At 59.4% G+C, this 56628-nt stretch carries 56 protein-coding genes, 1 tRNA gene and 1 pseudogene (2 of these 58 only partly in view); 21 read left to right on the top strand and 37 right to left on the bottom strand.

From position 1 onward, the window contains the following. Positions 1-662 carry the 3' end of an MDR family MFS transporter gene (locus PotMrB4_RS19255; RefSeq protein WP_074968519.1) on the top strand. 895 nt of this gene lie to the left of the window's left edge, so only the last 662 of its 1557 coding nucleotides appear in the window; its start codon lies beyond the left edge, outside the window; it ends in the stop codon at positions 660-662. A gap of 7 nt (positions 663-669) precedes the next feature. Here PotMrB4_RS19255 and uvrB read toward each other — a convergent pair whose 3' ends face one another. Further along, positions 670-2685, bottom strand: coding sequence for an excinuclease ABC subunit UvrB (gene uvrB / locus PotMrB4_RS19260; RefSeq protein WP_172434227.1), 2016 nt, complete (start codon positions 2683-2685; stop codon positions 670-672). A 186-nt stretch (positions 2686-2871) separates the two neighbouring features. On the opposite strand from uvrB, the gene PotMrB4_RS19265 reads away from it, so the two are divergent. Together PotMrB4_RS19265 and PotMrB4_RS19270 are read left to right on the top strand one after the other, a co-directional pair. Next, positions 2872-4068, top strand: a complete 1197-nt coding sequence (locus tag PotMrB4_RS19265) for an amino acid aminotransferase (RefSeq protein WP_172434228.1) — start codon at positions 2872-2874, stop codon at positions 4066-4068. A 69-nt stretch (positions 4069-4137) separates the two neighbouring features. Next, positions 4138-4213, top strand: a tRNA-Asn gene (locus PotMrB4_RS19270). Between the two features lie 133 nt (positions 4214-4346). On the opposite strand, the gene PotMrB4_RS19275 is transcribed toward PotMrB4_RS19270, so the two are convergent. Then, a complete protein-coding gene (locus tag PotMrB4_RS19275; RefSeq protein WP_172432197.1) occupies positions 4347-4574 on the bottom strand; it encodes an integrase core domain-containing protein in 228 nt (75 codons plus the stop codon). 222 nt (positions 4575-4796) lie between these two features. Here PotMrB4_RS19275 and PotMrB4_RS19280 point away from each other — a divergent pair, with 222 nt between their 5' ends. Next, positions 4797-5000: a hypothetical protein gene (locus PotMrB4_RS19280; protein ID WP_172432198.1), complete on the top strand. Its 204-nt coding sequence runs from the start codon at positions 4797-4799 to the stop codon at positions 4998-5000. Positions 5001-5152: 152 nt separating this feature from the next. Here the strand turns inward: PotMrB4_RS19280 and PotMrB4_RS19285 are convergent, their stop codons facing one another. From PotMrB4_RS19285 to mtnA, 27 genes and pseudogenes are all read right to left on the bottom strand, one after another. Next, positions 5153-5338 (bottom strand): hypothetical protein, encoded by a 186-nt coding sequence (locus tag PotMrB4_RS19285; RefSeq protein WP_172432199.1) that lies wholly within the window; start codon positions 5336-5338, stop codon positions 5153-5155. A gap of 146 nt (positions 5339-5484) precedes the next feature. Then, positions 5485-6626, bottom strand: a protein-coding gene (locus PotMrB4_RS19290; protein ID WP_172434229.1) for an IS3 family transposase whose coding sequence is annotated in 2 segments (ribosomal slippage) — positions 5485-6371 and positions 6371-6626 — 1143 coding nt in all. Because the reading frame shifts where the segments join, the coding sequence is not laid out codon by codon here. A gap of 248 nt (positions 6627-6874) precedes the next feature. Next, positions 6875-7192, bottom strand: a complete 318-nt coding sequence (locus tag PotMrB4_RS19295) for a ComEA family DNA-binding protein (protein WP_172435121.1) — start codon at positions 7190-7192, stop codon at positions 6875-6877. A gap of 59 nt (positions 7193-7251) precedes the next feature. After that, entirely contained in the window at positions 7252-9273 is a 2022-nt protein-coding gene (locus tag PotMrB4_RS19300) for a polysaccharide biosynthesis protein (RefSeq protein ID WP_172434230.1), read from the bottom strand. Positions 9274-9369: 96 nt separating this feature from the next. Next, positions 9370-9921 carry a sugar transferase gene (locus PotMrB4_RS19305; protein WP_172434231.1) on the bottom strand — a complete coding sequence of 184 codons (552 nt, stop codon included), beginning with the start codon at positions 9919-9921 and terminating at the stop codon, positions 9370-9372. Continuing rightward, positions 9905-10837: a UDP-glucose 4-epimerase family protein gene (locus PotMrB4_RS19310; RefSeq protein ID WP_197939494.1), complete on the bottom strand. Its 933-nt coding sequence runs from the start codon at positions 10835-10837 to the stop codon at positions 9905-9907. The genes PotMrB4_RS19305 and PotMrB4_RS19310 overlap by 17 nt, the downstream gene beginning before the upstream one ends. After that, positions 10834-11823: a CgeB family protein gene (locus PotMrB4_RS19315; RefSeq protein WP_172434232.1), complete on the bottom strand. Its 990-nt coding sequence runs from the start codon at positions 11821-11823 to the stop codon at positions 10834-10836. Before PotMrB4_RS19315 ends, PotMrB4_RS19310 begins: the two co-directional genes overlap by 4 nt. Beyond that, positions 11820-12386, bottom strand: coding sequence for a serine O-acetyltransferase (locus PotMrB4_RS19320; RefSeq protein WP_172434233.1), 567 nt, complete (start codon positions 12384-12386; stop codon positions 11820-11822). Before PotMrB4_RS19320 ends, PotMrB4_RS19315 begins: the two co-directional genes overlap by 4 nt. 8 nt (positions 12387-12394) lie before the next feature. Then, the gene (locus tag PotMrB4_RS19325) at positions 12395-13657 is read right to left on the bottom strand and encodes an NAD-dependent epimerase/dehydratase family protein (RefSeq protein ID WP_232060740.1); all 1263 of its coding nucleotides are present in this window, start codon (positions 13655-13657) and stop codon (positions 12395-12397) included. After that, positions 13602-14777 carry a hypothetical protein gene (locus tag PotMrB4_RS19330; protein WP_172434234.1) on the bottom strand — a complete coding sequence of 392 codons (1176 nt, stop codon included), beginning with the start codon at positions 14775-14777 and terminating at the stop codon, positions 13602-13604. Before PotMrB4_RS19330 ends, PotMrB4_RS19325 begins: the two co-directional genes overlap by 56 nt. A 22-nt stretch (positions 14778-14799) precedes the next feature. Beyond that, positions 14800-15759, bottom strand: coding sequence for a glycosyltransferase (locus PotMrB4_RS19335; protein ID WP_172434235.1), 960 nt, complete (start codon positions 15757-15759; stop codon positions 14800-14802). Continuing rightward, a complete protein-coding gene (locus PotMrB4_RS19340) occupies positions 15759-17009 on the bottom strand; it encodes an O-antigen translocase (RefSeq protein ID WP_172434236.1) in 1251 nt (416 codons plus the stop codon). Before PotMrB4_RS19340 ends, PotMrB4_RS19335 begins: the two co-directional genes overlap by 1 nt. A 56-nt stretch (positions 17010-17065) precedes the next feature. Further along, positions 17066-18166 carry a DegT/DnrJ/EryC1/StrS family aminotransferase gene (locus tag PotMrB4_RS19345; protein WP_172434237.1) on the bottom strand — a complete coding sequence of 367 codons (1101 nt, stop codon included), beginning with the start codon at positions 18164-18166 and terminating at the stop codon, positions 17066-17068. Next, positions 18163-19002 carry a GNAT family N-acetyltransferase gene (locus tag PotMrB4_RS19350; protein ID WP_232060741.1) on the bottom strand — a complete coding sequence of 280 codons (840 nt, stop codon included), beginning with the start codon at positions 19000-19002 and terminating at the stop codon, positions 18163-18165. The genes PotMrB4_RS19345 and PotMrB4_RS19350 overlap by 4 nt, the downstream gene beginning before the upstream one ends. 92 nt (positions 19003-19094) lie before the next feature. Next, positions 19095-20012 (bottom strand): hypothetical protein, encoded by a 918-nt coding sequence (locus PotMrB4_RS19355; protein ID WP_172434239.1) that lies wholly within the window; start codon positions 20010-20012, stop codon positions 19095-19097. Between the two features lie 8 nt (positions 20013-20020). Continuing rightward, on the bottom strand, positions 20021-20695 hold the full coding sequence (locus tag PotMrB4_RS19360) for an acetyltransferase (RefSeq protein ID WP_172434240.1): 675 nt from the start codon (positions 20693-20695) through the stop codon (positions 20021-20023). Beyond that, positions 20682-21095 (bottom strand): sugar 3,4-ketoisomerase, encoded by a 414-nt coding sequence (locus tag PotMrB4_RS28305; RefSeq protein WP_172435124.1) that lies wholly within the window; start codon positions 21093-21095, stop codon positions 20682-20684. Before PotMrB4_RS28305 ends, PotMrB4_RS19360 begins: the two co-directional genes overlap by 14 nt. A 9-nt stretch (positions 21096-21104) precedes the next feature. Next, positions 21105-21665, bottom strand: a pseudogene (gene rfbC, locus PotMrB4_RS28310) (dTDP-4-dehydrorhamnose 3,5-epimerase); the annotation flags it as partial. Positions 21666-22145: 480 nt separating this feature from the next. Further along, positions 22146-22427: an integration host factor subunit beta gene (gene ihfB / locus PotMrB4_RS19375; RefSeq protein WP_172434241.1), complete on the bottom strand. Its 282-nt coding sequence runs from the start codon at positions 22425-22427 to the stop codon at positions 22146-22148. Positions 22428-22575: 148 nt separating this feature from the next. Continuing rightward, complete coding sequence (gene rpsA / locus PotMrB4_RS19380) at positions 22576-24255, bottom strand: 30S ribosomal protein S1 (RefSeq protein WP_074970331.1); 1680 nt, start codon at positions 24253-24255, stop codon at positions 22576-22578. A 122-nt stretch (positions 24256-24377) separates the two neighbouring features. After that, positions 24378-25061: a (d)CMP kinase gene (gene cmk / locus PotMrB4_RS19385; RefSeq protein WP_172434242.1), complete on the bottom strand. Its 684-nt coding sequence runs from the start codon at positions 25059-25061 to the stop codon at positions 24378-24380. After that, positions 25061-27289 carry a bifunctional prephenate dehydrogenase/3-phosphoshikimate 1-carboxyvinyltransferase gene (locus PotMrB4_RS19390; protein WP_172435125.1) on the bottom strand — a complete coding sequence of 743 codons (2229 nt, stop codon included), beginning with the start codon at positions 27287-27289 and terminating at the stop codon, positions 25061-25063. Before PotMrB4_RS19390 ends, cmk begins: the two co-directional genes overlap by 1 nt. A gap of 4 nt (positions 27290-27293) precedes the next feature. Continuing rightward, complete coding sequence (gene hisC, locus PotMrB4_RS19395) at positions 27294-28406, bottom strand: histidinol-phosphate transaminase (RefSeq protein ID WP_172434243.1); 1113 nt, start codon at positions 28404-28406, stop codon at positions 27294-27296. 87 nt (positions 28407-28493) lie between these two features. Then, entirely contained in the window at positions 28494-29588 is a 1095-nt protein-coding gene (gene pheA / locus PotMrB4_RS19400; protein ID WP_044408729.1) for a prephenate dehydratase, read from the bottom strand. Then, complete coding sequence (gene serC / locus PotMrB4_RS19405; RefSeq protein WP_172434244.1) at positions 29588-30673, bottom strand: 3-phosphoserine/phosphohydroxythreonine transaminase; 1086 nt, start codon at positions 30671-30673, stop codon at positions 29588-29590. Before serC ends, pheA begins: the two co-directional genes overlap by 1 nt. A gap of 95 nt (positions 30674-30768) precedes the next feature. After that, a complete protein-coding gene (gene gyrA, locus PotMrB4_RS19410) occupies positions 30769-33531 on the bottom strand; it encodes a DNA gyrase subunit A (RefSeq protein WP_172434245.1) in 2763 nt (920 codons plus the stop codon). A 218-nt stretch (positions 33532-33749) separates the two neighbouring features. Continuing rightward, on the bottom strand, positions 33750-34826 hold the full coding sequence (gene mtnA, locus PotMrB4_RS19415; RefSeq protein ID WP_172434246.1) for an S-methyl-5-thioribose-1-phosphate isomerase: 1077 nt from the start codon (positions 34824-34826) through the stop codon (positions 33750-33752). Positions 34827-34945: 119 nt separating this feature from the next. Here mtnA and PotMrB4_RS19420 point away from each other — a divergent pair, with 119 nt between their 5' ends. From PotMrB4_RS19420 to PotMrB4_RS19440, 5 genes are all read left to right on the top strand, one after another. Then, positions 34946-36271, top strand: coding sequence for a TRZ/ATZ family hydrolase (locus PotMrB4_RS19420; RefSeq protein ID WP_172434247.1), 1326 nt, complete (start codon positions 34946-34948; stop codon positions 36269-36271). A gap of 25 nt (positions 36272-36296) precedes the next feature. Further along, positions 36297-36995 (top strand): bifunctional 2-polyprenyl-6-hydroxyphenol methylase/3-demethylubiquinol 3-O-methyltransferase UbiG, encoded by a 699-nt coding sequence (gene ubiG, locus PotMrB4_RS19425; protein ID WP_172434248.1) that lies wholly within the window; start codon positions 36297-36299, stop codon positions 36993-36995. Positions 36996-37000: 5 nt separating this feature from the next. Continuing rightward, the gene (gene mupP / locus PotMrB4_RS19430) at positions 37001-37672 is read left to right on the top strand and encodes an N-acetylmuramic acid 6-phosphate phosphatase MupP (protein WP_074970315.1); all 672 of its coding nucleotides are present in this window, start codon (positions 37001-37003) and stop codon (positions 37670-37672) included. A gap of 87 nt (positions 37673-37759) precedes the next feature. Continuing rightward, entirely contained in the window at positions 37760-38500 is a 741-nt protein-coding gene (locus PotMrB4_RS19435; protein ID WP_044408745.1) for a YciK family oxidoreductase, read from the top strand. Between the two features lie 242 nt (positions 38501-38742). After that, positions 38743-39672, top strand: a complete 930-nt coding sequence (locus tag PotMrB4_RS19440) for a GGDEF domain-containing protein (protein ID WP_172434249.1) — start codon at positions 38743-38745, stop codon at positions 39670-39672. Positions 39673-39735: 63 nt separating this feature from the next. Here PotMrB4_RS19440 and rluB read toward each other — a convergent pair whose 3' ends face one another. The 6 genes from rluB to PotMrB4_RS19470 all read right to left on the bottom strand — a co-directional run bounded on the left by rluB (position 39736) and on the right by PotMrB4_RS19470 (position 44457). Continuing rightward, on the bottom strand, positions 39736-41031 hold the full coding sequence (gene rluB, locus PotMrB4_RS19445) for a 23S rRNA pseudouridine(2605) synthase RluB (RefSeq protein WP_172434250.1): 1296 nt from the start codon (positions 41029-41031) through the stop codon (positions 39736-39738). An 87-nt stretch (positions 41032-41118) separates the two neighbouring features. Beyond that, entirely contained in the window at positions 41119-41298 is a 180-nt protein-coding gene (locus PotMrB4_RS19450; RefSeq protein ID WP_044408754.1) for a DUF1289 domain-containing protein, read from the bottom strand. Between the two features lie 9 nt (positions 41299-41307). After that, positions 41308-42111, bottom strand: coding sequence for an SMC-Scp complex subunit ScpB (gene scpB / locus PotMrB4_RS19455; RefSeq protein WP_172434251.1), 804 nt, complete (start codon positions 42109-42111; stop codon positions 41308-41310). A 3-nt stretch (positions 42112-42114) separates the two neighbouring features. After that, complete coding sequence (locus PotMrB4_RS19460) at positions 42115-42936, bottom strand: segregation and condensation protein A (protein WP_044408760.1); 822 nt, start codon at positions 42934-42936, stop codon at positions 42115-42117. After that, entirely contained in the window at positions 42933-43568 is a 636-nt protein-coding gene (locus tag PotMrB4_RS19465) for an L-threonylcarbamoyladenylate synthase (protein ID WP_172434252.1), read from the bottom strand. The genes PotMrB4_RS19460 and PotMrB4_RS19465 overlap by 4 nt, the downstream gene beginning before the upstream one ends. A gap of 13 nt (positions 43569-43581) precedes the next feature. Then, complete coding sequence (locus tag PotMrB4_RS19470) at positions 43582-44457, bottom strand: PHP domain-containing protein (protein ID WP_044408766.1); 876 nt, start codon at positions 44455-44457, stop codon at positions 43582-43584. 66 nt (positions 44458-44523) lie between these two features. Between PotMrB4_RS19470 and PotMrB4_RS19475 the strand changes: the two genes are divergently transcribed. The 6 genes from PotMrB4_RS19475 to PotMrB4_RS19500 all read left to right on the top strand — a co-directional run bounded on the left by PotMrB4_RS19475 (position 44524) and on the right by PotMrB4_RS19500 (position 48528). After that, a complete protein-coding gene (locus PotMrB4_RS19475; protein WP_044408769.1) occupies positions 44524-45114 on the top strand; it encodes a septation protein A in 591 nt (196 codons plus the stop codon). 8 nt (positions 45115-45122) lie between these two features. Further along, the gene (locus PotMrB4_RS19480; RefSeq protein ID WP_044408772.1) at positions 45123-45422 is read left to right on the top strand and encodes a YciI family protein; all 300 of its coding nucleotides are present in this window, start codon (positions 45123-45125) and stop codon (positions 45420-45422) included. Between the two features lie 35 nt (positions 45423-45457). After that, positions 45458-45895 (top strand): hypothetical protein, encoded by a 438-nt coding sequence (locus tag PotMrB4_RS19485; protein ID WP_172434253.1) that lies wholly within the window; start codon positions 45458-45460, stop codon positions 45893-45895. A gap of 16 nt (positions 45896-45911) precedes the next feature. Next, entirely contained in the window at positions 45912-46589 is a 678-nt protein-coding gene (locus PotMrB4_RS19490) for a response regulator transcription factor (protein ID WP_107331700.1), read from the top strand. Positions 46590-46712: 123 nt separating this feature from the next. Further along, positions 46713-47144, top strand: a complete 432-nt coding sequence (locus PotMrB4_RS19495) for a Spy/CpxP family protein refolding chaperone (protein ID WP_044408780.1) — start codon at positions 46713-46715, stop codon at positions 47142-47144. A 70-nt stretch (positions 47145-47214) separates the two neighbouring features. After that, a complete protein-coding gene (locus tag PotMrB4_RS19500) occupies positions 47215-48528 on the top strand; it encodes a sensor histidine kinase (RefSeq protein WP_172434254.1) in 1314 nt (437 codons plus the stop codon). Positions 48529-48558: 30 nt separating this feature from the next. On the opposite strand, the gene PotMrB4_RS19505 is transcribed toward PotMrB4_RS19500, so the two are convergent. Further along, positions 48559-49116 (bottom strand): nitroreductase family protein, encoded by a 558-nt coding sequence (locus tag PotMrB4_RS19505; protein WP_172434255.1) that lies wholly within the window; start codon positions 49114-49116, stop codon positions 48559-48561. A 168-nt stretch (positions 49117-49284) separates the two neighbouring features. Between PotMrB4_RS19505 and PotMrB4_RS19510 the strand changes: the two genes are divergently transcribed. Then, positions 49285-50739 carry a TrkH family potassium uptake protein gene (locus PotMrB4_RS19510; protein WP_172434256.1) on the top strand — a complete coding sequence of 485 codons (1455 nt, stop codon included), beginning with the start codon at positions 49285-49287 and terminating at the stop codon, positions 50737-50739. A gap of 94 nt (positions 50740-50833) precedes the next feature. Beyond that, positions 50834-52288, top strand: a complete 1455-nt coding sequence (locus PotMrB4_RS19515) for a TrkH family potassium uptake protein (RefSeq protein ID WP_107331696.1) — start codon at positions 50834-50836, stop codon at positions 52286-52288. Between the two features lie 63 nt (positions 52289-52351). Here the strand turns inward: PotMrB4_RS19515 and PotMrB4_RS19520 are convergent, their stop codons facing one another. Further along, entirely contained in the window at positions 52352-53356 is a 1005-nt protein-coding gene (locus tag PotMrB4_RS19520; protein ID WP_074970287.1) for an AraC family transcriptional regulator, read from the bottom strand. A 381-nt stretch (positions 53357-53737) separates the two neighbouring features. On the opposite strand from PotMrB4_RS19520, the gene PotMrB4_RS19525 reads away from it, so the two are divergent. From PotMrB4_RS19525 to PotMrB4_RS19540, 4 genes are all read left to right on the top strand, one after another. Next, on the top strand, positions 53738-53947 hold the full coding sequence (locus tag PotMrB4_RS19525; protein ID WP_044408796.1) for a cold-shock protein: 210 nt from the start codon (positions 53738-53740) through the stop codon (positions 53945-53947). Between the two features lie 74 nt (positions 53948-54021). Next, positions 54022-54684, top strand: a complete 663-nt coding sequence (locus PotMrB4_RS19530) for a class I SAM-dependent methyltransferase (protein WP_044408799.1) — start codon at positions 54022-54024, stop codon at positions 54682-54684. Positions 54685-54799: 115 nt separating this feature from the next. After that, entirely contained in the window at positions 54800-55117 is a 318-nt protein-coding gene (locus PotMrB4_RS19535) for an Mpo1-like protein (RefSeq protein ID WP_044408802.1), read from the top strand. Positions 55118-55273: 156 nt separating this feature from the next. Next, a protein-coding gene (locus PotMrB4_RS19540) for an adenylate/guanylate cyclase domain-containing protein (RefSeq protein ID WP_044408805.1) crosses the window boundary here: on the top strand, positions 55274-56628 show its 5' portion. The gene runs 34 nt beyond the window's last position; only the first 1355 of its 1389 coding nucleotides appear in the window; the start codon lies at positions 55274-55276; its stop codon lies beyond the right edge, outside the window.

Here is a 56628-nt window from a genome sequence, read left to right on the forward strand (position 1 = left end):
TCTACCTGGCGCAGATCCAGGGCTACAACGCCCTGCAGATCGGCGAGGTGATCATGTGGATGGGCGTACCCCAGCTGTTCCTGATCCCGCTGGTGCCCAAGCTGATGAAGATCATTTCGCCAAAGCTGCTGTGCGCCATCGGCTTTGGGTTGTTCGGCGCAGCCAGCTTCGCCTCGGGCGTTCTCAATCCGGACTTTGCCGGCCCGCAGTTCAACCATATCCAGATCATTCGTGCCCTGGGCCAGCCCCTGGTCATGGTGACCATTTCGCTGATCGCCACCGCCTACATCCTGCCCCAGGATGCCGGCTCGGCTTCCAGCCTGTTCAACATCCTGCGCAACCTGGGCGGCGCCATCGGCATCGCCCTACTGGCCACGCTGCTGGACAGCCGCGCCAAGGTCTACTTCGACTACCTGCGTGAATCCCTGGTGCCCAGCAATCCCCAGGTCGCAGAGCGCCTCGCCCTGCTTTCGGAGAAGCTCGGCAGCGATCAGGCGGCGCTGGGCAAGCTGAGCGAGATCGCCCACCAGCAGGCGGCAATCATGGCGTACAACGACGCCTTCCATTTCATCGGCATCGCCCTCGGGGTCAGCATGATTGCCGTGCTGCTGACCCGCAGCCTGCCGGCCGGTGGCAGCGGGGCCGGCGCTGCGGCCCACTGACCCCCGATCAGACCTTCAGCAGCAGGTCGCGCAGCTTCTGGATTTCGTCCCGCAGTTGCGCAGCGGCTTCGAACTCCAGATCGCGGGCGAGTTGGAGCATTTTCTCTTCCATCTGCCGGATGCGCTTGTTGATCTCGCTGGGCGAGCGCAGTTCGGCCTCGTAGCGGGCACTCTCTTCGGCCGCCTTGGCCTGGGCCTTGCGCTTGTTGCTGCGCGCGCCTGGTACGGTCGCGCCTTCGAGGATGTCCTTGATGTCCTTCTGGACGCCCCTGGGCACGATGCCGTGAGCCTCGTTGAAGGCGATCTGCTTGGCACGGCGACGCTCGGTCTCGTCGATTGCCCGCTGCATCGATCCCGTGACGTTGTCGGCATAGAGGATCGCCCGGCCGTGCAGGTTCCGCGCGGCGCGGCCGATGGTCTGGATCAATGAGCGCTCCGAACGCAGGAAGCCCTCCTTGTCCGCGTCCAGGATGGCCACCAGCGACACCTCGGGCATGTCCAGGCCTTCGCGCAACAGGTTGATCCCCACCAGGACATCAAAGGCGCCGGTGCGCAGGTCGCGGATGATCTCGACCCGCTCGACGGTGTCGATGTCGGAGTGCAGGTAGCGCACGCGAACGTCGTGGTCCCCCAGGTAGTCGGTGAGGTCCTCCGCCATTCGCTTGGTCAGGGTTGTGACCAGGACGCGCTGGTCCAGCGCGACACGCTTGCGGATCTCCGAGAGCAGATCGTCCACCTGGGTCGCGGCCGGCCGCACTTCGATTTCAGGGTCCACCAGGCCGGTGGGGCGCACCACCTGCTCGACCACGCGACCGGCATGCTCACCCTCGTAAGGCCCCGGCGTGGCCGAGACAAAGATGGTCTGCGGCGCCATCAGTTCCCATTCATCGAAGCGCATCGGGCGGTTGTCCAGGGCGGACGGCAGGCGGAAGCCATACTCCACCAGGGTTTCCTTGCGGGAACGGTCGCCTTTGTACATGGCGCCGATCTGCGGGACGGTGACGTGGGATTCGTCGATCACCAGCAGGGCATTCGGCGGGAGGTAGTCATACAGGGTGGGCGGTGCCTGCCCGGGATCACGTCCGGACAGGTAGCGGGAGTAGTTCTCGATGCCGTTGCAGTAGCCCAGCTCGAGAATCATCTCCAGGTCGAAGCGGGTGCGCTGCTCCAGTCGCTGGGCCTCCAGCAGCTTGTTGGCGCCACGCAACTGCTCCAGCCGCTCCTTGAGCTCCTCCTTGATCTTCTCTACCGCCTCGAGCAGCGTCTCGCGCGGCGTGACGTAGTGGCTCTTGGGGTAGAACGTGAAGCGGGGCAGCTTGCGGATCACCTCGCCGGTGAGCGGGTCGAACGCGGAAAGGCTCTCGACCTCGTCGTCGAACAGCTCGACGCGGATGGCCTCCAGGTCGGATTCGGCGGGGAAGATGTCGATCACATCGCCACGCACCCGGAAGGTGGCGCGGGCGAAATCCATGTCGTTGCGGGTGTACTGCAGGTCCGCCAGGCGCCGAAGCAAGGCGCGTTGGTCGATGCGGTCCCCACGGTCCAGGTGCAGAACCATCTTCAGGTAGGACGCGGGGTCACCGAGGCCATAGATCGAGGACACGGTGGCCACGATGATCGCGTCCGGTCGTTCCAGCAGCGCCTTGGTCGCCGAGAGGCGCATCTGCTCGATGTGGTCGTTGATCGAGGCATCCTTCTCGATGTAGGTGTCCGAGGACGGGACGTAGGCCTCAGGCTGGTAATAGTCGTAGTACGAGACGAAGTACTCGACGGAATTGTTCGGAAAAAAGGCCTTGAACTCACCGTAAAGCTGGGCTGCCAAGGTCTTGTTGGGCGCCAGAACCAGAGTGGGCCGCTGCACCTGAGCGATCACGTTGGCGATGCTGAAGGTCTTGCCGGAGCCGGTCACGCCCAGCAGGGTCTGGTGCGAAAGGCCCGCTTCCAGGCCCTCCACCATCTGACGGATGGCCTCGGGCTGGTCGCCGGCGGGCTGGAAACGCGTGACGAGCTGAAAGTCTGACATGGCGATCCTCGGACTTGCGATGTGACCCCCTCGCGCAGAGGGCGTCAAAACTGGCGAAAAGCGGGCGTTTGATGTCGCCCCTGGCGACCGTGACCGCTATAATACCGGCCCGATTGCGCAACCCCAATGCAGACGCTCGGGGTTGCTCAGGCCCCCTACCCTTCCCTCTCCTTGAGCAGCCGCATCATGAGTCTGTTTTCTGCTGTCGAAATGGCCCCACGCGACCCGATCCTGGGCCTTAACGAAGCATTCAACGCCGATACCCGCCCCACGAAGGTGAACCTCGGCGTAGGCGTCTACTACAACGAGCAAGGCCGTATCCCCCTGCTCCGCGCAGTAGCCGAAGCCGAAAAAGCCCGCATCGAAGCCCACGCGCCCCGCGGCTACCTGCCGATCGAAGGCATTGCCGCCTACGACCAGGCCGTGCAAAAGCTGCTCTTCGGCGCCGACTCCCAACTGCTGGCTGAAGGCCGTGTCGTCACGACCCAGGCTGTAGGCGGCACCGGCGCGCTGAAAACCGGCGCAGACTTCCTCAAGCGCCTGCTGCCCAACGCCGTTGTGGCCATCAGCGATCCGAGCTGGGAAAACCACCGTGCGCTGTTCGAGTCCGCCGGCTTCCCGGTCCAGAACTACCGCTACTACGATGCCGCTACCCATGGCGTAAACCGCGCCGGCCTGCTGGAAGACCTGAAAGCCCTGCCCGCGCGCTCCATCGTGGTCCTCCACGCTTGTTGCCACAACCCAACCGGCGTCGACTTAGAACTGGATGACTGGAAGGCGGTACTGGAAGTCCTGCGCGAGCGCGAGCACGTTCCATTCTTGGACATCGCCTACCAGGGTTTTGGTGCAGGTATCGACGAAGACGCCTTCGCTGTCCGCCTGTTCGCCGAATCCGGGCTGCAGTTCTTCGTGTCCAGCTCCTTCTCCAAGTCGTTCTCGCTGTACGGTGAACGTGTTGGCGCGCTGTCTGTCGTCACCAGCTCGAAGGAAGAGGCCGGCCGCGTCCTGTCCCAGGTCAAGCGCGTCATCCGCACCAACTATTCCAACCCACCGACCCACGGTGCCACCGTGGTAGCCAGCGTGCTGAACAGCAATGAACTGCGCGCCATGTGGGAAGCCGAACTCGCCGAGATGCGCAGCCGCATCCACAGCATGCGCCTCGCCATGGTCGAACAACTCGCCGCCCAAGGCGCCAAACGCGACTTCAGCTTCGTTGCTCGCCAGCGCGGCATGTTCTCCTACTCCGGTCTTACTGCCGAGCAGGTCGAGCGCCTGAAGAACGAATTCGGCATCTACGCCGTCAGCACAGGCCGCATCTGCGTAGCGGCACTGAACGGCAGCAACCTGGACAGCGTCACCCACGCCATCACCCAAGTGCTCTGAGCAAGGCAGGAGAAGGTCAAGCCAGGTGCTTGACTTCTCCTTTCTAATCAGTAAGATACGCACCGTTGTTCCGCGATAGCTCAGTCGGTAGAGCAAATGACTGTTAATCATTGGGTCCCTGGTTCGAGTCCAGGTCGCGGAGCCAAATTCAAAAGCCCTCGGCATGTGCCGGGGGCTTTTTCGTTTATTCACCCGATTCATACCAACCCCGCATTACCCTACGAAGTGCGTGTCTAGTCCTGAAATAGGTTTACACCTTTCAGGCCAAGCTCCAGACCTCAAAGCGCCCGATGCACCGCATCGGGCGTTTTGTATTTCAGGGCCAGGTGAGGCCGCTCCCGGTTATAGATATCGACGGCTTCGCGCACCATGCGGCGCGCCTGTCCGAGGTCGGCGGGAGGGTGCTCCAGCAACTCGTTCTTTAGAATGCCGTTGACGCGCTCAGCCAGCGCATTCTGGTAACAGTCGTAACCATCGGTTATCGAGCAGGTTGCCCCGTACTGCACGTGCAGGCGTTCGTACAGCTCCGAGCAGTACTGGATGCCTCAGTCGGAGTGATGCACCATGGGAGGGCACGCGCCGTGCGGTTCCACAGCGCCTGGCCGTAGGCCCGGGCCACCGACTCGGCATGCAGGCTGTCGTGGACGTGATGGCTGACGATCTTGCGCGAATAGGCATCGGTGACCAGGCTCAGGTACAGCGGACCGATCTGGCTCGGCAGATAGGTAATGTCCGCCACCTATAGGCAACACCTGCTGCTGCCCTGGCTTGAGCAGATTCGGATGACGATAGAACCGGTGAAAGCTATGGGTGGCCTTGTGGTACGCCCGCTTGGGTTTGACCAGCAGGCGATGCTCAGCCAACCCCCTAAACTGGCGATCCCGGCCCACATGGAACGGGGTCTTGGTCTGATCCTGCAGCAAAAAATGTAACTTGCGCGCCCCCAGACGGGGCTGCCGCATCCGTACCTCACGCACGACCTGGGCAATCAGCGAATCTTGCTCGGAACACTGGTCCGCTGAGCGGTTGCGCTGGTAATAGGCTTGGCGACTCAAACCCATGGACTGGCAAGCCCTGCTAACGCTCAGCGCTGGGACTCGGCTTTGCGTGAGGACTTGCCGGGACGCTTTTTTACAACGGATACGCCGTAGTCGTTCTTCAGTACAGTCACGACCGCCTCGAAGAACTGGGCCTTCTGACTCATGACTTCCAGCTGCTCCAGCTCCTTGATGCGCGGCTCCGGCGTCAGTGGCAGGTTGGGTTCGGACATCGGCTTGCTCCTGGCGGATCGAATGGAGGCTCCCTGACTCCAGTCCTGCCGGTCATGTGCGTAACCACAACAGCACCGTCGATCGGCCCTGGATGCCGTAGCGAGCCTGAGCCTCCTTGTAGCTCGTTTCGCCTTCTTTGTAGTGGTCAACCCATCCCGGACAGTGGGTTAAGTTTTTCTTCGGCCACCGCAAGCGGTACCCCATCGTTGAACTGATGTGGCCTGATCCAGTTGTAGCGGTGCATCAGGTAATGACTGATGTCCCGCTGAGCCTCCTGAGCTGTCAGGTAACCGGTCGGTGGAATCCACTCCGACTTCAAACTGCGGAACAACCGCTCCATCGGTGAGTTGTCCCAGCAGTTACCTCGACGGCTCATACTCTGCTCCATTCGATATCGCCACAGCCGCTGCCGAAACAGGCGGCTGGCGTACTGACTACCCTGATCGGAGTGAAACAGCACCTGCTGCGGTTTGCCTCGTTGCTCGTAGGCAATGTCCAGCGCCTTGATGACCAGCTCTGCATCCGGCTTGACGGAAAGTGCCCAGCCGATCACTCGCCTTGTATGCAGATCCAGCACCGCCGCCAGGTAATGCCAGCGACCTTGCGCCCAGATGTAGGTGATGTCGCCGCACCAGACCTGGTTAGGTCGTTCGGTAGTGAACTCGCGGTTCAGCCGGTTCGGGATATCTGGTCGCTCAACTGTAGCCTGCTTGTAAGCGTGCGAGCCTGGTTGCTTGCAGACCAGACCTAGCTCACGCATCAACCGGCGCCCCCGAAAGCGGCCAATGCTTACGCCATCCTCACGCAACATACCCAGAATGCTGCGGCTGCCAGCCGAGCCTCTCTGGTTGAACAGATGGGCAGCCCAGCGTGCATCAACACGGCAGCGGCGTAGACGATGGGCGTAGTAGCAAGACCGCACCACGTCGAAGGCTGAACAGACCACTTCCACCGACTCCCGCTCACTCAACTGGTCTATCAGCGCGTGCGATTGAACTCGTCCGACATCAAGAAAGCGGTAGCCTTTTTTAGGATCGCTTTCTCCCGTTCCAGTCGGTCGATCCTGGCTTCCAGCTCTTGGATTTTCTGCTGTTCGAGAGTCAATGCCTTACTCTTCGGGGTAACGCCCTGGCGTTCCTCTTGGAGCTGTTTTACCCAGCGACGAAGCGCCGATTCAACCAGCCCCAGCGAGCGAGCTGGTTCGATATGGCTGTAGCCCTGATCGAGCACCAGACCAGCGGCCTCTCGTTTGAACTCGGGCGTAAAGGAACGACGTTGCTTGGTCATCAGACACCTCTCTATGGCGAGCATTCTCGCCCTAAATGGGTGTCCGGGATCAGTAGACCACTACACTTCGACCTGATCGACCACTGCGAGTTTAAAGCCTGTGTGTAATCACGCTGAATGCGACCGATACCCTCTGCCATCGGGGCTCTCCTGAAATAAGGGCGAAGGTGTAAACCTTATTCAGGACGGGACATAAGACACAAAAAAGCCGACTATAAAGCCGGCTTTCCTCCTTTGGGCGTCAGCGCCTATTCGACGCTAAGCCTATCGCGGTTGGCCTCAAGCGTCTTGGCGCCAATTCCCTTGACCTGCAGCAGATCGTCTACGGATGAGAATGCACCATTGGCTTCGCGATACTCCACGATTGCCTTGGCCTTCAACTCACCAACTCCGACCATCGCCCCCTGCAACGCAGCAACATCGGCCTTGTTGATATCCACCTTTTTAACGACCTGCTCGGTCGCAACTTTCGCCGGCTCGCTCTTGGATAGCGTCTCCGCAGCGATGGCGGAAACGGTAAAACCGAGGAAGACGAACAACAGGGAAAGAATCCGTACGAGGATCATCACTTAAATCTCCATGTGACTAGCTTGAGGTGCGGTACTCCTAAACCCGCCGAACCAAGCTAGCCCCTGGAGAGAGGCGACTCAATTCCACGCTCTTGATGGATCCAGTCAACGATTTCCTCATCGGGAGAGTATCCATTTACAGTCTCCCGTAGGATCTGGCGCACCGTCCTGTAATCGTCATGCTCAACCGCCTGAAGCAGGCGCTCGATGACAGTCTTGAAAGCCTCCCAAGGCAGATGCTCTTCATTCGCCCTCATGATCATAGGGTGATCAGTCGGACTGACGTTATCGCCAATTAGCAACTCCTCGTACAGCTTTTCGCCCGGGCGCAGTCCTGTGAACTCGATAGCGATATCGCCATTTGGATTCTCTTCACCATGAACGCTGAGCCCCGAGAGATGGATCATCTTCTCCGCCAACTCGGCAATCTTGACGGGCTGCCCCATGTCCAGCACGAATACATCCCCGCCCTGCCCCATCGAGCCGGCCTGGATGACAAGCTGAGCAGCTTCCGGAATGGTCATGAAGTAGCGAGTGATATTGGGATGAGTAACGGTGACTGGGCCGCCCCGCTTGATTTGCTCACGAAACAGCGGAATCACCGAGCCGGAAGACCCCAGCACATTACCGAAGCGAACCATCGTAAAGCGGGTCTTGTTGACTTGGTTGACGCCAGTCTTTTCTCCAAACATTACAGGCGCCGTCTCACGACTCAAAGCCTGCAATACCATTTCGGCCAAGCGCTTGGTGCTGCCCATAACATTTGTAGGGCGAACGGCCTTATCCGTGGAGATCAACACAAAGTTGGTCACACCTGCCTGGATGGACGCCTGCGCCACGTTAAGCGTACCAACAAGATTATTAAGTATCCCCTCTGCAACGTTATGCTCTACCATCGGCACATGTTTATAGGCGGCAGCATGGTAAACCGTACCAACACGCCAAGTTTTTATTATATCCAGGAGGCGACCCGAATTACGAATTGTACCCAATATGGGTACCAATTTTATAGGTAAGGATTCCCGATCAATTCGTTGTAGCAACTCTGCATGAATACTGTAGAGATTAAACTCACTATGTTCGAACAGCAGCAACGTCTTGGGGTCACTAGATATAATTTGCCGAGACAACTCAGAGCCGATTGACCCCCCAGCTCCAGTAACCAGCACCACCTGACCTCTAATACATCGCTCGAACATCTCTTTCTTGGGTGGAACTGGATCTCGCCCAAGAAGATCGGCAATATCGACCTCTTGAACGTCGTCGACTTTCACCCTCCCACTAGCCAAGTCCATAAAGCTAGGGACACTTCGAACATGCAATCCGTACTCCCCTAGCAACTCGAGAATCTCTCTTCTACGTGCGCGAGAAGCAGAAGGAACAGCCAGAAGTATTTCCTGTGCGCCAGTCTCAGCAATCATCTGTTTTATATGCTTAGGTTTATAGACACGAAGCCCTGCAATAACACGATTTGCAATTGAAGAATCGTCATCGACAAACGCAACAGGGACCAAAAAACGCCCCATCCGCAAAGCCGCGAGCAGTTGGTTACCAGCCGCGCCAGCACCATATATCGCGACCCGAGGCAAATGAACTTGGCGAACCTGAAGTTGATTTGGGCGCTTCGCGGAGAACCAATGCCCCATAAAATAATGGCGCATCATAAGGCGTAGGCCACCGATCATCATCAAGCTCAGGCACCAATAGTTGAGTACCATTGAGCGAGGTATTATTGCCGGTGACTCCCGATACCAATAAACCGCCAGCGCCAAAATCAGCGCGGAAAGCGAAATCGCCTTGAAGATACTTTTCAGTGCATCATTTCCGAAATAGCGCATTACTGCACGGTACATACCCATGCGAATAAAAATTGGCACTGAAATTAACGGGGCTAGAATAAATAGCCAAGCATGCTCACCGAAGGGTTTGGCTGCGTCCAATTCACCCAAACGCACCACGAACGCCAACCACAAGGCACACCAAACCAGCACAATATCTGCTGCAACCTGAAGAGAACGCTTCGAGCGTCTCGGCATTCCAATCAAACGCCGACGTAGGCGATCAGCAGCTCTCAACATTGCCAGTCCTCACATCTCTGGAAGCCGAAGTGCAGTAGAAATCCGAAAACTAACCCGCCTTCGGCAAAAATACAGTTCCTCAACATCAAGCTAAAGCTAAGAACGGACACGATCGCCTGCTCCCCGACCAAGAAGCGTCATGAAGATATACTTGAAGTAACTCCTAAGCGACAGCTCTCCGATCATCCGCTGATCGGTTTCCGCAAGCAGCCTAGGTGTAGACATATCTATGTTACTTACCTGAGCCAGCCCAGTAATTCCTGGACGTACGTCGTAAACGCCACACTTACTGCGCTCAACAATTAACTCTTGCTGGTTAAACAGACCCGGCCTGGGTCCTACCAAGCTCATGTCCCCTTTGAGCACATTCCATAACTGTGGCAATTCATCTAACTTCGTCCTACGCAAAAATCCTCCAAGACGAGTGATAGACGCACTGGAGGCCAAATGGCTAGCAACGGATGCAGTGTTCACTTCCATGGTCCGAAACTTCACCAAAGTAAAAGGTTTTTGATGTCGCCCCACGCGTTGCTGCCTAAATATGGGAGAGCCTGTATCAAATAACCCTATAACATAGATAGATAGAAGCAAAGGAAATCCAAACAGCAACCCCAAAACGGCGAATAACACATCAAACAGACGGATCACGAATGCACCTTCTTAAGCCATCCTTAACAGAAACAGGGGGATTCCAACTCAACACCTCTCGTGTTTTACTGATATCTACCTGCAATGAGCCTAACAAACGCTGGGCTATAGCTCCTTTTCCAAATAGCCTTGCGGCAACGCCAAGTAAAACTGCGGGCACAGGTATCAGACGAGAGGGCCTATCCATAGCTTCAGCAACACCTCGCAGAAGCGCTGTAGTAGACAAATCCTCGCCATCGCCAGCTAAAAATAGCTGATTAGCGGCTGCGGGATGATCAATGCAGCGAGCAATGAGATCAGTAAGATTGTAAACACTTATCAGAGAGCGCTTATTGTGAACAGCTCCGAGAGGTAATGGTAACCCCCTATCAACCCAGCGAAGCAAGCTTCCAAAATTACCTGGAGCTCCTGGTCCGTAAACTAAAGGTGGACGAATGACAACGCAATCGATTCCTAGCTCTTGCTGGATAGTCCGTAGTCCCTGCTCGGCTTCCCATTTCGACTGAGCATAAGGCCCTATTGGTGCGGGCTCATCGCTACTTTTGAACGGACGAGTATTAATATTGCCGTTGACACCAATGGAGCTAATAAAGATAAAGCGTTTAACACCAGCAGCTGAAGCTTGCCTCGCTAATTTTAAAGTTGCATCACAGTTAATGGCTCGAAACTCAGGTAGAGGATCGACATTACTAGAAGCAGTTTGGTGGGCTAGCCCAGCCAAGTGAACAATACACTCTACCTCGCGCAATACCTCAGAGAGCAACTCTACCTCGCTCAGTGAGGCCCGAACCGTCTCTACTCCATCGAGTTCAAAGTGAGAGCGAGCCATGGCCAATACGCTATAACCTCGTGTGACAAGCTCACGACATAGGAAATTCCCAATGAAGCCGCTAGCTCCAGTCACTAAAATCCTCATGCCAATTCACCGTCAAATATTTCATCTAGCCACCCCTCCAAGCGATAGCGCTGATAGATTTCAGGAGAAATATCTACATAAGGAGTACTCAAGAAATGCTCCGGAATAACAGGCGCACTACGATCTATCACACAGATATTACTATCCTGATAGAAATCATAGAACATTACCTGCGCATTAGTAGTAATTAATTTTTTACGAGCACCCAAGGTTTCTAGAGTACGCATGGTTAGACCGGTCTGTTTAGGATGTTCGATATCCAAAACCGCACGCGATGAAATAAAAATCTGTTGCACATCCGCTTTTGTCAATGGTTTAAACTTAAAATCTGAAAGGCGCGCAGAACTAAATCCAGGATTTACTATGCGATAAACCCAATAAACCCAAGGAGCCTGCAGAAAAAGATAATAGTAAGCCCTTACCCCACTCACCCGGCGGGCCACTTTGGAAACAACCGCATATCGGTCTGTATGTGCAGTGCCTACGAAGCTTATATCCCACTCAGGAAACTCATTACTGGCCGACTCAAAGCCCTTAGAAAAGAATAACGGCCGAAAATTAATGCTATACTTTTGCGCATCATTCCGATCAAACGTGAAAGCCTTATCAAATAGGCCTAGAACACTCACTGCATCCTTGCGATTAACAAAGGAATCCCACATGTATAGAAAAAACTTCGCACGCTCGAAACGCTGACGCCACAATATTAGTATCCGCTCCGACAGCGTCTGACCATTGATCACAAATACATAATCATAGTCCCCACTCAAATCGATATGCTGCTCGTAGTAGCGCTCTGCTGCACCCATGACCCACTGACGTCGCCAGCGAGTAACTGCTTTGAGAAAAGCGGATTGAAAAGGGCGATCCAGCAAGAAGTCAACCTTAGCACCACGCCGCTCTAACTCAGCACGAATTTCTTGTTCATACCCAAAAAATTGAGGCGCAATAAAAAGTACTCTCTTATTTTTCAGCAAGTAACTCACGCTTCGTTAACCCGTTTCTTAAGAATTTTTGCTGGCACTCCTCCCACCGTGCAGTGATCCGGTACCGACATAAGCAACACGGCGTTAGCCGCAACTACTACCCCATTACCCACATTTATACCGCCCAATACTTTAGAGCCAGCCCCTAGTATTATGTCGTCACCAAGCACCGGCCGGTGCTCCTCATCATAGGTGAAATCAAGATCGCGAGCCCCGACAGTCACACCTTGGTATATAACAGCATTGCTACCAATACGATAAGCTCCAATTACCGTACCATGAGTATGCGGAAAGAACAGACCAGGACCGATTTTGCAGGTGACAGCAATCTCGATTCCAAATAAAAGAAAGTTCAATAGCGACATACCTTTGGCCAACGGCGATAAGTGACAGCGCTGAAGAGCTTGCGACAGGCGATAAAGCAGAACTGGAGCAAAACGGGGTGAGAGCATGCCAAGGCAAAGCCGTGGTAATGAAGCATTCACCGGGGCACCCAACAACTGCCGATGGCGCTTTGCATCAAGAACAAGCAAAGTGAAAAAACCAAGTGCATCTGATGTCATTGATGACCTCAATTCATCAGTTTCCGATCGCGGAGTTCTTGGTTAGCCTTATCCAACTGATCTTCCGGTAACGGTTGCTCACTAACCCACTTAGCAAATCGTTGCAAACCTTCTGAAAGTGAAACTCTTGGTGTAACCCCTAAAAACTCTCGTAAGCGGTTGATGTCAGCATAATTATGACGAATATCACCAATACGAAACTGCCTCGTCACAATGACATTTGGATTCTTATTAAAGGCACGTGATAACTCCTCCGCAACAACGCGTACAGATGTAGCTATGCCACTACCAACATTAATAACAGTGTCCAGGGCACTCTTACAGGTAACCGCAGCATGCAAAGCGTCCGTCACATCTTCGACATGTACGAAATCTCGACTTTCTTCACCATCTTCGAACAAGGGCAACTCGTGATTATGGCGAATTTTTGTAGAAAAAATTGACAGAATACCAGTATATGGATTATTCAGTGACTGCCCTTCACCATAGACATTCTGTAGACGCAGGATTGCATAACTAATTCCCATTGACTGGCAGGCAATACGAACAATATCCTCTTGAGCATATTTAGTTGAAGCATAGATCGACGCTGGCGACACACTATCAGTCTCACGAGTTGCCACTAACCGCAGCTCATCTTTTGTAACAGGGCAAACAGGCTCCCACATTCCTTTCTGAAGCTGTTCAGCTCCGCGAGCGGCGGGGTATACTCGAGCGCCACTAATAGAGTGTACATAAGCACCTTCACCATATACAGAGCGACTGGAAGAAAGCACCACGCGTTTTACACGATGCTTCCTTGCTTTTCCGAGTACATCAAACATCAAAGCTGTGCCTTGACTATTAACCTCATTATAGTGTGCAACTTGATACATAGATTGCCCTGTACCCGTTTCCGCAGCAAGATGTACAATAGCATCGACCCCTAATAAAGCGCGTTCCCAATCCTCACGCTTTGTAACATCTCCGCGCAGAAACTCAACACCATTAAAACCCAACCACTCCAAGCCGCTTGGAATCGCGCCATGAATCTGTGAAGACAATGAATCCAGCACACGAATCATATACCCAGAGGCCAATAGCTTAGGAATCAAATGAGACCCAATAAATCCTGCCCCACCAGTTACAAGAATAGTTTCCGACATAATTACCCCCAATTTACGCTTAGTAGTTAAACCCATATCTGCAAATAACGCAAAGCCAAGCATCAAGCCCTTAGCCTCCGCAAAATACCTGCCCCCCCCTATTTCTCCTATACACAGAAGGTTCATTACTCAAAATACGGACAAGCATAACAACCACCAAAAAGTAAGGCCCACTAAAGGAATTAGTTAGAAGAAGAAGAAGAAGAACTAGCCAAGTCGACTCGCCAGAAAACCACAACACAAGAAACAACAACATATAAGAACTAGCGCCAAATAAAATAATAATATAACTTAATGAATTCAGCCAAACCACTGAACCTGAGTCAAAGTTTAAAAAACCGGGAATGATGAATTTTTCAAAATTCAAGAAAATATAAACAAACGGTTCGGTAAGTCTTACTGAAAAGCTCCCCCCTCCCCCTACCGTCTCCAACACACGATCAGGCAAAAGCCCTAAAGAATAAGAGGCCAGAAAAGCAAGCGGAGCGCAGAGCGCAACCACAAGGCTACGTAACTTACTCCCAGAGAAAAATCGTAAAAATGTTATACCAACAAATAAGAGCCCTAACACAGACGTCGACAGAACCACACTAACCGAGTAGAAAAACCACAGCACAAAATTCTTATCATTAGCAGAATACAACAGAGCTGGAATCATAAACAAAACATAGTAACTAGGCTCCTTAAAAGCTCCACCGCTCCTCATACCATACATATCAACGCCCAGAGCCCTAATAGAATTAATTTCAATATCATAAGGAGTTTCAATATATACAACAACAACTCCAGCAAACTTATAAATCAAAACCTGAAAAACCAACATAACAGCAAAGATACTTGCTATATATAGATAGCATCGACACAACAATTTTGCAGGAACAGCCAACCTGTAAAAATCAACAAGTACAAAAAAACAGACAAAATAAAAACACATTCGAACAACAGGGAGAACACCTGCAACAAAGAAAGTAGAGTAGTAGGCGATGACAAATACCGATAACACACATACAAATAGAACTGAAAAAATTGCCCGCCACTTAATAGTGTTACAGAGCAACAAAAACCAAAAGGTGAAAATTATTACCCCCAAATCTCCCCAAGAAACTCCTGAAAAGGCAGAAATATTTGCCAGCAAAGGGGATATAAGAAAAAGCAAAAATATAATATTTTTAAGAATTGAATTCCCACTCAATAGCATTGGCAGATCCGCTGCTTCTTTATTTCTTACGAAAAACTGTTTTTCCATAAAAATCATGAACCAAGGAAATCTAACCTAAAAACCGCTTTAATGAATACTTAAAACTTAAAAGCATCATACCCAGCAATTTCCCCCCCGGGAAATACCTAATAACTAAAGTTATAAAATATAAAATACGATACTTAGCTGAAGCGGGTTTGTATACCAACACCTCGGTGGCTAACCTCAGCGCCAAAATTGGATCTACCTCCAACTTACGAAAAGCCTCTCCAGCGAGATAGCGCGCTTTAGCCTGAGGGAGAAGCTCCAGCAACTCAGTACGATTGGGGTACTTTTCCTTGAAAATATCTAGTGCATATAGTGACTCGGAAAGTAGCGAGTATGCCAGTTGGCTTGCACCAGCTTGATGCTTGCGATAGCGAGCAAGCACTAAGTCAAGCTTATGTAGCTCCCCGCTCATAGAAATCTCAAGAAAAAACAACCAGTCGCTTACTGTCTTCAATCTACTGTCGTAGCCCCCGGTAGGGATGGCACTTTTCCGAACCATAATGGAACAACCGCCAGGGATCCCTCCTTTTAGTAAAAGGTCAGTGGTAGAATAAACATCCTCACGGTAGCTCTTATTAGTTACAAAAAAAGTCTGATTAGAGTCAGAGTCGAATATCTCAACAGGGTGATAGCACAAGACACACTTGGGAGTGCTATCCATTAGCTCTACCTGCCTAGAAAGCTTTCCTTGCAACATTATGTCGTCTCCTGCAAAAAGAGCTACATAGTCGCCCACACAATGACTCAAAGCCAAATTACAATTAGCAGTAATACCAATATTGGTAGAATTATATATCGCAGTTATCTTATCCGGATATTTCTCTTGATATACTCTAACTATATCGGCCGTTCCATCAGTAGAAGCATCATCACTGACAACGATCTGAAAATCTTGAAAATCCTGTAGCAGAATAGAATCGAGAGCCTGTGAAATAAATTTTTCCGCATTGTAAGCAGGCATCATTACGCTAACTTTTGTCATTACGCTCTCCGCACAAAAACAAATACGACAATGGCAGTAAAAATTAGATAAAGCAGATAGTTCACTAAAAAGGCGTACATAGCACCAATCAACCCATACTGAGCGGTCATAAACACAACAAGCCCATAGTACATAAAACTAAAAAATAACTCTGAGCATATGAAAGTTTTTGTCATGGCCTTTGCCAGCATCATATATGAGAAGATAAATGAAGCTATCTTCAAAACATCACCAATTAACTGCGGAGCATATAAGCCATTAGCAAATTCAAAATCTTCCGAAAACAATATTGCCGTAACAATATTACGGCACAGATATATCGAAAGTGCCAAAAGAGACACTAGAGGCATCAAATAAATATACGCAGACTTCACTTCAGCAAGTAAATCAGATCGCTGCTTAAGCGACGACAACTTTGGAAGATAGTAGACACTTATTGCCATGGTAATAAAGAGCAAATATGCTTCTGACACTTTACTTACAGCCTGCCAATAACCGACATACTCCCAGGTAAAATTGTTAGCCAAGTAATTCCTTACTGCTATCTGCACCAGAGGAGCCAACAATGCAGAAGTCAAAGTCATTAAAGAGAAACGCGCCAGCCGATAAAAATCATCTTTTCTTAGCAACCAGCCAATGTATAACCACGAAAAATAACCACTTCTCTTATATACAAAAAAACTAATTATTACCAAAGATGCTTGCGCAAGCAAGAACGCTAACAATATACCCTGCAGCTTATAAAAATAGCCAAGAAGCAACGGCAACAGAACACCAACGGCAGCTCCGCATATGTGAATAAATGCTAGACGCTTGACGTCCATCATTCCATTCACAATTGATATGATCAGATTGTGAAGAGCAACTAATATCTGAGCAAATGCCAATACAATTATAAGCCATTGAAAATCAAAACTACCAAACAGCCACCCTGATATAAGCTCGCTTAGAAGCAGAACCAGTAAAAACATAAAAATAGAAGCAATTAGCGTAAAAGTAAAAGCTGATTGAAGTAAATTCTTTACCTTATAATTATCAACTTTATACTCAGCCAAATACTTTACGACGCCAGGCCCAATCCCCCCCCCTGCAAAAACTACCAATAGGGCGGTGAGACTCATAAACTGCCCAAGCTGTGCAACACCTTCAGGACCAGCCTGGATTGCAACTAATTTCATTACAATGAAGCCAGAGAGTAAACGGGCTCCAGTCGCAATCGCAGTAAGAATACTTGTTTTAAATATATTCAAGTAAGAACCAACTATTCCAATAGCATAAAGGGAGACTCAGCTCCCAACCGCTAAAACTATGAAAATGAGTTCAATGCATTTATTACAGCTTCAACTTCACCATTATCCATAACAGGGCTAATGGGCAAGCTAATTACTTCTTTGTGTATCTTTTCTGTAACAGGAAGCACAAAGTTATTGTATGTTTTATAGGCCTTCTGCTGATGAGGCGGCACAGGATAGTGAATTAAAGTTTGAATCCCTTGCTCTAGCAAAAACCTCTGAAGTTCATCACGCCTGTGGCTTCGAAGAACAAACAAGTGCCACACATGGGAGTCCTCTAAATGAATTTTCGGCAATTGCACACTTAGGCAATTAATTTTTTCACGATAAATTTTAGCAACTTTTCGCCTGGCCGATATTTCTGCATCCAAATGAGCCAATTTTACTTTAAGCATTGCCGCTTGAATTTCATCTAGGCGACTGTTGACACCCTGATATTGGTTCTCATACTTACGATAACTGCCATAATTGCCCAAAGCCCGTAGTAAACCAGCAAGCTCAACATCGGAAGTGGTAACTGCACCGGCATCACCTAAAGCCCCAAGATTTTTACCCGGGTAAAAACTGAAGCCCGCTGCGTGCCCCCAGGCACCGGCCTTACGACCACCAATGCTCGCTCCGTGTGCCTGAGCCGCATCTTCAAGTACCAACAAACCGTATTCATCGGCCAATGCCATGATCCCTGGCATATCCGCCAGTTGTCCATATAAGTGAACTGCGATAATTGCCTTGGTATTCTTGCTTAAAGCAGCTTGCACTCCTACAGCGGAAAGATTAAATGTAACCGGATCTGGCTCAACTAATACCGGTTTCAGGCGGTTCTCCGTGATCGCTAATATACTTGCGATGTAGGTATTGGCGGGAACAATAACTTCGTCCCCTTCACGCAGTCGTCCCATCTCCTTCCAGGCACGCAGTGTCAAGGTTAATGCGTCAAGACCATTTGCGACACCAACACAGTGGTTAACTCCGCAGTAACTGGCAAACTCGTGCTCGAACGAGGCAAGCTCTTCTCCGCCAATAAACCATCCAGAATCGATAACGCGTGCGCAGGCCTCACGCAGTTCTGATGCATAGACTGCATTAAGCTTTTTTAAATCAAGAAAGTTAATCAATTTATGATGATCTCGTAAAAATCCAGAACCAAACCGCGAGCGCCAAAACTTTCCTTTTGACTTATCAGACCAGAATTTAATACTTGCCCATTGCTCTCCGTAGATATACCAAAGCTAAAGTATTTCTCACCTCGGGCCTCGCTTTCTTGTATACAGGACTCAATAAGCAAATCAAGAGCCCCCATTTCCTTTCCTTCAATACTTGTTGCTAAATACTGCGTATGGGTAACTTGCCCAAACCGAAACAATAGAGCGCCTGCGAGCAACTTCCCTTCATGACTAATAGTTTTCAGCTCAATATTATCTGGAAAGCGAGAGTGCAAAAGACGAAGTTCATCAGCCGAATGTACCGGTACAGCATTATGCCGCTGCAATACTGAGCTCAACAGCGCATGAAACTGATGCCAATTTTCAGTAGTGCGGGACTCAAGGCCAAATTTCTTTGACCTTGCGATCAGCCATTTTCTGCCTTTTGATAATTTAGGTCTATTATCTAGGTGAATCACACTAGATAAGTCGCGACGCACTATCACAGCCCCTAGACGCGTAAGCGCATATAAATCTTCTTGCATTCCTTGCCTAGCAAAAATATACGGCAAGGATTTATATATTATTTTTTCACATCCTTGTTTACGGGCATAATTTCTAAGCTCATCAAATACTTCCAACACAGTATTCGCACGTGCTTTCGGGCTAAACAGCATACCACCAAAAGTTAAGCCACCATGACTTACCCACACATTTTTAATCTTAGAAGCAGGAAAAACCGCTACGAGCAATTCATCTTGATAAAACATCAACGACGAGTCTTCATGGCGATCCGCATGATACTCCATGAAGTCGCGTTTGAATAAGAATAGAGGCGCCCGCGCAGACTCGACCCACTTATCCCAGTCTCTACGAGACTCAGCGCTATAAGCTACACATCTCATTCCGGTAGTAACTCTGCCACGCCAAACCCCTCGACACCCATATTATTCCCGTTATAAAAACAAAATGTTCGATCGCCAACAACAACCAGCCGTGGGTAGCAAAGGTGCTGGCTATCAAACCCTTCACGCCCAAGAGTTAGCCCTAACATCGCGTCTTTTCGCTCCCAGTTGACGCCATCAGATGAATAAGCAACCCCGGGAAAGTAGTCCTCTCCACTAACCGTTCCCTTGGTATAAAACATCATATAACCACTAGGAGTTCGATAAACGGAGGGACGACCAATACGATATTCTTCTCCACGCACATCAACACACAAAATACCTTTCTGAGGAAAGCTCACCCCATCGGAGGACTCGCTGTACCATATGTTATACTTAGGGTAAGGTTTTCCTCCAATATTCACCCAGTCATCTCCGACTGCATACCAGATTTTCCAAACATCATTTTCAAAAATCGCAGTATGTACAGCTCGAATCATATTGCCTTCAATAGACCGATCCAGTACAGGCGCCTCACTAACTCTATGAAAGGTATTTCCCCCATCTGAACTTTCAGCAAGACCAGTAAATGCTAGAAATTTTGCCTTTTTTACCAACTGAAAGCCAACATAGTACATACGAAAACCATTCTTGACTCGTACTACGTCGCCCAATATGACACCATTATCATCAAAGCAGCCGTCTCGCCCTCGATCTAGCACCGGTGATTTTGAGACCTCAATAATTCGAGTAGGATCGCTGGAGTCTACATCAACATAACCTATACGGCTCACGCCCTCATCATCACGAAATCCCGCATATACGCGTATGACTTGGCTATTTAATAAAATCGGCGTGGGTGTAAGAGCCGAGCTTCGACGCCAAGGTACAGAGCCATCCTGATTGAAGACTAATCCTAATTTTCTCCAGTTCATAGCTTCCTCTAAAATTTTACCTGCAGAGCACTTTTTTTCGGTAACTCCTGAGCAGGGGAACCATAATATATTCGCTCAGGCACCCGTAGATCCTTATTAACCAAAGTACCTGAAGCAATAACACAATCATTGGCAATGTTAATGCGATCATTTATGGTAGCATTTACACCGATGAAAGATGAACTACCGATCCGACAATAGCCAGATACCACAACGTGCGAACTTAAAAAGCAGTTATCCTCAATAATACTACGATGCCCTATATGGTTACCACTCCAAAGAACCACATTATTACCAACCTCCACAAAAGGTTGAATAGTATTGTTTTCGAATATAAAACAGTTATCCCCAATCTTTGAATTATGCCAAACAAATGCACGCGAACTTATATATGTTGCACAGACGTATCCTTTAGTTTTAGCTTCACTATATAGGCGAGTCCTCAACCGATTCAACTGAGAAGCTGGAACAGCTACAAATACTTCAGTTTCACTTGGAGGATAGTGTTCTTGGATGCTCTCAAAAGGAACGATAGGCTTATCGTACAGAGAGGAGTCCTTTATAAATTCATTCTCTACGGAAAATGCGACGACCTCATATTCAGAGTCATGCGTAAAATACTCATATGCGATCATGGCAAACTCGCCAGCCCCAACAATTATCAGTTTTTTATTTTTCTGCATCATTGATCTCCTTGATAAACTGATCATAACTACGAATATAATCGGATTCGTCATAATTTTTGCTGGCCAAAACAAGCAACACACAATCATCACTAAAATCGTGCATCTCTCGCCAAATCATGCTTTCTATAAGCAAAGCTTTTTCCGGAGAATCAAGCCAAAATTCTTCCCTACTGCGCCCATCATCAAGAACAATTCGGCATTTACCTGACACGCATACTGCTAACTGCTGTAGACATCTGTGAGCATGAAAGCCACGTGCGACTTCGGACTTGGTATCATATATATAGTATGCCCTCCTTATATCGAACGGCACTGCGCCACCGCGCTCAACTGCTACCAGACGGCCACGATCGTCACCAATTGAACGAAGCGAAATGACTTTGCTAGCCTCTTTCAGTAGAGGATATGGACTTTTCTTTTGTGCACTTAAGAAAGCTGCACCACTGTCCTTCTCATTGACTATTGGTCTTTCAACAAACGGCCAATCAATAGCTATATTGGGATCATCCCATTTAATGCTACGTTCAAAATTCTTATTGTAAAAATTTGTAGTTTTATAAGAAAAATGCGTATTCTCTTGCAAGGCTAGAAAACCATGTGCGAAGCCTTCTGGAATCCATAGCATCCGTAAGTTACTTGCACTCAACTCAACCCCCACCCACTGACCAAAAGTAGGTGACCCTTGGCGAATATCTACAGCCACATCAAACGCAGCTCCTTGAGTCACACGCACTAACTTTCCTTGGGCATGCGGAGGTACCTGGTAGTGCAATCCACGTAATACATTCTTCTTAGAGCATGAATAATTGTCCTGAACAAAAGGGCGAGGTATTGGAAGTCCCAACTTTATCAGCCCAGCATGAAAACTCTGTTCATTGAAACTCTCCAAAAACCAGCCGCGCTCGTCCTCAAAAACGTTAGGCTCAATTATTACCACATCAGGAATGCGTGCAGGAGTAAGCTTCATACAATCTACCATTAAAAAAGGGCACAGAAGCGCCGAATTATTTATCTAGCCAGGCTGGAGGAAAAAATTAAGAATCTATCCATTTTCAATACACATTAGGGACCAGCAAAATTTAGCCACAACTTTAACTAATGCCTTCCAATATAAGATTCTGACACAACCACTATCACTTAGTTAGCCAGCCAAGGATATTTTTATAAAAAAACACCCCGAGCGGAAACTACTTATAAACTCAAAAATAAATAAAATATTTTTTAAATACGAATCTGAACAGGAAATTATATTCATGTTCACTTGAGAAATAGCAGTCTATGACTGATTAAACTGAAAGCACACAGTTAGTCCTTTAACATTTAAGCAGTTATAAAAAATTTCAACGGGTTGCGTTATACCAAAGTCGGCAGCACTGGCCTCCGGCATGAGAAACTAGTGTAACAAACAGCTCACTCGATGGAGAAGCACCTAAATGAATAAGATGTATTACTCATCGTTCACTCGGTCCCGCAGCTCCTTGCCAGGCTTGAAATGAGGCACAAACTTTCCATCTAAGCGAACCGACTCTCCAGTCTTCGGATTTCGCCCTGTGCGCGGCGCACGGAAATGCAGGGAAAAACTGCCGAACCCCCTTATCTCAATGCGATCACCAGTGGCTAGAGCCTGGGACATCTGCTCTAGCATAGTTTTGATAGCGAGTTCCACATCCTTAGAGGAAAGCTGCCCCTGATGGGTGACGATACGTTCGATCAACTCCGACTTGGTCATGGTTTTTCCCTTCTATATCAAGCGGCTAGATCAGCACCGAATGGTTTTAGCACGCAACCTGCTCTTTGACCAGCCTTGCAGGGACAGACAAAAGTAACCCAACAAAAAAGGCGGCCTAGGCCGCCTTTTTTGCTGGGGAAATCAGGACTTAACCCTGGCTCTCCATCTGTGCACGAATCAGATCACCAATGGTGGTCGGACCGGTGCTTTCGGATTCCTGCTTACGCAGTTCCTTCATTGCGTCTTTCTCGTCGTCCACGTCCTTCGACTTGATGGACAGGCTGATGACGCGGCTCTTACGGTCGATGCTGATGATCTTGGCTTCGACTTCTTCGCCTTCCTTCAGCACGTTGCGAGCATCTTCAACGCGATCGCGGCTGATTTCGGAGGCTTTCAGGATGCCTTCGATATCGTTGCCAAGGGAAATCACAGCGCCTTTGGCGTCAACTTCCTTGACGGTGCCACGCACGATGCTGCCCTTCTCGTTCAGGGATGCGTAGTTGGAGAACGGATCGTCTTCCAGCTGCTTGATGCCCAGAGAGATGCGCTCGCGCTCCGGATCAACGGAGAGAATAACGGTTTCCAGCTCGTCGCCCTTCTTGAAGCGGCGTACGGCTTCTTCGCCCACTTCGTTCCAGGAGATGTCGGAGAGGTGAACCAGGCCGTCGATACCACCCTCCAGACCGATGAAGATACCGAAATCGGTAATCGACTTGATGGTGCCGGAAATCTTGTCGCCCTTGTTGAAGCGACTGGAGAAGTCTTCCCACGGGTTGGATTTGCACTGCTTGATACCCAGGGAGATACGACGACGCTCTTCGTCGATATCCAGGACCTGAACTTCCACTTCGTCGCCGACCTGAACGACCTTGGACGGGTGGATGTTCTTGTTGGTCCAATCCATCTCGGACACGTGCACCAGGCCTTCCACGCCCTCTTCCAGCTCGGCAAAGCAGCCGTAGTCGGTCAGGTTGGTGACGCGAGCCATGACACGGGTGCCTTCCGGGTAACGAGCCTTGATGGCAACCCACGGATCTTCGCCCAGTTGCTTCAGCCCCAGGGAAACGCGATTGCGCTCGCGGTCGAACTTCAGGACCTTGACGTCGATCTCGTCACCAACGTTGACGATCTCGGACGGATGCTTGATGCGCTTCCACGCCATGTCGGTGATGTGCAGCAGGCCATCTACGCCGCCCAGATCAACGAACGCACCGTAGTCGGTGAGGTTCTTGACGATACCCTTGACTTGCTGGCCTTCCTGCAGGGATTCCAGCAGCGCTTCGCGCTCGGCGCTGTTCTCGGCTTCGAGGACGCTACGACGAGAAACGACAACGTTGTTGCGCTTCTGATCCAGCTTGATGACCTTGAACTCGAGCTCTTTGCCTTCCAGGTGAGTGGTATCACGCACCGGACGCACGTCGACCAGGGAACCCGGCAGGAATGCACGGATGCCATTGACGTCGACAGTGAAGCCACCTTTGACCTTGCCGTTGATAACGCCCTTGACTACTTCTTCGGCAGCGAAAGCCGCTTCCAGAACAATCCAAGACTCGGCGCGCTTGGCTTTCTCGCGAGACAGCTTGGTTTCGCCGAAGCCGTCTTCCACAGCATCAAGCGCAACGTGCACTTCGTCACCGACCTTGATGGTCAGCTCGCCCTGCTCGTTGTAGAACTGCTCGACCGGGATGACACCCTCGGACTTCAGGCCGGCATGGACGGTGACCCAGTCACCATCGATGTCGACCACGATGCCGGTGATGATCGCACCGGGCTGCATGTCGAGGGATTTCAGGCTTTCTTCAAAAAGTTCTGCAAAGCTTTCGCTCATGTTGATTCCTGTTGATCAAGGGCGAGGATTCGCCCAAAGCCACACTCCAGACAATGTGGGTTTGTTCATATAAAAAGAGTCTTGCGGGGCTTTAGACTGGTCTTCCCGCATGCCTCTCTGGGTTACCCGGCGAGATCGCGAATTGCGACCTCACTGAGAATACGTTCCAGCACCTGCTCGATCGAGAGATCGGTGGAATCCAGCAGGATCGCATCGGGCGCCGGCTTAAGCGGAGCCACCGCACGCTGCGTATCACGCTCGTCACGTGCGATTATCTCGTCAAGTAGACTCGGCAGATTAACATCCTCGCCTTTGCCCTTCAACTGGAGATAACGGCGTCGCGCCCGCTCCTCGGCGCTTGCAGTCAGGAATATCTTGAGTGGCGCGTCGGGAAATACGACGGTTCCCATATCACGCCCGTCCGCAACAAGGCCGGGGGACTCACTGAACGCACGCTGGCGTTCCAGCAGCGCATCGCGAACCGCCGGCAAGGCAGCCACCTGGGAAGCGCCCGCCCCTACCACCTCGGTTCGAATCACATTGGACACATCCTCGCCTTCGAGCACGATGCGCTCACTGCCATCCGCTGCGGAAAGAAACTGCACGTCCAGATGAGCCGCCAGAACCGTCAGCGCTTCCTCATTGGTGAGGTCGACACCGTGGTTGCGCGCGGCAAATGCTAAGAGGCGGTAGAGCGCGCCCGAATCGAGCAGGTTCCAGCCCAGGCGCCTGGCCAGCAAGCCACACAGGGTGCCTTTGCCGGATCCTCCTGGTCCGTCGACGGTTATGACAGGTACGCCACTCATCACTTGCCCTCTTCCGCTACGCGGATTCCGACCTGCGAAGACAACCCCAGGAAGTTCGGGAAGGAGGTCGCCACGTTCGCACAGTCATGGATTCGGATCGGAGCCCTGGCGCGGAGCGACGCCACCGTGAAGGACATGGCGATCCGGTGGTCGCCATGCGCCCAGACTTCACCACCGCCCATCGGGCCACCCTCGATGACGATGCCGTCGGGAGTCGGCTCCGCTTTCACGCCCAGGGTCTGCAGGCCATCGGCCATGACCTGGATACGGTCGGACTCCTTGACCCGCAACTCTTCCGCACCACGTAGCACGGTACGTCCCTCTGCGCAGGCAGCTGCGACGAAGAGCACCGGGAACTCATCGATGGCCAAGGGCACCAGGTCTTCGGGAATATCAATGCCCTTGAGCTTGGCAGCCCGAACGCGGATGTCGGCAACCGGTTCTCCACCTACCACACGCTGGTTCTCCAGAGTGATGTCGCCGCCCATCAACTTGAGGATATCGATCACTCCGGTACGGGTCGGGTTGATACCGACATGCTCGAGCAGCAGCTCGGAACCTTCGGCGATGCTCGCCGCCACTAGGAAGAAGGCAGCCGAGGAAATGTCGGCAGGCACCTCGATCTTGCAAGCCGTGAGCTTGTGACCGCTCTCGACGCTCGCGGTATTGCCCTCCACCCTCACCGGGTAGCCAAAGCCCTGGAGCATGCGTTCGGTGTGATCACGGGTAGGAGCCGGCTCGGTAACCGCGGTCTCCCCGGCGGCATACAGGCCGGCAAGCAGCAGGCAGGACTTCACCTGGGCGCTGGCCATGGGCATGTCGTAGCTCATCCCGGTCAGGCGCTGGCCACCGCGGATGGTCAGCGGCGGGCGCCCCTCAGGGCCGGTTTCGATCACCGCCCCCATTTCGCGGAGCGGCTTGGCCACGCGATTCATCGGGCGCTTGGAGAGAGAGGCATCACCGGTCAGGGTGGTGTCGAACGGCTGGGCCGCCAGCAGACCGCTGAGCAGACGCATGGAAGTGCCGGAGTTACCCAGGTAGAGAGGACCCGGCGGCGGTTTGAGACCATGGAGGCCAACACCATGGATGGTCACACGACCATGATGAGGGCCTTCGATGACGACGCCCATGTCACGGAAGGTCTGCAGCGTCGCCAGGGCGTCCTCACCTTCGAGGAAGCCTTCCACCTCGGTGGTTCCTTCGGCCAGGGAGCCGAGCATGATCGACCGATGGGAGATGGATTTGTCGCCAGGAACGCGAATACGGCCGGAAATTTGGCCACCGGGCTGGGCAAGGTAGATCAGATCGTTATTGTGCATGGCGTCCACATAGGCCCTGCGGGCCAGGATTTTGCTGAAATGCTCGCGGGCGAAGCGGGCGCGGGTGAACACGCCCAGCAACTCATGCCCATCCCCAGCGTCGACCGCAGCGCGCAGCGCGTCGAGGTCGGCGCGAAATACGTCCAGGATCCGCAGCACGGCCTCGCGATTAGCGAGGAAGATGTCGTGCCACATCACCGGGTCACTGCCGGCGATCCGCGTGAAATCACGGAAGCCACCAGCGGCGTAACGGAAAATTTCCAGGTTCTCGCTGCGCTTGCCGAGCGAGTCGACCAGGCCAAACGCCAGCAGGTGCGGCAGATGGCTGGTCGCAGCGAGCACCTCGTCGTGGTGCTCGACATCCATGTGCTCGACATCGGCGCCCAAGGCCCGCCAAAGCTGGTCGACCTGCTCCAGGGCTGCCGGGTCGGTATTCTCTGCCGGCGTGAGGATCACCTTGTGACGACGGAACAAACCCGAATTGGCCGCTTCCACCCCGCTCTTCTCCGAACCCGCGATGGGGTGACCGGGGACGAAACGCGCCGGCATCTGGCCGAACGCCAAGCGTGCAGCGCGCACCACATTGCCCTTGGCACTTCCCACATCGGTCAGCACGGCCTTTCCAAGGTCAAGCGCGGCCAATTGCCCAAGCAGCTTCTCCATGGCCAGTATCGGCACCGCCAGCTGGATCACCTCAGCCCCGCGACAGGCGGCATCCAGATCGCTCTCGCAGCGATCCACCACCCCCGTCTCGACGGCGATGCGGCAGGACTCCGGATCCTTGTCCACGCCCACCACCTCGGCGAACACACCCTTCTCGCGCAAACCCTTGGCGAAAGACCCGCCAATGAGACCGAGCCCGATCACCACCAGGCGCCCGAAGATAGGACCACCCCGTTGCAGGGTCATGACATCAGGCACGGGCGAGCACCTTGGCCAGCGCCTCCAGGCAACGGGCGTTTTCCGCCGGCAGGCCGATGGAGACACGCAAGAAGGTGGGCATGCCATAGCCACCCACCGGACGAAGGATCACACCCTCGCGCAGCAAGGCGGCATTGACGGGGGCAGCGTCACGACCGAAGTCGACTGCGATGAAGTTGCCCTTGGAAGGAATCCACGTCAGACCCAGGGCGCGGAACCCCTCTTCCAACTGAAGCATCCCGGCATCGTTGATGCGGCGGCTTTCAGCAAGGTAATCAGCATCGTCCAGCGCTGCGCAGGCCGCTGCCAGGGCCAGGCTGTTGACGTTGAAGGGCTGACGCACGCGGTTCAGCACATCGGCCACCTGGGCACTGGAAAGACCGTAGCCGACCCGCAGGGACGCCAGGCCATAGGCCTTGGAGAACGTCCGCGAGACCAGCAGGTTCGGGTAGCGCGCCAGGTAATCGAGGCCATCGGGCAACTCGTCACCCTCGGCATACTCGATGTAGGCCTCGTCCAACACCACCAGAACGTTTTCCGGCACCTGGGCGAGGAAGCTCTCCAGGGCAGCAGGGCCGAACCAGGTACCGGTGGGGTTGTTGGGGTTAGCGATGAAGACGACGCGGGTATTGGCGTCGATGGCCGCCAGCATGGCCGGCAGGTCATGACCAAAATCCCGGGCCGGAACCACCTTGCCGACAGCACCCACGGCCTGGGTGGCGATGGGATAGACGGCAAAAGCGTACTCGCTGAACACCGCATTCAAGCCAGGCGCCAGGTAGGCCCGGGCCACGAGATCGAGAATGTCGTTGGAGCCATTGCCGAGGGTCACCTGGGCCTGCGTGACGCCGCAGCGTTCGGCCAGGCGGCGCTTCAGCTCGAAGCCGTTGCCATCGGGGTAGCGGGTCAGCTCGGCCAGCTCGGCACGAATGGCCTCGAGAGCCTTGGGGCTCGGGCCGAGCGGATTCTCGTTACTGGCCAGCTTGACGATGCCGGACGGGTCGAGGTCGAGCTCGCGGGCCAACTCATCCACCGGCTTGCCGGGCACATAGGGTGAAAGTTTCTGCACGCCCGGCTGGGCAAGGGCAAGGAAGTCACAGGACATAGCTGCACGCCTCAAGCTTTGGACCACAAGCCGGAAGCCACGCGCCGGTTCTGTTCAGCAAGAGGCTTGCGGCCTGTGACCGTCGATTCAGAGAACCGCTTTGGGATAGGAACCGAGCACCTTCAGTGCCACGGCCTCCTGGTTGATCTTCTCCAGCACGTCCTTGATCAGCGGATCGCGGTGGTGGCCCACGAAGTCGATGAAGAAAACGTAGGTCCACTTGCCACTGCGGGACGGGCGGGTCTCGATGCGGGTCAGGTCGATGCCGTTGTTGTGGAACGGCACCAGCAGCTCGTGGAGCGCCCCCGGCTTGTTGCGCATGGAGACGATGACCGAGGTCTTGTCGTCGCCGGTGGGCGGCACTTCCTGGCTGCCGATGATGAGGAAACGCGTGGAATTGTCCGGGCGGTCCTCGATCTTCTCGCACAGCTTGGTCAGGCCGTAGAGACTGGCCGCCATGTCGCCGGCGATGGCGGCGGAGTTCCACTCGCTCTTCACCCGTTTGGCCGCATCGGCATTGCTCGAAACCGCCACGCGCTCGACGTTTGGGTAGTGAGCATCGAGCCACTTGCGGCACTGCGCCAGGGACTGGGCGTGGGAGTAGATGCGGGTGATGTTGTCGGTCTTGGTGTTCTCCCCCACCAGCAGGTGATGGTGGATGCGCAGTTCAACTTCACCGCAGATCACCATGTCGTGCTCAAGGAAGCTGTCCAGGGTGTGGTTGACCGCACCCTCGGTGGAGTTCTCCACCGGCACGACACCGAAGTTGACTGCACCTGCAGCCACCTCGCGGAACACCTCGTCGATGGCGGCCATCGGCGAGCTGATCACCGCATGGCCGAAATGCTTGAGGGCAGCCGCCTGGGTGAAGGTGCCTTCCGGCCCCAGGTACGCCACCTTGAGGGGCTGCTCCAGGGCCAGGCAGGAGGACATGATCTCGCGGAACAGCCGCGCCATTTCCTCGTTGTCCAGCGGACCCTGGTTGCGCTCCATGATGTGCTTGAGCACCCAGGCCTCGCGCTCGGGACGGTAGAAGACCGGCTTCTCGCCCTCCGGCAGGGACGCCATCTTCACCCGCGCCACATCCTGGGCGCAGCGGGCGCGCTCGCTGATCAGCTCGAGGATCTTCTCGTCAAGGCTGTCGATGCGCAGACGCAGGGCCTTCAGTTCCTGGTCGGACATCACGCGCGCTCCTTCTCGAACTCCGCCATGTAGGCCACCAGGGCCTCGACCGCATCCAGGCCCACGGCGTTGTAGATGGAGGCACGCATGCCGCCTACGGAGCGATGACCCTTGAGGTTGAGCAGGCCACGGGCGTCAGCGCCGGCGAGAAAGTCCTTGTCCAGGCGCTCGTCAGCCAGGCGGAACGGTACGTTCATCCAGGAGCGGGCATTGTGCGCGATGGGGTTGGTGTAGAAGTCGCTCTTGTCGATGTAACCATAGAGCAGGTCCTTCTTGGCCTTGTTGCGTGCCTCCATGGCCTCGACGCCGCCCTGCTCCTTCAGCCACTCGAACACCAGGCCCGAGAGGTACCAGGAGAAGGTCGCCGGCGTGTTGTACATGGAGCCGTTATCGGCCGCGATCTTGTAGTTGAGCATGGTCGGGCAGGACGAACGGGCACGGCCCAGCAGGTCCTCGCGCACGATCACCACCACCAGGCCGCTGGGACCGATGTTCTTCTGCGCGCCGGCATAGATCAGACCGAAACGGGAAACGTCCAGCGGGCGGGAAAGAATGTCGGACGACATGTCCACCACCAGCGGTACGTCGCCAACCTCTGGGATCCAGTCGAACTGCAGGCCGCCGATGGTTTCGTTGGAGGCGTAGTGCAGGTAAGCCGCATCCTTGGACAGCTGCCACTCGTTCTGGCCAGGAATGGCGAAATAGTCGTAGCCCTTGGCGCTGGCGGCGACGTTGACGCGACCGAAGCGGCTGGCCTCTTCAATGCTCTTCTTCGACCAGATGCCGGTCTCGACGTAGTCGGCCACGCCGTTCTCGGGCAGCAGGTTCAGCGGGATCTCGGCGAACTGCTGGCTGGCGCCGCCCTGGAGGAACAGCACCTTGTAATTGGAGGGAATGGACAGGAGGTCGCGAAGATCCTGCTCGGCCTTCTCGGCAATGGCCACGTAGTCATCGCTGCGATGGCTCATCTCCATCACGGACAGGCCCTTGCCCTGCCAATCGAGGAGTTCGGCCTGGGCACGTTGCAGTACAGCGTCCGGAAGCGCGGCGGGGCCGGCGCAGAAGTTATAGGCTCGCTTGCTCACATCCATTCTCACTGGGTAGCGCGAGGGCACTGGCGCCCTCGCAGGTTTTTCTTCTACCGAACGGACGGGCCGGCGAAGGCCCGCCCTTGCCACACTTACTCGTCAGCGGCCTGCTCGGCGTCGCCCTCGACGCCATCAACCGCGGCCACAGCCTCTTCATCGTGGCCTTCGATCACGTCGTCCTCGCCATCGTCGGAAGGCTCCTGGACACGTTCGAGCCCGACCAGCGTCTCATCCTTGGCGAGCTTGATCAGGGTCACGCCCTGGGTGTTACGCCCGGAGCTGGAGACTTCGTCGACGCGGGTACGTACCAGGGTGCCCTGGTCGGAGATCAGCATGATTTCCTCGCCGTCCTGCACCTGGATGGCGCCGACCAGCTTGCCGTTGCGCTCGTTGGAAACCATGGCAATGACGCCCTGGCCACCGCGCCCACGGCGGGGGAACTCACCCAGGCGAGTGCGCTTGCCGTATCCGCGTTCGGAGGCGGTCAGGATCTGCGCATTGGCTTCCGGGATCAGCATGGAGATCAGGCGCTGGCCTTCCGGCAGGCGCATGCCGCGCACGCCACGGGCATTGCGGCCCATGATGCGTACGAGTTTTTCCTTGAAGCGGATGACCTTGCCGCCATCGGAGAACAGCATGACTTCCTTGGCGCCGTCGGTAATGGCCGCCGCGATCAGGGTGTCACCCTCTTCCAGCTTCAGCGCGATCAGACCGGCACTGCGCGGACGGCTGAATTGCACCAGCGGGGTCTTCTTCACGGTGCCGAAGGCGGTGGCCATGAAGATGTAGGCGCCGGTGGGCTCGTCGTTGGCCAGCTCGGTCTCGCCATCGTCAGCGCCTTCGCTGGCGGCTTCCGGCTCGACCACTTCGCCCTCGATCACCACACCATCGGCTTCGTCCAGATCCTCGTCGCTGCCGCTCTGCTGCAGCGCTTCCAGGTCGATCTGGAGCATCGCGGTGATGCGCTCGCCTTCATCCAGCGGCAGCAGATTCACCAGCGGGCGACCACGCGCGGTACGGGACGCCTCGGGAATCTCGAAGGTGCGCAGCCAGTAGACCTTGCCCTTGCTGGAGAACAGCAGCAGGGTCGCATGGCTGTTGGCGACCAGCAGGTGCTCGATGTAGTCCTCGTCCTTCACGCCCGTGGCGGACTTGCCCTTGCCACCACGGCGCTGGGCCTGGTAGACGGCCAGCGGCTGGGACTTGGCGTAGCCACCATGGGAAATGGTGACGACGCGCTCTTCCTCGGTGATCAGGTCAGCAATGGTCAGGTCGACCTGGGAGGCAACGATCTGAGTGCGACGGGCATCGCCGAACTCGGCCTTCACCTTCTCCAGCTCTTCGCGGATGACTCCCATCAGGCGCTCGGGGTTGGTGAGGATGCGGATCAGCTCGCCGATCAGGTTGAGGATTTCCTGGTACTCGGACAGGAGCTTCTCGTGCTCCAGGCCGGTCAGGCGGTGCAGGCGCAGTTCGAGAATGGCCTGGGCCTGCTCGGGGGACAGGTAGTACTTGCCATCGCGCAGGCCGTATTGCGGCTCCAGGTCCTCGGGGCGGCAGGCATCGGCACCGGCACGCTCGACCATGGCTTCCACGGCACTGGATTCCCAGGCGGTGGCGATCAGGCGTTCCTTGGCTTCGGCCGGGGTCGGCGAGGCCTTGATCAGCTCGATCACCGGGTCGATGTTGGACAGCGCAACGGCCTGGCCTTCGAGGATGTGCCCACGTTCACGCGCCTTGCGCAGCTCGTAGACGGTACGGCGGGTCACCACTTCACGGCGGTGACGGATGAAGACCTCGAGCATGTCCTTGAGGTTCATCGTGCGCGGCTGGCCATCCACCAGCGCCACGGCGTTAATGCCGAAGACGCTCTGCATCTGGGTCTGGGCGTAGAGGTTGTTCAGCACCACCTCGCCCACTTCGCCACGACGCAGCTCGATCACCACGCGCATGCCGTCCTTGTCGGACTCGTCACGCAGCTCGGTGATGCCCTCGATCTTCTTCTCCTTGACCAGCTCGGCGATCTTCTCGATCAGACGCGCCTTGTTCAGCTGGTAAGGCAGCTCGGTGACGACGATCTGCTGGCGACCGCCGCCCTTCTCCATGTCCTCGATCTCGGCGCGGGCACGGATGTAGATACGGCCACGACCGGTGCGGTAGGCCTCGATGATCCCGGCACGGCCGTTGATGATGCCGGCGGTGGGGAAGTCGGGGCCCGGGATGTACTTCATCAGGTCATCGACGGAGAGCTCCGGGTTCTCCATCAGCGCCAGGCAGCCGTCGATGACCTCGCCCAGGTTGTGGGGCGGGATGTTGGTCGCCATGCCCACGGCGATACCGCTGGAACCGTTGACCAGCAGGTTCGGGATCTTGGTGGGCATGACCGCCGGGATCTGCTCGGTACCGTCGTAGTTGGGCACCCAGTCCACGGTTTCCTTGTCCAGGTCGGCCAGCAGCTCGTGGGCCAGCTTGGCCATGCGCACTTCGGTGTAACGCATGGCGGCCGCGTTATCGCCGTCCACCGAACCGAAGTTGCCCTGGCCGTCCACCAGCATGTAGCGCAGGGAGAAAGGCTGGGCCATGCGCACGATGGTGTCGTACACGGCGGTATCACCGTGGGGGTGGTACTTACCGATCACGTCGCCGACCACACGGGCCGACTTCTTGTAGGGCTTGTTCCAGTCGTTGCCCAGCTCGCTCATGGCAAAGAGGACGCGACGGTGGACCGGCTTCAACCCGTCACGCGCGTCCGGCAGGGCGCGACCGACGATCACGCTCATCGCGTAATCGAGGTAGGACTGTTTCAGCTCGTCTTCGATATTGACCGGGAGGATTTCTTTGGCCAGTTCACCCATGAGAAGCCTGATTCCTTTTTCTGATGAAACCCCGCGCCATCCATCCTGGACGAGGCGGGATCCGCCGCCCGGCCAGCACCAGGACGACACGAAAAATCAAAGAGTTACGCCGGGGTCGCGTGGATGCAGCCGCCCCGGCGAAGGGAAGCGCTAGAACTGGCGGAGATTACCACAATCCCCACCCGGCAGGCAGCCCCGCCAGGTGTGGGCAAAACGCCTCAGTGCAGGCGCTTGCGGCACATCAGCTGGGCCATTTTCTCGGCATCGGGACGCTCGACGATACCGCGCTCGGTCACGATGACATCGATCAGGTCGGCCGGCGTCACGTCGAATACCGGATTGACGGCCTCGACATCCGCCGCGATGCGCACCCCGCCCACCTCCAGCAGCTCGCTACCGGCACGCTCCTCGATCGGGATGTCCTCGCCGCTCTCCAGTCCCATGTCGATGGTGGAGCTGGGCGCCACCACCATGAAACGCACGCCGTGGTGCATTGCACACACAGCCAGCTGGTAGGTGCCGATCTTGTTGGCCACATCACCATTGGCCGTGATGCGATCCGCCCCGACGATCACCCAGGTGATGCCACCCACCTTCATCAGGTGCGCGGCCGCAGAATCGGCATTCAGGCGCACCGGCACGCCCTCATTCACCAGCTCCCAGGCCGTCAGACGGGCGCCCTGCAACCAGGGACGGGTCTCGTCGGCATAGACCCGCTCCACCAGCCCTTCCAGATGAGCCGCACGAATCACCCCCAGGGCCGTACCGAAACCACCGGTCGCCAGAGCACCAGCATTGCAGTGGGTGAGAAGGGCCTGGGGCGCGCCCTGGTGACGCCGGATCACCTCCATGCCCAATTGCGCCATGGTCAGGTTGGCCTCGCGATCACTCTCATGGATCGCCACGGCCTCGGCCTCCAGCACCACCAGCGGATCCTCCGCATCCTTCAGGCGCTCGAGGCGATCACGCATGCGGTTCAGTGCCCAGAACAGATTGACCGCCGTAGGGCGGGAGCCCGCCAGAAGCGCAAAGTCCTCCTCCAGCGCCTGGCGCCAGTCACCACCGGCCGCCAACCGCTGACGCGCACCCAGCACCACGCCGTAGGCCGCACTGATGCCAATGGCCGGCGCACCGCGCACCACCATGTCACGAATGGCCTGGGCCACACCCGCGGCGGAGTCGTAGGACAGCCAGGTTTCCTCGCGCGGCAGGAGCCGTTGATCGATCAGCCGCAGGACGCCGTCCCGCCACTCGATGGCCGTGACCTTCTCGGCTGCCAACAGTCGCTCACGCATGCCACACCTCACCCCAGTCAACTTCGCGAAAAACCGCGGATTATAGCGATGCAGGGGCGGTCTGGCTTGGCTATTCGGGTATACTCCCACGATATTTTCCGCGCCCAGGACGCGCCACCATGCCCCACGCCCGCCTCCCCCTCGACCTGCTCCTGCTGCCCACCTGGATCGTCCCGGTGGAGCCCGCCGGCGTCGTGCTTTCTCACCACGCCCTCGGGGTGCGCGACGGCCGCATCGCCCTGATCGCCAAGCGCGAGGAAGCCCTGGCCCATCCGGCCCGCGAGGTCATCGAGCTGCCCGGCATGCTGCTGGCTCCCGGCCTGGTGAATGCCCACGGCCACGCCGCCATGTCGCTGTTCCGCGGCATCGCCGACGACCTGCCGCTGATGACCTGGCTGGAGAAGCACATCTGGCCGGCCGAGGCCCGCTGGGTCGACGAGGACTTCGTCCGCGACGGCACCGAGCTGGCCATCGCCGAGCAGATCAAGGGCGGCATCACCTGCTTCTCCGACATGTACTTCTTCCCCTCGGTGGCCAGCGAAGCCATGCACGGCGCCGGCATCAAGGCGCAGATCACCATCCCGGTGCTGGACTTCCCCATCCCCGGCGCCCACGACGCCAACGAAGCCGTGCGCCGTGGCCTGGAGCTGTTCAGCGACCTCAAGCACCACCCCCGCCTGAAGGTCGCCTTCGGCCCCCACGCCCCCTACACCGTCAGCGACGACAAGCTGGAGAACATCCGGGTGCTGGCCGAGGAACTGGATGCCGGCATCCACATGCACGTGCAGGAAACCGCCTTCGAGGTGCAGCAGAGCCTCGAGCAGCGCGGCGAGCGCCCCATGGCCCGCCTGGCCCGCCTCGGCCTGCTCGGCCCGCGCTTCCAGGCCGTGCACATGACCCAGATCAGCGATGACGACCTGGCCCTGCTGGTAGAAAGCAACACAAGCGTCATCCACTGCCCCGAATCCAACCTCAAGCTGGCCAGCGGTTTCTGCCCGGTGGAGCGGCTCTGGCTCGCGGGCGTCAACGTCGCCATCGGCACCGACGGCGCCGCCAGCAACAACGACCTCGACCTCCTGGGGGAAACCCGCACCGCCGCCCTGCTCGCCAAGGCCGTCGCCGGCTCCGCCACCGCCCTGGACGCCCACCGCGCCCTGCGCATGGCCACCCTCAACGGCGCCCGCGCGCTGGGCATGGAAGCGGACACAGGCTCCCTGGAACTGGGCAAGGCCGCCGACATGATCGCCGTCGACCTCAGCGGGCTGGCCCAGCAGCCGGTCTACGACCCGGTATCGCAACTTATCTATGCCACCGGGCGCGATCGCGTCCGGTACCTGTGGGTGGACGGCAAGCCGCTGCTGGAAGACGGCCGCCTCACACGCCAGGACGAAGACCGCCTGATCGCCACCGCCCGCCAATGGGGCCAGCGCATCGCCGGTCACTGAATTACGTTTGATAAAGGTGTTCACCATGAGCAACGTCGATCACGCCGAAATCGCCAAGTTCGAGGCCCTCGCCCACCGCTGGTGGGACCGCGAAAGCGAGTTCAAGCCCCTGCACGACATCAACCCCCTGCGGATCAACTGGATCGACGAGCGCGTCCAGCTCGCCGGCAAGCGCGTGCTGGACGTCGGCTGCGGCGGCGGCATCCTCAGCGAAGCCATGGCCCAGCGTGGCGCCACCGTCACCGGCATCGACATGGGCGAAGCGCCCCTGGCGGTGGCCCAGCTGCACCAGCTGGAATCCGGCGTCCCGGTGGAATACCGCCGTATCACCGCCGAGGAGCTGGCAGCCGAGATGCCCGGCCAGTTCGACGTCGTCACCTGCCTGGAGATGCTCGAGCACGTGCCGGACCCGGCTTCGGTGATCCGCGCCTGCCACACCCTGGTCAAGCCGGGCGGCCAGGTGTTCTTCTCCACCATCAACCGCAACCCCAAGGCGTACCTGTTCGCCATTGTCGGCGCGGAATACATCATGAAGCTGCTGCCGCGCGGCACCCATGACTTCAAGAAGTTCATCCGCCCGTCCGAGCTGGGCGCCTGGAGCCGTGCCGCCGGCCTGGCCGTGAAGGACATCATCGGCCTGACCTACAACCCGCTCACCAAGCACTACAAGCTGGCCAACGACGTCGACGTCAACTACATGGTCCAGACCCTGCGCGAGGAGTGACGACCATGCGACTGCGAGCGGTTCTCTTCGACATGGACGGCACCCTCCTCGACTCGGCGCCGGACTTCATCGCCATCTGCCAGGCCATGCGCACCGAGCGCGGCCTGCCGCCACAGGACGAGAAATCGATCCGTGACGTGGTCTCCGGCGGCGCCCGCGCCATGGTTGCCGCCACCTTCGAGATGGACCCCGAAGCCCCCGGCTTCGAAGCCCTTCGCCTGGAGTTCCTCGAGCGCTACCAGCAACACTGCGCCGTGCTCACCCGTCCGTTCGACGGCATCGAGCCCCTGCTGGCCGATATCGAGGCCGCCAAGCTCATCTGGGGCGTGGTGACCAACAAGCCGGTGCGCTTCGCCGAACCGATCATGCAGCAGCTTGGCCTGGCCCAGCGCTCGGCCGTGCTCATCTGCCCGGACCACGTCACCAACAGCAAGCCCGACCCGGAGATGCTCCACCTCGCCTGCAGCCAGCTGGGGCTGGAGCCAGCCAGCGTGCTGTTCATCGGCGACGACTTGCGTGACATCGAATCCGGTCGCGCCGCCGGGACGCGCACCGCCGCCGTGACCTACGGCTACATCCACCCCGACGACAACCCCCATCACTGGGGAGCCGACGTGGTGGTCGACCATCCGCTCGAGCTGCGCGCCGTTCTCGACCGCGCGCTCTGCAGCTGCTGACCGGCGGGGGCCTGCCACGCAGCGCCCCCATGTACCGCCTACCCATTGCCTGAAGCGAGCCTCCACAGCACTTCGAAGGAGTTCCCGATGTTCCAGTATTCCGCCCGCCCCGACCTGCTGAAGGACCGCGTCATCCTCGTGACCGGCGCCGGACGCGGCATCGGAGCCGCCGCCGCCAAGACCTTCGCCGCCCATGGCGCCACCGTCCTGCTGCTGGGCAAGACCGAATCCCACCTCAACGAGGTGTATGACGCCATCGAAGCCGCCGGCCACCCGCAGCCGGGCGTCATCCCGTTCAACCTGGAGACCGCCCAGCCGCACCAGTTCGACGAACTGGCCGCCCTGGTGGAGCGTGAATTCGGCCGCCTCGACGGGCTGCTGCACAACGCCTCCATCCTCGGCCCGCGTACACCCATCGAGCAACTGTCCGGCGAGAACTTCATGCGCGTCATGCAGGTGAACGTCAACGCCATGTTCATGCTCACCAGCACCCTCCTGCCCGTGCTCAAGCTATCCAGCGACGCCTCGGTGGTCTTCACCTCCAGCAGCGTGGGGCGCAAGGGTCGCGCCTACTGGGGCGCCTACGCCGTCTCCAAGTTCGCCACCGAGGGCCTGATGCAGGTCCTGGCCGACGAGCTGGACGGCATCGCCAACGTTCGCGCCAACAGCGTCAACCCGGGCGCCACCCGCACCAGCATGCGCGCCCTCGCCTACCCCGGCGAGAACCCCGCCAAGAACCCGGAACCCGAGGCCATCATGCCGGTCTACCTCTACCTCATGGGGGCGGACAGCACCGGCATCAACGGCCAGGCATTCGACGCACAGTAAGACCTTCCGGCGGCGGCCGCCCGGCCGCTGCCATCGCCCTGCCATTAAACCGGCGCGCCCCTCCGCAACAGGCATCAAATTGCCATCTCGCCCGTCAGACAACCGGCAACGCCTTGCCACCCCGCCGCCCCGGAAACGCATAAGCGACTGATAGAAAAGGGGTTTACCGGGGAATGTGAAACCTGGCACGGAAATAGCCTTAGGTCGGATGTCGTCGCTCGAAGCGTCAGAGGTTTCGCCAAATGGCTCCCCACACGCCCACCAACACCATTGATTTCGATGCCGCCAAGCTCCAGCGCCTGGGCTACAACACGCCCACCCCGCTGCAGCCGCCGCGCCAGGTCACCCTGCTGGAGCTGCGCCGCCAGCTGAACCTGCAACTGCAGACCAGCCTGGAAGTGGACCGCATCCTCGGCAGCTTCTTCCGCGAGGTACAGCGCCTGGTACCGCTGGATGCGCTGGCCTACGCGCACCAGGGCAGCGACCTGCGCCTGGAGTTCGGCGAGCGCGCCGCCCACTCCGCCGGCTATCGCCTGACACACGAGGGCGAGTACCTGGGCGAGCTGGTGTTCCGGCGTCGCCAGCGCTTCGAAGAGACCGAACTGGCGCAGCTCGAATCCTTGCTGGCCTGCCTGCTGTTCCCGCTGCGCAACGCGCTGCTGTACCGCACCGCCGTGCAGTCTGCCCTGCGCGACCCGCTGACCGAGACCGGCAACCGCATCGCCATGGACCAGGCCCTGCAGCGCGAGGTCGACCTGTCGCGCCGCAACCAGCAGCCGCTGTCGGTGCTGATGCTGGACATCGACCACTTCAAGCGCATCAACGACCAGTACGGCCACGGCACCGGCGACGAAGTGCTCAAGGCCGTGGCCACCACCCTGAAAGGCCGCCTGCGCAACGTCGACATGGTGTTCCGCTACGGTGGCGAAGAATTCCTCATCCTCCTCTCCAACACCTGCCGCGAGGCCGCTGCCATGGTGGGCGAGCGCCTGCGCCTGAGCGTGATGGAGATCCAGCACCTGGTGGCCGGCCGGCCGATCGAGCTGTCCGTCAGCCTGGGCTGCGCCACGCTGCTGCCGGCCGAGTCGGTGCAGAGCCTGCTGCGCCGCGCCGACAACGCCCTCTATGTCGCCAAGCGCGACGGACGCAACCGCCTGTCCATGGCGGGCTGATCCAGGCGACGGACATGAAAAAGGGGCTCATCGAGCCCCTTTTTCATTGCCTGTAACCCGGCATCAGCGCTTGCGACCGAAGCCCGGGCGCTGGCCTTCGCCGGCCGGCGGATTACTGCGGCGGCTCACCGGACGCTGCGGCTTGGGCTTGCGCTGCGGGCGCTCGGCCACTTCCACGGCATCACCCTGGGGGCGGGCCGGGCGCTGCGGCTTGCGACCGGAGTCCTTCGGACGCTCAGCGATCGGCGTACCACGCGGCTCGCTACGCCCAGCCGGACGGGGCGCGCGAGCAGGACGCTCAGCCCCTTCACCACGCGGACGGCTCGGGCGCTCGGCCTTCTCGCCACGCGGGGCGCGTACCGGACGCTCATCACCCTCACCACGGGCCGGACGCGGCGAACGCACCGGGCGCTCCGCACCTTCGCCACGGGGACGGCTCGGACGCTCGGCTTTCTCGCCACGGGGCGCACGAGTCGGACGCTCGTCCCCCTCGCTGCGGGCAGGACGCGAGCGCGGTGCCACCGGCTTGGCGGACTTGCGCTGCATGCGCTCCAGCTTCTCGCGGGACTTGGCCTTCATGGCCGGCAGGGCCACCGGGCGCAGGCCGACTTCCTCGCTGAGGATGTCCACTTCCTGCTGGCCCATCTCGCGCCAGCGTCCCATGGTCAGGTCGGAGGTGATGAACACCGGGCCGAAGCGCACACGCTTCAGACGGCTCACCACCAGGCCCTGGGACTCCCACAGGCGACGCACTTCGCGGTTGCGGCCTTCCATCACCACGCAGTGGTACCAGTGGTTGAAGCCTTCACCGCCCGGAGCTTCCTGGATGTCGGTGAACTTGGCCGGGCCGTCTTCCAGCATCACGCCGTTCTTCAGGTTCTCCAGCATCTCCTCGGTGACCTCACCGCGCACACGCACGGCGTACTCGCGGTCCATCTCGTAGGAGGGGTGCATCAGCCGGTTCGCCAGCTCACCGTCGGTGGTGAACAGCAGCAGGCCGGTGGTGTTGATGTCCAGGCGGCCGACGTTGATCCAGCGACCGGAACGCAGGCGGGGCAGGCGCTCGAAAACGGTGGGGCGGCCTTCGGGGTCGTCGCGGGTGCAGACTTCGCCTTCGGGCTTGTTGTAGATCAGCACGCGGCGGACGCTCTCGGCCTCTTCCTCGCGCTTGAGCAGGCGGCCGTCGACGCTGATGGCGTCATGGCTGTCGACCCGCTGGCCGAGGGTGGCAGCAGCGCCGTTGACCTTGACGCGGCCTTCGGTGATCCAGGCCTCGATGTCGCGGCGCGAGGCCAGCCCCATGCGGGCCAGGACCTTCTGCAGCTTTTCCCCTGCGGGGCTGTAATCGTCTTCGTTCATCTGGGCACCTCCCGGTGTATCGCTCGAAAAAGGTCGCGCATCATACGCGGCGGTAGTCACTGAGGCTAGCCAGACCTGGCCGGGCCGTCAGCCTTTGCGCCGGCCGGTCGCCTGCAGCGCCAGCAAGCGCAGGTCGGCTTCGGCCAGCACCACCAGGCGCTCGCCCTTGTCCAGCTTCTTCCAGGCCTTGATCTCGCGGCGAGTGCGGCCGCAGCCCCGGCAGACATCGTCGGAAAACTGGCAGACGCCGATGCAGGGGTCCTTCATCAGGTCACCTCAGTGCAGGGTCTCGCCTTCGTCGGCGAGGGGGGTGTCCTCATCCTCCGCCTCATCGGCCGGGGCGGGCTCGTCGTCAGGCGGCAGGAGGTCGTCGAAGTCGGTCTTGAGCCCCTCCTCCATGGTGTCCAGCTCGGCCAGCAGGCTGCGGAAGCTGACTTCCTCGCGGGGCTCGCCGGCAGGCTCCTCGCCCAGTGCCGCGTCCGCGCGGGCCTGCAGGTCGGCCGGCACCGGCGCGTCGTCATCCAGGGCCAGCTCGGGTTCCGGCTCCAGTTCGCGCAAGGCAGCCAGGGGCGGCAGTTCGTCGAGGTTGCGCAGGTTGAAGTGGTCGAGGAAGGCCTTGGTGGTGGCGAACATCGCCGGCTTGCCCGGCACGTCGCGGTAGCCCACGACACGGATCCACTCCCGCTCCATCAACGTCTTGACGATCTGGCTGTTCACCGTGACGCCACGGATGTCCTCGATCTCGCCCCGGGTGATGGGTTGCCGGTAGGCGATCAGCGCCAGTGTCTCCAGCAGCGCCCGGGAATAGCGCTGCGGCCGCTCCTCCCAGAGGCGTCCGACCCAGGGGGCGAAACGCTCGCGCACCTGGAGGCGGTAGCCCGAGGCAACCTCCTTCAGCTCGAAGGCGCGGCCGTTGCAGGACTTGGCCAGCACGGCGAGGGCGTCGCGGATCTTCGACAGCTCCGGGCGTTCGGCTTCCTCGAACAGCTCAGCGATCCGCTCCAGCGACAGGGGCTTGCCCGCGGCCAGCAGAAAGGCTTCGAGCAGGGAAGCCAGCTCCTTGGTGTCGTTGAGGTTCATCGGTCACTCGGCTCGGGCACGGACATGGATGGGCGCGAAGGGCTCATTCTGCACCAGTTCAACCAGTTGTTCCTTGATCAGTTCGAGCACGGCCATGAAGGTGACCACCACCCCCAGGCGCCCCTCTTCCGGCGCGAACAGCTGGACGAAGGGCACGAAGCCGCCGCCCTTGAGGCGCTCCAGCACCTCGCTCATACGCTCGCGGGTGGACAGCGCCTCGCGGGTGACCTGGTGGCTTTCGAACATGTCGGCCCGGCGCAGCACCTCGGCCATGGAGAGCAGCACTTCCTCCAGGCTCACATCGGGCAGCAGCTTGCGGGCCCGCGCCTCGGGCGCATCCACCCGCGGCACGATGAGGTCGCGCCCCACCCGGGGCAGGGTGTCCAGGCCTTCGGCGGCCTGCTTGAAGCGCTCGTACTCCTGCAGGCGGCGGATCAGCTCGGCGCGGGGGTCTTCCTCTTCCTCCTCGCTCTCGCCGGAACGCGGCAACAGCATGCGCGACTTGATCTCGGCCAGCATCGCGGCCATCACCAGGTACTCGGCCGCCAGCTCCAGGCGCACCGACTTCATCAGCTCGACGTAGCCCATGTACTGGCGGGTGATCTCCGCCACGGGAATGTCGAGGATGTCGATGTTCTGCTTGCGGATGAGGTAGAGCAGCAGGTCCAGCGGGCCCTCGAAGGCTTCGAGGAACACTTCCAGGGCATCCGGCGGGATATAGAGGTCGACGGGAAGCTCAGTGACCGCCTGGCCATACACCAGCGCGAACGGCAGCTCCTGCTGGGCGCCGGCCTGAGGGTCGACGCCCGTCGGCTCGCCGCTCACGCGCCGGCGTCCGCCAGGAACGGAGCGGGGTCGCCACAGCCGACGCGGAAGATGCTCGGCTCGCCTTCGGACAGGTCCACCACGGTGGACGCTTCGACGCCGCCGTAGCCGCCGTCGATGATCAGGTCCACGTGGTGCTCCAGCATCTGGCGCATCTCGTAGGGGTCGCTCATGGGCTGGGCCTCACCGGGGAGGATGAGCGACGCGCTCATCAGCGGCGCACCCAGTTCGGCCAGCAATGCCAGGGCGATGGGGTGGTCCGGCACCCGCAGGCCGATGGTGCGGCGTTTCGGGTGCATCAGCATCCTCGGCACCTCGCGGGTGGCGTTGAGGATGAAGGTGTAGGGGCCGGGTGTATGGGCCTTGAGCAGGCGGAACGCCGCCGTGTCGACCTTGGCGAACAGCCCGAGCTCGGAGAGGTCGCGGCAGACCAGGGTGAAGTTGTGCTTGTCGTCCAGTCGGCGCAGGCGACGGATGCGCTCCACCGCCGACTTCTCGCCGATGGCACAGCCGATGGCGTAGGAGGAGTCGGTCGGGTAGACGATCACGCCGCCGCCCCGGACGATCTCCACCGCCTGCTTGATCAGGCGGACCTGCGGATTTTCCGGGTGGACCTGGAAGAACTGGCTCACGTTGGCTCCCTGTTCAATGTGCCGTGCTGAGGCTGCCGAGGCTGGGTGCATGGTCAAAACGTGCCGCGAGGGGCGGCAGGTCCTCTGGAATCGGTCGGTACATGCCCAGCTCCGACCAGTCGCCTGGGGCGTGGAAGTCGCTGCCGGCGGAAACCAGCAGCCCGAACTCGCGGGCCAGGATGGTCAGCGTCCCCACCTGATCCGCCGGTTGCATGCCGTTGACCACTTCGATGGCGTGGCCGCCGGCACCGATGAAATCCGCAACCAGCTTGCGTCGCTTGGTTCTAGTGAAGTCGTAGTGGTAGGGATGCGCCAGGCTGATCCACGCCCCGGCAGCCCGCAGGGTCGAAACTGCGTCCGCCAGGCTCGGCCAGTGCTGCTTCACATCGCCGAGCTTGCCAGCCCCCAGCCACTTGCGAAACGCCTCGGCACGGTCGCGGACATGCCCGGCGCGCACCAGGAACTCGGCGAAGTGAGGGCGGGCCGGCGCATTGCCGCTGTCGCCCAGCTCGCGCTGGATGGCCCGAGCCCCCTCCAGGGCGCCCGGCATGCCCTTGGCGGCCAGCCGCCGGTCGATCTCCTCGGCGCGGGCCCAGCGCCCGTGGTGCAGGTCCGCGATGGCGGCGGCAAGCGCTGGCGCATCGTCGCGGAAGCCGTAGCCAAGCACATGGATGGTCGCCCCACCCCAGGTGCAGGACAGCTCCACGCCGTTGATCAGCTGCATGTCCAGACGAGCGGCGGCCGCGCGAGCCTCCGGCAGCCCTTCGAGGGTGTCGTGATCGGTCAGCGCCAGCACCCGGACACCCCGTTCGTGGGCGCGCGCCACCAGCGCGGCGGGCGCCAGGGCGCCGTCGGAGGCTGTGCTGTGGCAGTGCAGATCGATGTGCATGAGGCGCGCTTTCGCTGGAGAAATGGTTTGTTATTATGCCGCCACATCCCGCTTCTGGCTGCCGCCGTGAAACAATTCATCGACTTCATCCCCCTCGTTCTCTTCTTCATCGTCTACAAGCTCGAACCCCGCGCCATCGAACTCGCCGGCCACAGCGTCATGCTGGGCGGTATCTTCAGTGCCACCGCCGTGCTCATCGCCACTTCCGTGGTGGTCTACGGCGCGCTGTTCATCAGCCAGCGCCGCCTGGAGAAAGGCCAGTGGCTGACCCTGGTGGCCTGCCTGGTGTTCGGCGGCCTGACCCTGGCCTTCCACAGCGAGACCTTCCTCAAGTGGAAGGCGCCGGTGGTCAACTGGCTGTTCGCCCTGGGCTTCGCCGCCAGCCACTTCATCGGCGACCGCCCGCTGATCCAGCGGATCATGGGCCATGCCGTGAGCCTGCCGCAGCCGATCTGGGTACGCCTGAACCTGGCCTGGATCGTGTTCTTCCTGGTCTGTGGCTTCGCCAACCTGTTCGTGGCCTTCACCTTCCAGTCCATCTGGGTGGACTTCAAGGTCTTCGGCAGCCTGGGCATGACGCTATTGTTCCTGGTGGGCCAGGGCATCTTCCTGGCTCGCCACATGCATGATTCCGAACCGGACAAACCGCAAGAATAAGGACTCCCATGCTCTACGCGATCATTTCCACCGACGTTGCCGACTCCCTGGAGAAGCGCATGGCTTCCCGCCCCGCCCACCTCGCCCGCCTGGAGCAGCTCAAGGCGGAAGGCCGCCTGGTGCTGGCCGGCCCCCACCCGGCGGTGGACAGCAACGACCCGGGCAGCGCCGGCTTCACCGGCAGCCTGGTGGTCGCCGAGTTCGAATCCCTGAGCGCCGCCCAGACCTGGGCCGAGGCCGATCCCTTCCGCCTCGCAGGCGTCTATGGCCAGGTGGTGGTCAAGCCGTTCAAGCAGGTATTCCCCTGATCGCGGCGTTGCCGCCAGCCCCAAGGAATCCGCTCATGCGCCAGGTTCCGCTGCCCCTGCTGTTCGCCTTCGCCCTGTCCGCCGCCCTGGCCCATGCCGAAGAGCCTGTGCCCTCAGCTCCACCGCTTGCTCCGGCAGTGGAGCCGGCGCCCGCGGTGAACCCGCTGGCGGCGGAGCTTGCCCAACTGACCCAGCGACTGGCCGAGAGCGAGCGGCAGCGTGAGGCCCTGGCCGCCCAACTGGCCGACCGTGGCAACGCCAGCGAGCAGGACGGCGCGCAACTGACCCGCCTGCGCCAGGAAAACCAGCGCCTCAAGCTGCAGCTGCGCGAAGCCCAGGCCAACCGCAATCCGCCCCTCGTCAGCGAGGAACAGATGTGGTTCGCCGTGGGCGGCGGTGCCTGCCTGTTCTCCTTGCTCGCCGGCGCCCTGTTGCGTGGCGGCCGCCGCCAGCCGCGCCAATGGATCAACTGAAGACGACCCCCGCGACATGAGCGAACTGCTGCTTATCGATGATGACCAGGAGCTCTGCGAGCTGCTGATCAGCTGGCTCTCCCAGGAAGGCTTCAGCGCCCGGGCGTGCCACGACGGCATCTCCGCCCGTGCCGCGCTGGCAGGCCACACCCCCGCCGCCGTGGTGCTGGACGTGATGCTACCCGACGGCAGCGGGCTGGAGCTGCTCAAGCAATTGCGCAGCGACCACCCCGAGCTGCCCGTGGTGATGCTGTCGGCCCGGGGCGAACCCCTGGACCGCATCCTCGGCCTGGAACTGGGCGCCGACGACTACCTGGCCAAGCCCTGCGACCCCCGTGAGCTGACCGCCCGCCTGCGCGCCGTGCTGCGGCGCAGCCAGGGGCCCTCGCAGTCCAGCCAGCTGGAGCTGGGCGACCTGTGCTATAGCCCGATTCGCGGCGTGGTCAGCGTGGGCGGGCACGAGGTCAGCCTCACCCTCTCCGAAGGCCGTCTGCTGGAAGCCCTGCTGCGCCAGCCTGGCGAACCGCTGGACAAGCAGGAGCTGGCGCAATTGGCCCTGGGCCGCAAGCTGACCCTGTACGACCGCAGCCTGGACATGCACGTCAGCAACCTGCGCAAGAAGCTCGGCCCCCACGCCGACGGCCGCCCGCGCATCGTCGCCCTGCGCAGCCGGGGCTACTACTACGCCGTCTGACCTGCGCCCCGCCTGCACGATCCTTTACCGAAGCTTTACCCAGGGCTGACCGCCCTTGACCTTGCGCTCCCTAGACTGGGCTCATCCGGCAACCGGCCGGTTCAAGAGACAAGGAGACAGACCATGCGCAAGACTATCGCCGCCCTGCTGTTCGCAGCCGCCCTGCCCACCGTCGCCATGGCCATGCCCGAAGGCGGCCCGCGTGGCGAGCCGGGCTTCGGCGGCCCTGGTGGCCACGGTGGCCCGCACCTGTTCAAGGAGCTGGACCTGACCCGCGAGCAGCGCCAGAAGGTCGGCAAGCTGATGGGCGAAAGCATGAAGGCCCGCCAGGACATCACCCGCAAGTACCTGGACAAGCTGCCCGAGGCGGAACGCAAGGCCATGGAGGCCGAGATCAAGGCCAGCGAAGACAAGAACCGCGCCGACATCCGCGCCCTGCTGACCCCGGAGCAGCAGAAGGATTTCGACGCCGAAGTGAAGAAGATGGACGAACGCCGCGCCGAGCGCGCCGAATTCGAGGCCTGGAAAGCCCAGCGCGCCCAGAAGGCCCAGTAACCGACCTGAACCGGTCATCGAACCCACCCGGCTTCCACCGGGTGGGTTTCGTCGTTGAAAGGAGCACCCCGTGCGTTCACTGTTCTGGCGCATCCTCGGCGCCTTCTGGCTGGCCCTGGCCCTGGTCGCCGGCCTCTCCCTGCTGCTCGGCCGTGCGCTGAACCAGGACGCGTGGATCCTCAGCCGCCACCCGGCCCTGCAGGGCCTGGCGGAGAGCCTGGTGCAGCGCTACGAGGTCAACGGCCGTGGCGAGGCCCAGCGCTTCCTCGAACAGTTCAAGCGCCGCGCCCGCATCGACGTGCAGATCCTCAACGACAACGGCCAGCCCGTGGTGCGCGGCACCTTCCCGCCCCGCGCCGCCGCCTTCGAAGCGCGCCAGCACGACGGCCACCTGCCGTGGCGACGCATCACCGAGGAATACACCAGCCCCCGCAGTGGCGAGAACTTCCTGCTGATCTACCGCATCCCCTTCCCGGAACTGGAGGCCTGGCACCGTGGCAGCCTGCTCTGGCCCCTCAGCGCTCTGGGCATCGCCCTGGTGGTGCTGACGCTGTTCAGCCTGATGCTGACCCTCTCCATCACCCGCCCCCTCGGCCGCCTGCGCAGCGCCGTGCACGACCTGGGGCAGACCGCCTACCAGCAGGACAGCCTGGCCCGGCTGGCACGGCGGCGGGACGAACTGGGCGTGCTGGCCGGTGACTTCAACCGCATGGGCCAACGCCTCCAGGGGCTCATCGGCAGCCAGCGGCAGCTGCTGCGCGATGTTTCCCACGAACTGCGCTCACCCCTGGCCCGCCTGCGGGTGGCGCTGGCCCTGGCCGAGCGGGCGCCGGCGGCGGAGCGTGAAGGGCTCTGGCCACGGCTGGCCCAGGAATGCGACCGGCTGGAGGCGCTGATCAGCGAGATCCTCGCCCTTGCCCGCCTCGACGCCGAGCCGGGCGCACGCCATCCCATCGTCCTGCGGCCGATACTGGAAAAGCTCAGGGAAGACGCCCGGCTGCTGGCACCCGAGCAGGAGGTGCGCATCCGCTGCGAAGGAGAACCGCACCTGCAGGGCTGGCCGGACATGCTGGAACGTGCGCTGGACAACCTGTTGCGCAACGCGCTGCGCTTCAGCCCGGCCGGGCAACCGGTGGATATCGAGGTGAAGGCATTACCGCAGCACGTGACGATCAGCGTGCGCGACCACGGCCCCGGGGTCGCCGCCGATCACCTGGCCCAACTGGGCGAGCCCTTCTTCCGTGCGCCGAACCAGAGTGGCGCCGGGCATGGCCTGGGCCTGGCCATCGCCCGTCGCGCCGTGGAGCGCCACGGCGGCATCCTGACCCTGGCCAATCACCCGCAGGGCGGCTTCATCGCCACCCTGTCGCTGCCGACCGCTTGATCGGCTGCCACGTTTTCAACGGGCCGCTGATCAGCCCCAGGTGCTGACGAAGTCCGCCGGCGCCAGCTCCGCAGCAGTGCGGCGCCCGCCCTCGACACTGCCGAGGTAGAGGAAGCCGACCACCTGTTCGTTGTCCGCCAGGCCCAGCCCCTTGGCCACGGTGCGGTCGTAGGCCATGTCGCCGGTACGCCAGATGGCGCCCAGGCCCTGCGCATGGGCCGCCAGCAGGATGCCGTGGGCCGCACAGCCGGCCGACAGCAGCTGCTCCGACTCGGGCACCTTGTGGCCGGCCTGCAGGCGCGCCACCACCACCACCAGCAAGGGCGCACGCAGCGGCATGCCCCGGGCCTTGGTCAGGGCCGCCTCGGGGGCCGCCGGGTCCTTGGCCAGCACGGCAGAGGCGAACAGCTCGCCGAGCTTCTCGCGGGCGCCGCCCTCGATGGTGAGGAAGCGCCAGGGGCGCAGGTAGCCATGGTCCGGCGAACGCAGGGCGGCACGGAACAGGTAGTCACGCTGGGCCGCATCCGGTGCGGGCTCCTGCAGCCGGGCCAGGGATACACGGTTGAGCAGAGCGTCGAGAGCCTCCATCGGCCACCTCCTGATTTCGGGAAGCCGGCATTCTAGCCGATAACCCCGGCCACCCAAGGGCAGCGCGTGAACGCCGCGGTACCCTGTGAAAGCCCCTGGTGCGGAGCGTTTCACAGCGGTGAAGCAGCCCAGTAGAATGCCGCGCTCCCGTTCTCGCCCGGATCCCCCATGGCCCTGTCCACGCTGCGCACCATCGGTTTCATCATCGGCCTGTTCCTCATCACGCTGGCCGTGAGCATGGTGGTGCCGATGCTGGCCGTGCTGGCGTTCGACCGGACCGATGACATCGGCGCATTCAGCTGGTCGAGCCTGATCACCTTCATCGTCGGCCTGGCCCTGGTGGCACCAGGGCGCCCGGAACACCTGCACATGCGCCCGCGGGACATGTACATGCTCACCACCGCCAGCTGGGTGGTGGTATGCACCTTCGCCGCGCTGCCGATGGTGCTGATCCAGCACATCAGCTACACCGACGCCTTCTTCGAGACCATGTCGGGCATCACCACCACCGGTTCCACCGTCATCACCGGGCTCGACCATGCCTCGCCGGGCCTGCTGCTGTGGCGTTCGATGCTGCACTGGCTGGGCGGCATCGGCTTCATCGGCATGGCGGTGGCGATCCTGCCGCTGCTGCGCATCGGCGGCATGCGCCTGTTCCAGACCGAGTCCTCGGACTGGGGCGAGAAGGTCATGCCGCGTTCGCACATGGTGGCCAAGTACATCCTGGTGGTGTACGTCGCCCTCACCCTACTCGGCACCCTGGCCTTCTGGCTCGCCGGCATGACCCCCTTCGAGGCGGTCAACCACGCCATGTCGCTGATCTCCACCGGCGGCTTCTCCACCTCGGACAATTCCATCGCCAACTGGAAGCAGCCGGCCGTGCACTGGGTCGCGGTGGTGGTAATGATGGCCGGCAGCCTGCCCTTCACCCTCTACGTCGCCACCCTGCGGGGCCACCGCAAGGCGCTGGTGAAGGACCACCAGGTGCGTGGCTTCGTCGGCTTCCTGGTGGCGACCTGGCTGTTCTTCGGCACCTGGCTATGGCTCAACTCCGATCACGGCTGGCTGGACGCCTTCCGCATCGTTGCGGTCAACGTCACCTCGGTAGTGACCACCACCGGCATCGCGCTGGGCGACTACACACTGTGGGGCAGCTTCTCGGTGATGCTGTTCTTCTACCTGACCTTCGTCGGCGGCTGCTCCGGCTCCACCGCCGGCGGGCTGAAGATCTTCCGCTTCCAGGTGGCGCTGGTGATGCTGCGCACCAACCTCAAGCAACTGGTGCACCCCCGTGCGGTGATCCGGCAGAAGTACAACGGGCACAACATCGACGAGGAAATCGTCCGCTCGCTGATCACCTTCTCCTTCTTCTTCACCGTCACCATCGGCGTGATCGCCCTCGGCCTGTGCCTGATCGGCGTCGACTGGACCACCGCCCTCACCGGCGCCGCCACTGCCGTGTGCAACGTGGGGCCGGGCCTGGGGCCGATCATCGGCCCGGTGGGCAACTTCTCCACCCTGCCGGACGCGGCCAAGTGGCTGCTGACCATCGGCATGCTGCTGGGGCGCCTGGAGATCCTCACCGTGCTGGTGCTGTTCACCCGGGGTTTCTGGAAACACTGAGCACGGATCGACTACACCTGAATCAGGCGCCCGTGGACAGGCTGCGGCACGTCGCTAGAATGGCGCCCTCATTCACCCGGACCGAGCACGCCCCATGGCTTTGCCGACCCTGCGTCTGATCGGATTCATCATCGGCATCTTCCTGATCACCCTGGCGATCAGCATGGTCATCCCGGTCATGACCGTGATCGCCTACGACCGCCCGCAGGATATCCACGCCTTCGTCTGGTCGAGCCTGGCCACCTTCATCACCGGCCTCGGCCTGGTGATTCCCGGGCGCCCGGAGCAGGCGCACCTGCGCCCCCGGGACATGTACCTGCTGACGGTTTCCAGCTGGGTGGTGGTGGGCATCTTCGCCGCCCTGCCCTTCCTGCTCACCCAGCACATCAGCTACACCGATGCCTTCTTCGAGAGCATGTCCGGCATCACCGCCACCGGCGCCACGGTGCTCAGCGGGCTGGACAGCATGTCCCAGGGCATCCTCATCTGGCGTTCGCTGCTGCACTGGCTCGGCGGCATCGGCTTCATCGGCATGGCGGTGGCGATCCTGCCGCTGCTGCGCATCGGCGGCATGCGCCTGTTCCAGACCGAATCCTCCGACCGCTCGGAGAAAGTCATGCCGCGCTCGCACATGGTGGCCAAGTACATCGTCGCGGTGTACGTCGGCTTCACCCTGCTGGGCACCCTGGCGTTCTGGCTGGCCGGGATGAGCGCCTTCGATGCGGTCAACCACGCCATGTCGGCCATCTCCACCGGCGGTTTCTCCACCTCCGACCAGTCCCTGGCCAAGTGGCAGCAGCCGGCGGTGCACTGGGTGGCGGTGGTGGTGATGATCCTCGGCAGCCTGCCCTTCGCCCTCTACGTCGCCACCCTGCGGGGCAACCGCAAGGCACTGTTCCGCGATGCCCAGGTGCGCGGTTTCATCGGCTTGCTGCTGGTGATCTGGCTGGTGCTGGGTACCTGGTATTGGGCCACCACCGACCTGCACTGGCTGGACGCCCTGCGCCACGTGGCGGTGAACACCACCTCGATCCTTACCACTACCGGCTTCGCCCTCGGCGACTACAGCCTGTGGGGCAACTTCTCGCTGATGCTGTTCTTCTACCTGGGCTTCATCGGCGGCTGCTCCGGCTCCACCGCCGGCGGGGTAAAGATCTTCCGCTTCCAGGTGGCCTACATCCTGCTCAAGGCCAACCTGTACCAACTCATCCACCCCCGCGCGGTGATCAAGCAGAAGTACAACGGCCACCGCCTGGACGAGGAGATCGTGCGCTCGATCCTCACCTTCTCGTTCTTCTTCACCATCACCATCTGCGTGATCGCCCTGGGCCTGTCGTTGCAGGGGCTGGACTGGATCACCGCCCTCACCGGCGCGGCCAGCACCGTTTCCGGTGTCGGCCCGGGCCTGGGCGAGGTGATCGGCCCGGCGGGCAACTTCTCCACCCTGCCCGACGGCTCCAAGTGGCTGCTGTCGCTGGGCATGCTGCTGGGGCGGCTGGAGATCATCACCGTGCTGGTGATCTGCACGCCGTACTTCTGGAGGCATTGAGGCGGTGCGAGGGAGCCGTGGGCGACTGAAGGCTCTCCTACGCGCTCCGGCAGCCCTTGAGCGTCATTGCAGGCGGGCGCGGTACTCGCCTGGCGTGGCGTCGAACCAGCGGCGGAAGGCGCGGAAGAAATTGCTCGGATCGGCAAAACCCAGCAGGTAGGCGATCTCCAGCAGGGTCAGGTTCGGCTGCGCCAGGTATTGCTCGGCCAGCTCGCGGCGGGTGTCGTCGAGCAGTTGCTGGAAGCTGGTGCCCTCCTCCTGCAAGCGCCGCTGCAGCGTGCGCTGGGAGAGGTGCAAGGCGCTGGCCACCACCTCGCGCTTGGGTTCGCCCTGGGGCAGCAGGCGGCAGAGCACCTGGCGGGCCAGGTGGGTCACCCGGCTGCCGGTGAAGCGCGCCAGGTACTCCCCGGCAAAGCGGTCATGCAGTTGCGCGAGGGATTCGTTGGCAGTGGGCAGCGGCGTGTCCATGTCGGCCCGGCTGAAGCGCAGCGCATAGTGCTCGGCGCCGAAGCGCAGGGGCGCCTGGAACACCTGCCGATAGGGCTCCACGTCCGCCGGGGCCGGCCCCTGGAAGCGGATCTCCAGCGGGTTGATGGCGCGCCCGGTCATCCAGCGGCAGAAGGCCAGGCAGTAGGCCATCGACGCTTCCGCACTCTGCCGCGCCGGGGGCAGCCGATCACCGTGGATCGCCAGCCGCAATTCATAGCCCTCCGGGGTCGGTCGGAAGCTCAGGTCCGCCCCCTCGGCGATGATCCGCTGGTAACGCACCAGGCGGGCGAAGCCCTCGTTCAGCGTGCGACTGGACATCAGCGCGTAACCCACCACATGGAAAGAGGCCGGCCGTACCACCTTGGCCATGTTCAACCCGATGGCCGGGTTGCCCGACAGCTCCACCGCCCTCAGCCACAGGCGCGTCATGCCGTCCTGGGGGAAGCGCGCGTCCGGGTCGGAGAGTGCGTCGTAGTCGAGCCCCAGCTCGGGGAACAGGCGGCGGCAATCGACCCCGCCCATTTCCAGGGCTTGCACGATCCCCAGGGCCCAACTGGAGGAAGTGGTACGTTCGCTCATGGCGCCTTCTTGTTCGGGTGGGAGAAAGGCCCGACAGGGCCCGGCGGGGAAGGATACTCACCCCGGCCCGGGTTTGTCAGGTTCGGCACGCCCGGCTTTCCGCGCCACCAATCGACAAAAAGCAGGATGCCCTGAAAGCCTTGCCAGACGGGGCCTCCAGGCATTCCAGCGACACCCTGGCGAGTGATTCCACAAAATAAACCTGGGTTATTTCCACAATGGGTGTATGGTGTCGCCACTGGATGCAACGTGTCATTGCGATTTCTGACCTGATGTAACGATTCCCATCTTTCCATCTCCTCGGCTTACTTCGCTTTCGTTCTCAGTCTCGGCCCGGACAATCCGGCGTCGATGCCCCTTTTATTTCCCTGGAGATACATCATGTCCAATCGTCAACTCGGCACCGTCAAATGGTTCAACGATGAAAAAGGCTTCGGCTTCATCACCCCCCAGGAAGGTCCGGACGTCTTCGTTCACTACCGCTCGATCGAAAGCACCGGCTTCAAGTCCCTCGCTGAAGGTCAGAAGGTGAGCTTCCTGGTCGCCAAGGGCCCGAAAGGCCTGCAGGCCGAGCAGGTCCAGGTGGTCTAAGACCCCCTCTCGAAGAAAGCCCCGGTTTTCCGGGGCTTTTTTTTGCCTCCCCATTTTCCAGTGAGCACACCGACATGCCGGGCTATCTGATCAAGACCACCACCTTCCGGGTGGGCGGCCGCGACTTTCACATGCAGTCGCTGCTGGACGCCGAACAGTTTCATGACCCCGCAGGCGAAGCCGCCAGCCTCGGCATCACCGAGAGCACCTGGGCACTGTTCGGGCAGGTGTGGCCGGCGGGCGAAGTCCTTGCGCAGATGGTTGCGCGGCGCGACCTCACCGGGCTGCGGGTACTGGAAGTGGGCGCCGGCCTGGGCCTGGCCAGCCTGGTGGGCCACCAGCGGGGCGGCGACATGACCGCCAGCGACATCCACCCGCTGATCCCCACCTTCCTCGCCGAGAACCTGCGCCTCAACGACCTGCCCCCCATGCGCTACGAAACCTGCGACTGGGCCGGCGCCGACAGCTTCGGCCAGTTCGACCTGATCATCGGCAGCGACCTGCTCTACGACGACGACAACCAGGAAGACCTGGCCGACTTCATCGACCGCCATTCGGCACGCTCGGTCGAAGTGCTGCTGGTGGACCCCAACCGGCAGGACACCCAGCCCTTCCATGACGAGATGGCCGAGCTCGGCTACGACATGGTCATCTCCCAGGCGGACTGCCTGCTGGCCAATGGCGAACGGTTCAGGGGCTCCTACCTGCACTACAGCCGGGACGCCGCCCGAGCCTGATCCGGCGAGGCGCGGCCAGGTGGGCGCAACGGGATACTAAACTGGCACTCATTGTCACTGGCCGAGGGAGCCGCCCCACCTACACTCCCCGGCACACAACAAGAAGGAGCCCGCCATGAGCAGCCTGCCCGCCGAGCGTTTCAACAGCTTCGCCGAGTTCTACCCCTACTACCTGCAAGAGCACAGCAACGACGTCTGCCGCCGCCTGCACTACGTCGGCAGCCTGCTGGTACTGGCCATCCTCGGCTACGCCCTGGCCACCCAGCAGTGGCTGTGGCTGCTGGCCATGCCACTGGCCGGCTACGGCTTCGCCTGGGTCGGCCACTTCGTCTTCGAAAAGAACCGCCCGGCCACCTTCAAGTACCCGCTGTACAGCCTGATGGGCGACTGGGTGATGCTCAAGGACGCCTTCACCGGCCGCATCCGCTTCTAGGCTGCCGACCACCCCGATCCCCCCGCCGTTCGGCGGCCCCGCTTGGCCGCCATGCTGGCACTTGGTTATGATCCGCACCCGCCATGCTGGCTCAGGTCTTGCAGGCTGGCGGGCACTCCAGCGAGTGCCAGAAAACCATCAGGGATCGTCGCAACAATGAAGTCAGCCTCCACCGATCGGCCTAGCAGTCTTCCGACGTTACCCCTGCGCGAGTACTACTCCCGCGTCCTGGCCTACATCGCCACCGCTGCCACCATCGCCGCCGGCAGCTACACCCAGCACTTCGGCTTCGACGTGCTGTGGATGGTCCCCTACGCCCTGCTCTACCCGCACCTGGCCCACCACCTGAGCCTGCGCTTCAAGCGCGAGCACCCGGAGAAGACGCACCTGGTGCTGCTGTTCCTCGACGCCCTGCATGCAGGCTCCGGCGCTGCCTTGCTGGGGTTCTCCACCGTGCCCAGCCTGATGTTCATGCTGACGCTCGCCTTCAGCGCGCTGATCGTCGGCGGCCTGCGCCACCTGGGCCTGGCGCTGCTGGTAGCCGCCAGCGGCACGGTGCTGACCACCGTGGTCGCCCACCCCGACCTGAAGACCGGCACCCCCACGCTGGTGGCCTTCGTCAGCATCTGCTTCACCACGCTCTACGTCTGCATCACCGCCTTCTTCGTGCACCAGCAGGGCCTGCGCCTGGCGCTGGCGCGCAGCGAGATCAAGCAGGAGCAGGAAAAGGCCGCGCGCCTGGCCCGCAACCTCGCCAAATACCTGTCGCCCCAGGTCTGGGAAATGATCTTCAGCGGCAAGCGCCACGTGCGCCTGGAAACCCAGCGCAAGAAGCTCACCGTGTTCTTCTCCGACATCAAGGGCTTCACCGAGCTGTCCGAGGAGTTGGAAGCCGAGGCCCTGACCGACCTGCTCAACAACTACCTCAACGAAATGTCGAAGATCGCCCTCAAGTACGGCGGCACCATCGACAAGTTCGTCGGCGACTGCGTCATGGTGTTCTTCGGCGACCCCACCACCCAGGGCGCCAAGAAGGACGCCGTGGCCGCCGTGTCCATGGCCATCGCCATGCGCAAGCACATGAAGGTGCTGCGCCAGCAGTGGCGGGCCCAGGGCATCACCAAGCCCCTGGAAATCCGCATGGGCCTGAACACCGGCTACTGCACCGTGGGCAACTTCGGCGCCGACACGCGCATGGACTACACCATCATCGGCCGCGACGTGAACCTCGCCAGCCGCCTGGAAAGCGCCTCCGAAGCCGGCGAGATCCTCATCTCCCACGAGACCTACTCGCTGGTGAAGGACGTGATCATGTGCCGCGACAAGGGCCAGATCAGCGTCAAGGGCTTCGCCCGCCCGGTGCAGATCTACCAGGTGGTCGACTTCCGCCGTGACCTGGGCGCCACCTCCAGCTACGTCGAGCACGAGCTGCCGGGGTTCTCCATGTACCTGGACACCAACGGCATCCAGAACTACGACAAGGAAAAGGTCATCCAGGCCCTGCAGGCCGC

It is taken from the genome of Metapseudomonas otitidis (genome assembly GCF_011397855.1).
GTDB lineage: Bacteria > Pseudomonadota > Gammaproteobacteria > Pseudomonadales > Pseudomonadaceae > Metapseudomonas > Metapseudomonas otitidis.

What these genes read in the sequence shown, in the direction of transcription:
- PotMrB4_RS19485 (WP_172434253.1), top strand. Translation starts at nt 45,458, where the DNA reads ATGCGCCAGGTTCCGCTGCCCCTGCTGTTCGCCTTCGCCCTGTCCGCC.
- PotMrB4_RS19470 (WP_044408766.1), bottom strand. Translation starts at nt 44,457, where the DNA reads ATGCACATCGATCTGCACTGCCACAGCACAGCCTCCGACGGCGCCCTG.
- PotMrB4_RS19495 (WP_044408780.1), top strand. Translation starts at nt 46,713, where the DNA reads ATGCGCAAGACTATCGCCGCCCTGCTGTTCGCAGCCGCCCTGCCCACC.
- PotMrB4_RS19440 (WP_172434249.1), top strand. Translation starts at nt 38,743, where the DNA reads ATGGCTCCCCACACGCCCACCAACACCATTGATTTCGATGCCGCCAAG.
- PotMrB4_RS19420 (WP_172434247.1), top strand. Translation starts at nt 34,946, where the DNA reads ATGCCCCACGCCCGCCTCCCCCTCGACCTGCTCCTGCTGCCCACCTGG.
- pheA (WP_044408729.1), bottom strand. Translation starts at nt 29,588, where the DNA reads ATGTCCGACCAGGAACTGAAGGCCCTGCGTCTGCGCATCGACAGCCTT.
- PotMrB4_RS19525 (WP_044408796.1), top strand. Translation starts at nt 53,738, where the DNA reads ATGTCCAATCGTCAACTCGGCACCGTCAAATGGTTCAACGATGAAAAA.
- PotMrB4_RS19510 (WP_172434256.1), top strand. Translation starts at nt 49,285, where the DNA reads ATGGCCCTGTCCACGCTGCGCACCATCGGTTTCATCATCGGCCTGTTC.
- PotMrB4_RS19335 (WP_172434235.1), bottom strand. Translation starts at nt 15,759, where the DNA reads ATGACAAAAGTTAGCGTAATGATGCCTGCTTACAATGCGGAAAAATTT.
- PotMrB4_RS19300 (WP_172434230.1), bottom strand. Translation starts at nt 9,273, where the DNA reads ATGTTGAGAGCTGCTGATCGCCTACGTCGGCGTTTGATTGGAATGCCG.
- PotMrB4_RS19285 (WP_172432199.1), bottom strand. Translation starts at nt 5,338, where the DNA reads ATGTCCGAACCCAACCTGCCACTGACGCCGGAGCCGCGCATCAAGGAG.
- PotMrB4_RS19320 (WP_172434233.1), bottom strand. Translation starts at nt 12,386, where the DNA reads ATGACATCAGATGCACTTGGTTTTTTCACTTTGCTTGTTCTTGATGCA.
- PotMrB4_RS19390 (WP_172435125.1), bottom strand. Translation starts at nt 27,289, where the DNA reads ATGACCCTGCAACGGGGTGGTCCTATCTTCGGGCGCCTGGTGGTGATC.
- PotMrB4_RS19515 (WP_107331696.1), top strand. Translation starts at nt 50,834, where the DNA reads ATGGCTTTGCCGACCCTGCGTCTGATCGGATTCATCATCGGCATCTTC.
- rluB (WP_172434250.1), bottom strand. Translation starts at nt 41,031, where the DNA reads ATGAACGAAGACGATTACAGCCCCGCAGGGGAAAAGCTGCAGAAGGTC.
- PotMrB4_RS19480 (WP_044408772.1), top strand. Translation starts at nt 45,123, where the DNA reads ATGCTCTACGCGATCATTTCCACCGACGTTGCCGACTCCCTGGAGAAG.
- PotMrB4_RS19435 (WP_044408745.1), top strand. Translation starts at nt 37,760, where the DNA reads ATGTTCCAGTATTCCGCCCGCCCCGACCTGCTGAAGGACCGCGTCATC.
- PotMrB4_RS19490 (WP_107331700.1), top strand. Translation starts at nt 45,912, where the DNA reads ATGAGCGAACTGCTGCTTATCGATGATGACCAGGAGCTCTGCGAGCTG.
- hisC (WP_172434243.1), bottom strand. Translation starts at nt 28,406, where the DNA reads ATGTCCTGTGACTTCCTTGCCCTTGCCCAGCCGGGCGTGCAGAAACTT.
- mupP (WP_074970315.1), top strand. Translation starts at nt 37,001, where the DNA reads ATGCGACTGCGAGCGGTTCTCTTCGACATGGACGGCACCCTCCTCGAC.
- scpB (WP_172434251.1), bottom strand. Translation starts at nt 42,111, where the DNA reads ATGAACCTCAACGACACCAAGGAGCTGGCTTCCCTGCTCGAAGCCTTT.
- PotMrB4_RS19280 (WP_172432198.1), top strand. Translation starts at nt 4,797, where the DNA reads ATGTCCGCCACCTATAGGCAACACCTGCTGCTGCCCTGGCTTGAGCAG.
- PotMrB4_RS19350 (WP_232060741.1), bottom strand. Translation starts at nt 19,002, where the DNA reads ATGGAGTATCATGCGGATCGCCATGAAGACTCGTCGTTGATGTTTTAT.
- PotMrB4_RS19295 (WP_172435121.1), bottom strand. Translation starts at nt 7,192, where the DNA reads ATGATCCTCGTACGGATTCTTTCCCTGTTGTTCGTCTTCCTCGGTTTT.
- PotMrB4_RS19360 (WP_172434240.1), bottom strand. Translation starts at nt 20,695, where the DNA reads ATGCAGAAAAATAAAAAACTGATAATTGTTGGGGCTGGCGAGTTTGCC.
- PotMrB4_RS19330 (WP_172434234.1), bottom strand. Translation starts at nt 14,777, where the DNA reads ATGGAAAAACAGTTTTTCGTAAGAAATAAAGAAGCAGCGGATCTGCCA.
- ubiG (WP_172434248.1), top strand. Translation starts at nt 36,297, where the DNA reads ATGAGCAACGTCGATCACGCCGAAATCGCCAAGTTCGAGGCCCTCGCC.
- PotMrB4_RS19355 (WP_172434239.1), bottom strand. Translation starts at nt 20,012, where the DNA reads ATGAACTGGAGAAAATTAGGATTAGTCTTCAATCAGGATGGCTCTGTA.
- PotMrB4_RS19520 (WP_074970287.1), bottom strand. Translation starts at nt 53,356, where the DNA reads ATGAGCGAACGTACCACTTCCTCCAGTTGGGCCCTGGGGATCGTGCAA.
- PotMrB4_RS19310 (WP_197939494.1), bottom strand. Translation starts at nt 10,837, where the DNA reads ATGAGGATTTTAGTGACTGGAGCTAGCGGCTTCATTGGGAATTTCCTA.
- ihfB (WP_172434241.1), bottom strand. Translation starts at nt 22,427, where the DNA reads ATGACCAAGTCGGAGTTGATCGAACGTATCGTCACCCATCAGGGGCAG.
- gyrA (WP_172434245.1), bottom strand. Translation starts at nt 33,531, where the DNA reads ATGGGTGAACTGGCCAAAGAAATCCTCCCGGTCAATATCGAAGACGAG.
- uvrB (WP_172434227.1), bottom strand. Translation starts at nt 2,685, where the DNA reads ATGTCAGACTTTCAGCTCGTCACGCGTTTCCAGCCCGCCGGCGACCAG.
- mtnA (WP_172434246.1), bottom strand. Translation starts at nt 34,826, where the DNA reads ATGCGTGAGCGACTGTTGGCAGCCGAGAAGGTCACGGCCATCGAGTGG.
- PotMrB4_RS19535 (WP_044408802.1), top strand. Translation starts at nt 54,800, where the DNA reads ATGAGCAGCCTGCCCGCCGAGCGTTTCAACAGCTTCGCCGAGTTCTAC.
- PotMrB4_RS19530 (WP_044408799.1), top strand. Translation starts at nt 54,022, where the DNA reads ATGCCGGGCTATCTGATCAAGACCACCACCTTCCGGGTGGGCGGCCGC.
- PotMrB4_RS19505 (WP_172434255.1), bottom strand. Translation starts at nt 49,116, where the DNA reads ATGGAGGCTCTCGACGCTCTGCTCAACCGTGTATCCCTGGCCCGGCTG.
- PotMrB4_RS19325 (WP_232060740.1), bottom strand. Translation starts at nt 13,657, where the DNA reads ATGAACCTTCTGTGTATAGGAGAAATAGGGGGGGGCAGGTATTTTGCG.
- rpsA (WP_074970331.1), bottom strand. Translation starts at nt 24,255, where the DNA reads ATGAGCGAAAGCTTTGCAGAACTTTTTGAAGAAAGCCTGAAATCCCTC.
- PotMrB4_RS19450 (WP_044408754.1), bottom strand. Translation starts at nt 41,298, where the DNA reads ATGAAGGACCCCTGCATCGGCGTCTGCCAGTTTTCCGACGATGTCTGC.
- PotMrB4_RS19265 (WP_172434228.1), top strand. Translation starts at nt 2,872, where the DNA reads ATGAGTCTGTTTTCTGCTGTCGAAATGGCCCCACGCGACCCGATCCTG.
- cmk (WP_172434242.1), bottom strand. Translation starts at nt 25,061, where the DNA reads ATGAGTGGCGTACCTGTCATAACCGTCGACGGACCAGGAGGATCCGGC.